Source organism: Metabacillus niabensis, assembly GCF_020524345.1.
Lineage (GTDB): Bacteria > Bacillota > Bacilli > Bacillales > Bacillaceae > Metabacillus > Metabacillus niabensis_B.
Genome location: NZ_JAIVLH010000008.1, coordinates 115,344 through 173,014, shown reverse-complemented (window position 1 = coordinate 173,014; position 57,671 = coordinate 115,344). Strand labels below are relative to the sequence as shown.

General features: G+C 33.8%; 53 protein-coding genes (2 of these 53 cut by a window edge). 39 read left to right on the top strand and 14 right to left on the bottom strand.

Going from position 1 to position 57,671, the window contains the following annotated elements; all coding sequences use genetic code 11:
• The 7 genes from walK to rlmH form a co-directional block, all read left to right on the top strand.
• On the top strand, positions 1 to 1,640 hold the 3' portion of the coding sequence (walK, locus tag LC095_RS10710; RefSeq protein WP_226528191.1) for a cell wall metabolism sensor histidine kinase WalK. It extends 184 nt beyond the left edge of the window; the window shows 1,640 of its 1,824 coding nt (coding positions 185–1,824); the start codon falls outside the window, past its left edge; the stop codon is at positions 1,638 to 1,640.
• On the top strand, positions 1,637 to 2,980 hold the full coding sequence (locus tag LC095_RS10705; RefSeq protein ID WP_226528190.1) for a YycH family regulatory protein: 1,344 nt from the start codon (positions 1,637 to 1,639) through the stop codon (positions 2,978 to 2,980). Before walK ends, LC095_RS10705 begins: the two co-directional genes overlap by 4 nt.
• Positions 2,967 to 3,788, top strand: coding sequence for a two-component system regulatory protein YycI (locus LC095_RS10700; RefSeq protein ID WP_226528189.1), 822 nt, complete (start codon positions 2,967 to 2,969; stop codon positions 3,786 to 3,788). The genes LC095_RS10705 and LC095_RS10700 overlap by 14 nt, the downstream gene beginning before the upstream one ends.
• Positions 3,789 to 3,808: 20 nt before the next feature.
• Positions 3,809 to 4,603, top strand: coding sequence for an MBL fold metallo-hydrolase (locus LC095_RS10695; protein ID WP_226528188.1), 795 nt, complete (start codon positions 3,809 to 3,811; stop codon positions 4,601 to 4,603).
• Between the two features lie 105 nt (positions 4,604 to 4,708).
• A complete protein-coding gene (locus LC095_RS10690) occupies positions 4,709 to 5,929 on the top strand; it encodes a S1C family serine protease (RefSeq protein WP_226528217.1) in 1,221 nt (406 codons plus the stop codon).
• Positions 5,930 to 6,021: 92 nt separating this feature from the next.
• Positions 6,022 to 6,177: a CxxH/CxxC protein gene (locus tag LC095_RS10685; protein ID WP_226528187.1), complete on the top strand. Its 156-nt coding sequence runs from the start codon at positions 6,022 to 6,024 to the stop codon at positions 6,175 to 6,177.
• Between the two features lie 80 nt (positions 6,178 to 6,257).
• Positions 6,258 to 6,737 (top strand): 23S rRNA (pseudouridine(1915)-N(3))-methyltransferase RlmH, encoded by a 480-nt coding sequence (gene rlmH, locus LC095_RS10680; protein WP_226528186.1) that lies wholly within the window; start codon positions 6,258 to 6,260, stop codon positions 6,735 to 6,737.
• Positions 6,738 to 6,829: 92 nt separating this feature from the next.
• Here rlmH and LC095_RS10675 read toward each other — a convergent pair whose 3' ends face one another.
• From LC095_RS10675 to LC095_RS27060, 3 genes are all read right to left on the bottom strand, one after another.
• A complete protein-coding gene (locus tag LC095_RS10675; RefSeq protein WP_226528185.1) occupies positions 6,830 to 8,341 on the bottom strand; it encodes a P-loop ATPase, Sll1717 family in 1,512 nt (503 codons plus the stop codon).
• 226 nt (positions 8,342 to 8,567) lie between these two features.
• Positions 8,568 to 8,879, bottom strand: a complete 312-nt coding sequence (locus LC095_RS10670) for a DUF960 family protein (RefSeq protein WP_226528184.1) — start codon at positions 8,877 to 8,879, stop codon at positions 8,568 to 8,570.
• Positions 8,880 to 8,965: 86 nt separating this feature from the next.
• Entirely contained in the window at positions 8,966 to 11,104 is a 2,139-nt protein-coding gene (locus LC095_RS27060; protein ID WP_319005791.1) for a type II restriction endonuclease, read from the bottom strand.
• Between the two features lie 238 nt (positions 11,105 to 11,342).
• Here LC095_RS27060 and LC095_RS10655 point away from each other — a divergent pair, with 238 nt between their 5' ends.
• From LC095_RS10655 to LC095_RS10635, 5 genes are all read left to right on the top strand, one after another.
• Positions 11,343 to 13,241, top strand: coding sequence for a DEAD/DEAH box helicase (locus LC095_RS10655; protein WP_226528183.1), 1,899 nt, complete (start codon positions 11,343 to 11,345; stop codon positions 13,239 to 13,241).
• 13 nt (positions 13,242 to 13,254) lie between these two features.
• A complete protein-coding gene (locus tag LC095_RS10650; RefSeq protein ID WP_226528182.1) occupies positions 13,255 to 13,686 on the top strand; it encodes an EcoRII N-terminal effector-binding domain-containing protein in 432 nt (143 codons plus the stop codon).
• Positions 13,683 to 15,299, top strand: a complete 1,617-nt coding sequence (locus LC095_RS10645) for an ATP-binding protein (RefSeq protein ID WP_226528181.1) — start codon at positions 13,683 to 13,685, stop codon at positions 15,297 to 15,299. The genes LC095_RS10650 and LC095_RS10645 overlap by 4 nt, the downstream gene beginning before the upstream one ends.
• Positions 15,286 to 16,122 carry an HNH endonuclease gene (locus tag LC095_RS10640; protein WP_226528180.1) on the top strand — a complete coding sequence of 279 codons (837 nt, stop codon included), beginning with the start codon at positions 15,286 to 15,288 and terminating at the stop codon, positions 16,120 to 16,122. Before LC095_RS10645 ends, LC095_RS10640 begins: the two co-directional genes overlap by 14 nt.
• Before the next feature lie 88 nt (positions 16,123 to 16,210).
• Entirely contained in the window at positions 16,211 to 16,498 is a 288-nt protein-coding gene (locus LC095_RS10635; RefSeq protein WP_226528179.1) for a hypothetical protein, read from the top strand.
• A 291-nt stretch (positions 16,499 to 16,789) separates the two neighbouring features.
• On the opposite strand, the gene LC095_RS10630 is transcribed toward LC095_RS10635, so the two are convergent.
• From LC095_RS10630 to LC095_RS10620, 3 genes are all read right to left on the bottom strand, one after another.
• Positions 16,790 to 17,893, bottom strand: coding sequence for a tyrosine-type recombinase/integrase (locus LC095_RS10630; protein WP_226528178.1), 1,104 nt, complete (start codon positions 17,891 to 17,893; stop codon positions 16,790 to 16,792).
• Positions 17,894 to 18,366: 473 nt separating this feature from the next.
• Positions 18,367 to 19,119 carry a hypothetical protein gene (locus tag LC095_RS10625; RefSeq protein ID WP_226528177.1) on the bottom strand — a complete coding sequence of 251 codons (753 nt, stop codon included), beginning with the start codon at positions 19,117 to 19,119 and terminating at the stop codon, positions 18,367 to 18,369.
• A gap of 219 nt (positions 19,120 to 19,338) precedes the next feature.
• A complete protein-coding gene (locus tag LC095_RS10620; protein ID WP_226528176.1) occupies positions 19,339 to 20,244 on the bottom strand; it encodes a DNA/RNA non-specific endonuclease in 906 nt (301 codons plus the stop codon).
• Between the two features lie 647 nt (positions 20,245 to 20,891).
• Here LC095_RS10620 and LC095_RS10615 point away from each other — a divergent pair.
• The 13 genes from LC095_RS10615 (at position 20,892) to LC095_RS10555 (ending at position 29,816) form a co-directional block, all read left to right on the top strand.
• A complete protein-coding gene (locus tag LC095_RS10615) occupies positions 20,892 to 21,206 on the top strand; it encodes a hypothetical protein (RefSeq protein WP_226528175.1) in 315 nt (104 codons plus the stop codon).
• Between the two features lie 108 nt (positions 21,207 to 21,314).
• Positions 21,315 to 21,779, top strand: coding sequence for a RadC family protein (gene radC, locus LC095_RS10610; protein WP_226528174.1), 465 nt, complete (start codon positions 21,315 to 21,317; stop codon positions 21,777 to 21,779).
• Between the two features lie 12 nt (positions 21,780 to 21,791).
• Entirely contained in the window at positions 21,792 to 22,301 is a 510-nt protein-coding gene (locus LC095_RS10605; RefSeq protein WP_226528173.1) for a DUF1643 domain-containing protein, read from the top strand.
• A gap of 32 nt (positions 22,302 to 22,333) precedes the next feature.
• Positions 22,334 to 22,657: a hypothetical protein gene (locus tag LC095_RS10600; protein ID WP_226528172.1), complete on the top strand. Its 324-nt coding sequence runs from the start codon at positions 22,334 to 22,336 to the stop codon at positions 22,655 to 22,657.
• Positions 22,641 to 22,949 carry a DUF960 family protein gene (locus LC095_RS10595; RefSeq protein ID WP_226528171.1) on the top strand — a complete coding sequence of 103 codons (309 nt, stop codon included), beginning with the start codon at positions 22,641 to 22,643 and terminating at the stop codon, positions 22,947 to 22,949. The genes LC095_RS10600 and LC095_RS10595 overlap by 17 nt, the downstream gene beginning before the upstream one ends.
• Before the next feature lie 89 nt (positions 22,950 to 23,038).
• A complete protein-coding gene (locus LC095_RS10590) occupies positions 23,039 to 23,959 on the top strand; it encodes a hypothetical protein (RefSeq protein ID WP_226528170.1) in 921 nt (306 codons plus the stop codon).
• A 112-nt stretch (positions 23,960 to 24,071) separates the two neighbouring features.
• On the top strand, positions 24,072 to 24,599 hold the full coding sequence (locus LC095_RS10585) for a hypothetical protein (protein WP_226528169.1): 528 nt from the start codon (positions 24,072 to 24,074) through the stop codon (positions 24,597 to 24,599).
• A gap of 110 nt (positions 24,600 to 24,709) precedes the next feature.
• Positions 24,710 to 25,009, top strand: coding sequence for a hypothetical protein (locus LC095_RS10580; protein WP_226528168.1), 300 nt, complete (start codon positions 24,710 to 24,712; stop codon positions 25,007 to 25,009).
• A gap of 73 nt (positions 25,010 to 25,082) precedes the next feature.
• Entirely contained in the window at positions 25,083 to 26,885 is a 1,803-nt protein-coding gene (locus LC095_RS10575) for a DUF927 domain-containing protein (protein WP_226528167.1), read from the top strand.
• A gap of 178 nt (positions 26,886 to 27,063) precedes the next feature.
• Complete coding sequence (locus LC095_RS10570) at positions 27,064 to 27,228, top strand: hypothetical protein (RefSeq protein WP_226528166.1); 165 nt, start codon at positions 27,064 to 27,066, stop codon at positions 27,226 to 27,228.
• On the top strand, positions 27,194 to 28,885 hold the full coding sequence (locus tag LC095_RS10565; protein ID WP_226528165.1) for a recombinase family protein: 1,692 nt from the start codon (positions 27,194 to 27,196) through the stop codon (positions 28,883 to 28,885). The genes LC095_RS10570 and LC095_RS10565 overlap by 35 nt, the downstream gene beginning before the upstream one ends.
• 16 nt (positions 28,886 to 28,901) lie before the next feature.
• Positions 28,902 to 29,192, top strand: a complete 291-nt coding sequence (locus tag LC095_RS10560; RefSeq protein WP_226528164.1) for a hypothetical protein — start codon at positions 28,902 to 28,904, stop codon at positions 29,190 to 29,192.
• Between the two features lie 309 nt (positions 29,193 to 29,501).
• A complete protein-coding gene (locus tag LC095_RS10555) occupies positions 29,502 to 29,816 on the top strand; it encodes a hypothetical protein (RefSeq protein ID WP_226528163.1) in 315 nt (104 codons plus the stop codon).
• Between the two features lie 102 nt (positions 29,817 to 29,918).
• Here the strand turns inward: LC095_RS10555 and LC095_RS10550 are convergent, their stop codons facing one another.
• Positions 29,919 to 30,146, bottom strand: a complete 228-nt coding sequence (locus tag LC095_RS10550; RefSeq protein WP_226528162.1) for a hypothetical protein — start codon at positions 30,144 to 30,146, stop codon at positions 29,919 to 29,921.
• A 192-nt stretch (positions 30,147 to 30,338) separates the two neighbouring features.
• On the opposite strand from LC095_RS10550, the gene LC095_RS10545 reads away from it, so the two are divergent.
• From LC095_RS10545 to LC095_RS10520, 6 genes are all read left to right on the top strand, one after another.
• Positions 30,339 to 31,253, top strand: a complete 915-nt coding sequence (locus LC095_RS10545; protein WP_226528161.1) for a restriction endonuclease — start codon at positions 30,339 to 30,341, stop codon at positions 31,251 to 31,253.
• Between the two features lie 102 nt (positions 31,254 to 31,355).
• On the top strand, positions 31,356 to 31,607 hold the full coding sequence (locus LC095_RS10540) for a hypothetical protein (RefSeq protein ID WP_226528160.1): 252 nt from the start codon (positions 31,356 to 31,358) through the stop codon (positions 31,605 to 31,607).
• A gap of 463 nt (positions 31,608 to 32,070) precedes the next feature.
• Entirely contained in the window at positions 32,071 to 33,840 is a 1,770-nt protein-coding gene (locus LC095_RS10535) for a DUF262 domain-containing protein (protein ID WP_226528159.1), read from the top strand.
• Between the two features lie 268 nt (positions 33,841 to 34,108).
• A complete protein-coding gene (locus LC095_RS10530) occupies positions 34,109 to 35,299 on the top strand; it encodes a hypothetical protein (protein WP_226528158.1) in 1,191 nt (396 codons plus the stop codon).
• Positions 35,300 to 35,657: 358 nt separating this feature from the next.
• Positions 35,658 to 37,892 (top strand): AAA family ATPase, encoded by a 2,235-nt coding sequence (locus tag LC095_RS10525; protein WP_226528157.1) that lies wholly within the window; start codon positions 35,658 to 35,660, stop codon positions 37,890 to 37,892.
• Positions 37,889 to 38,977 carry a hypothetical protein gene (locus tag LC095_RS10520; RefSeq protein WP_226528156.1) on the top strand — a complete coding sequence of 363 codons (1,089 nt, stop codon included), beginning with the start codon at positions 37,889 to 37,891 and terminating at the stop codon, positions 38,975 to 38,977. The genes LC095_RS10525 and LC095_RS10520 overlap by 4 nt, the downstream gene beginning before the upstream one ends.
• Positions 38,978 to 39,251: 274 nt before the next feature.
• Here the strand turns inward: LC095_RS10520 and LC095_RS10515 are convergent, their stop codons facing one another.
• Positions 39,252 to 39,641, bottom strand: coding sequence for a hypothetical protein (locus tag LC095_RS10515; RefSeq protein WP_226528155.1), 390 nt, complete (start codon positions 39,639 to 39,641; stop codon positions 39,252 to 39,254).
• 451 nt (positions 39,642 to 40,092) lie between these two features.
• On the opposite strand from LC095_RS10515, the gene LC095_RS10510 reads away from it, so the two are divergent.
• The 5 genes from LC095_RS10510 (at position 40,093) to LC095_RS10490 (ending at position 45,739) form a co-directional block, all read left to right on the top strand.
• Positions 40,093 to 41,595 carry a phytoene desaturase family protein gene (locus LC095_RS10510; protein WP_226528154.1) on the top strand — a complete coding sequence of 501 codons (1,503 nt, stop codon included), beginning with the start codon at positions 40,093 to 40,095 and terminating at the stop codon, positions 41,593 to 41,595.
• Between the two features lie 38 nt (positions 41,596 to 41,633).
• Entirely contained in the window at positions 41,634 to 42,488 is an 855-nt protein-coding gene (locus tag LC095_RS10505) for a phytoene/squalene synthase family protein (protein ID WP_226528153.1), read from the top strand.
• A gap of 33 nt (positions 42,489 to 42,521) precedes the next feature.
• Entirely contained in the window at positions 42,522 to 44,021 is a 1,500-nt protein-coding gene (locus tag LC095_RS10500; RefSeq protein ID WP_226528152.1) for a phytoene desaturase family protein, read from the top strand.
• Between the two features lie 81 nt (positions 44,022 to 44,102).
• Positions 44,103 to 45,224, top strand: coding sequence for a glycosyltransferase family 2 protein (locus tag LC095_RS10495; protein ID WP_226528151.1), 1,122 nt, complete (start codon positions 44,103 to 44,105; stop codon positions 45,222 to 45,224).
• Positions 45,225 to 45,238: 14 nt separating this feature from the next.
• The gene (locus tag LC095_RS10490; protein ID WP_226528150.1) at positions 45,239 to 45,739 is read left to right on the top strand and encodes a glycosyl-4,4'-diaponeurosporenoate acyltransferase; all 501 of its coding nucleotides are present in this window, start codon (positions 45,239 to 45,241) and stop codon (positions 45,737 to 45,739) included.
• Between the two features lie 133 nt (positions 45,740 to 45,872).
• Here LC095_RS10490 and LC095_RS10485 read toward each other — a convergent pair whose 3' ends face one another.
• Entirely contained in the window at positions 45,873 to 48,716 is a 2,844-nt protein-coding gene (locus LC095_RS10485; RefSeq protein ID WP_226528149.1) for a carbohydrate binding domain-containing protein, read from the bottom strand.
• A 1,092-nt stretch (positions 48,717 to 49,808) separates the two neighbouring features.
• Between LC095_RS10485 and LC095_RS10480 the strand changes: the two genes are divergently transcribed.
• Positions 49,809 to 50,891, top strand: a complete 1,083-nt coding sequence (locus LC095_RS10480; RefSeq protein WP_226528148.1) for a family 16 glycosylhydrolase — start codon at positions 49,809 to 49,811, stop codon at positions 50,889 to 50,891.
• 173 nt (positions 50,892 to 51,064) lie between these two features.
• Complete coding sequence (locus LC095_RS10475; protein WP_226528147.1) at positions 51,065 to 52,144, top strand: LacI family DNA-binding transcriptional regulator; 1,080 nt, start codon at positions 51,065 to 51,067, stop codon at positions 52,142 to 52,144.
• Between the two features lie 219 nt (positions 52,145 to 52,363).
• Here LC095_RS10475 and LC095_RS10470 read toward each other — a convergent pair whose 3' ends face one another.
• The 5 genes from LC095_RS10470 to LC095_RS10450 form a co-directional block, all read right to left on the bottom strand.
• Complete coding sequence (locus LC095_RS10470) at positions 52,364 to 53,182, bottom strand: ABC transporter ATP-binding protein (RefSeq protein ID WP_226528146.1); 819 nt, start codon at positions 53,180 to 53,182, stop codon at positions 52,364 to 52,366.
• Positions 53,182 to 54,213 (bottom strand): FecCD family ABC transporter permease, encoded by a 1,032-nt coding sequence (locus tag LC095_RS10465; protein ID WP_226528145.1) that lies wholly within the window; start codon positions 54,211 to 54,213, stop codon positions 53,182 to 53,184. Before LC095_RS10465 ends, LC095_RS10470 begins: the two co-directional genes overlap by 1 nt.
• Positions 54,210 to 55,244, bottom strand: coding sequence for a FecCD family ABC transporter permease (locus LC095_RS10460; protein ID WP_226528144.1), 1,035 nt, complete (start codon positions 55,242 to 55,244; stop codon positions 54,210 to 54,212). The genes LC095_RS10465 and LC095_RS10460 overlap by 4 nt, the downstream gene beginning before the upstream one ends.
• Position 55,245: 1 nt before the next feature.
• Positions 55,246 to 56,319: an iron-siderophore ABC transporter substrate-binding protein gene (locus LC095_RS10455; RefSeq protein WP_226528143.1), complete on the bottom strand. Its 1,074-nt coding sequence runs from the start codon at positions 56,317 to 56,319 to the stop codon at positions 55,246 to 55,248.
• Positions 56,320 to 56,704: 385 nt separating this feature from the next.
• Entirely contained in the window at positions 56,705 to 57,184 is a 480-nt protein-coding gene (locus LC095_RS10450) for a GyrI-like domain-containing protein (RefSeq protein ID WP_226528142.1), read from the bottom strand.
• A gap of 112 nt (positions 57,185 to 57,296) precedes the next feature.
• Here LC095_RS10450 and LC095_RS10445 point away from each other — a divergent pair, with 112 nt between their 5' ends.
• On the top strand, positions 57,297 to 57,671 hold the start of the coding sequence (locus LC095_RS10445; protein ID WP_226528141.1) for a helix-turn-helix transcriptional regulator. The gene runs 588 nt beyond the window's last position; 375 of the gene's 963 nt are visible here — the first part of the coding sequence; its start codon is at positions 57,297 to 57,299; the stop codon falls past the right edge of the window.

Genomic DNA, 57,671 nt, shown 5'->3' with positions numbered 1-57,671 from the left:
AGGAAATGTCCCGAGATCCTAAAGAGTACACAGATGGGAAGACCGTTAACAGTGAAATTATGTCAATATTTCGGGACTTCCTTACTGAGGAGATCATAGAGGTTCGTGTTATTGATATAAACAAAACGGTTGTTGCCACATCTAGTAGTAATCAGGATATTGTAGGGAAGAAAACAACATTAGAGTCTGTTCGTCGTGCATTAGTAGGACTTGATTATACGGGACTAGGCTTTCATAACGAGACAAACAGCCGTGTTAGGATTATTACAGTTCCTGTGAACCATAACAACCAAACAATTGGCGCAGTTTATGTTATGGCCTCAATGGAAGAAGTCTTTAAACAAATGAGTATTATAAACAAAATACTAGCGACAGGTACTGTGATTTCATTAGCAATTACTGCAGCACTGGGTATATTTTTGGCAAGAACGATTACTAGACCAATGTCTGATATGAGAAAGCAGGCAATCGAGTTAGCCAATGGTAATTTCTCGCGAAAAGTAAAAGTATATGGTGAAGATGAGATTGGTCAACTTGCGATTACCTTTAACTATTTAACAGAAAAACTGGAAGATGCACAAGCAACAACAGAAGGGGAACGAAAGAAACTAGCGTCTGTAATAGCTCATATGACTGATGGTGTTATCGCAACAAATCGTGAGGGTCGAGTCATTCTAATTAATAATCCTGCACTAGAAATGCTAAATGTTTCACGTGGAACGGTACAGCAAGCTACGATTACAGAGTTACTGGGAATCAGTGATGAGTATACATTCGAGAGCTTAATTGAGGAGCAAGAATCACTGGTATTGGATACAGGAACAGTTGAACGCCCGTTTATTTTACGAGTCAGCTTTTCTGTTATTCAAAAAGAAATGGGTAAAACAGATGGTTTAATTGCCGTTTTGTATGATATTACAGAACAAGAGAAGATTGATCAGGAAAGAAGAGAATTTGTTGCTAATGTATCTCACGAGTTGCGTACTCCTCTTACAACCATGAGAAGTTATTTAGAAGCATTGGCAGATGGAGCATGGAAGGATCAAGAGATTGCACCACAGTTTTTACATGTGACCCAAACAGAGACCGAGCGAATGATTCGCCTAGTCAATGATTTATTACAGTTATCAAAGCTTGATCGAACAGATTATCAATTAACAAAAGACTGGATTAACTTTACGGATTTCTTCCAGAAAATTATTGATCGATTTGAGATGACTATATCTCAACATGTAACATTTATTCGGAATATCCCAAAAGAACCTCTTTATGTTGAGATAGATACAGATAAAATTACTCAAGTGCTAGATAATATCATTTCTAATGCATTGAAGTACTCACCAGAAGGCGGAAAGGTAACCTTCACCATTGATATACTTCCATCAGAAATCCAAATCCGTGTGAGAGATGAAGGTGTAGGGATTCCAAAGGATAGTGTAAATAAAATCTTTGATCGTTTCTACCGTGTTGATAAAGCTCGTACTCGTAAGCTTGGAGGAACAGGCTTAGGTTTAGCGATTGCAAAGGAAATGGTTCAAGCACATGGAGGAGATATATGGGCACAAAGTAAGGAAGGTTCAGGAACAACTGTGTTCTTTACTCTGCCATACAATCCGGAACAAGAGGATGAGTGGGAATGAATAAAGAGTCAATAAAAAGTGTGCTATTAACGATACTAGTTGGAATTAGTTTATTTTTCACATGGAATTTATGGAATTCACAGCCGCCTTTTGAAGAACTTCAAAATAATAGTTTTGTTGAAAGTGTTCCTCTTAGTAATCAGGAACGAGAGCTATACCAGGCCATAAAACCAAATAAGCTATTTCTGCATACATCTCAGCAACATTACAGTACGTTTGATAATCAATATATAAATAACCTCTGGTCGGAAATGCAAAAATGGGATTATAGTTTAAGTAGTGACCGGATTTCCCGTACCTTTACAAAGGAAGACTTTACAAGTTGGGTACATGGGAATGATGAAGCTAAAATAGAACTTCGATTTCTTGATGTGATTCCCTTTGAAACATTTGCAGCAATGTTTAAGTGGGAGACAGAATCAACATTGGATCTTTCATTTGATCGAATCTATTTAAATGTTCCACAGGAAAAGGAAGTTCAAAAGGTATATTTTGTGTCAAGTAATACGCAAAAAATTGTTGAAACTTCTGTTAATCTTACAGATGCTAATGAGTTTGTCGCAGACATTTATAAGCAAAGAAATGAATTATCTCCATTCTTTGCTTATGGTGGAGAAGGCAATGTTGAGATTTTATTACCTGAGAATGAAGTGAATGTCGATAGCTTTGAATATGTTACAGATGAAATTGATGGATCTGCTTTTAAAAATGCATTATTTAGTAATCCTCAAAATGTAAAACAAGATGTCAATTCATTAAGAAATCGCTATACAGATAGCTGGAGGGAGCTAAATCTTTATTCAAGCGAACATAAGGTCGAATTCGTGAATCCTACACTGAGAGATACGAGCTTTCTTGAAAGCAGTGCTCTTGTCAGCCAAAGTATTGATTATCTAAATGATCATGGTGGTTGGACAGATGATTATATTTTATATAAGATAAATGAGCTGAATCAAGAAATTAAATATATTATGTCTATCCAATCCATTCCTGTATTTGAATCAGATGAGGAATTTTTCGGACCAACGATTATCTCTCAACAATGGAGTCAAAATGAAATATCTATTTATAAACGTCCATCATATCAACTTATGAAAAACATACCAACAAATAATTACACAGTAACACTAATGTCGGGGCATGAATTGGTTAATACACTATCCCAGGACTCATCCATTGATATAAAGGAAGTTAAAGATATGTATATCATGTATGAACTAGGAGGAGATACTGATCAACGGTTTGTGAAAATTACTCCATATTGGTGTGTTGAATTGAAAGATGGAAGAGTTCTAAAAATAGACGGCCAGCAAAGGGGTGATAAAAGTGGATTGGAGTAAAACAAAGACCATTTTTATCCTTGCCTTTCTAATCTTAGATATCTATTTAGCAATGGAATTCTTTGAGCTCCAAGATAAATCTGATTATACGATTATTCAGGAAGCAACGATTGAGGAAAGGCTGGATGCAGAGGGAATTGAATACCCTGATGACTTACCCGATGATATTAAAAATAGCTTTTATATTACAGCAAAAAGTAAGGATTTTACAATAGAAGAAGTAGCAAAACTGAAAGGTCAAACAATTGAACTTCCTAATGTAAATTTTGAAGAAGATCAATCATTTCGAACACTGACTATGTTATTGGATAAGCCTTTTCCATTGCCGGATGTAAACACAGAGAGTAAAATCACACAATTCCTGAAAGATAATATTATTTCTGGTGAGCTGTATCATTATTGGTATACAGATGAAGAAATGAATTCTATAATATGTATTCAGAGTTATAATAATCGAACTATTTTTCAATCAGAAGATGATCATATCGGAATGGTTGTTTTGCATCTTAATGAAGATAATGAAATTATTAGCTATGAGCAATCTATGTTAGAACAAATAAAAGAAGTAGAAGAGAAAGAAGCAGCTATCACTGCTTTAAAGGCAATTGAGGCGCTATATAATAAAAATTATTTACCTCCAAATAGTCAAGTAGTAAAGATAGAGTATGGATACTATACCCACAGCCCTCTTTCTAACCAACAAATATTAGCGCCGACCTGGCATCTTATAGTCGAAAAAGAAGATGAAGATAGAGAAGATTACTATGTGAATGCTTTAGAAGGGAAACCTTTACAGTTAACGGAATAGGGAATAGAGGAGTGACGAATATGAGCTTGCAGTTTAGTGTCCTAGCAAGCGGTAGTACGGGGAATGCGATTTATGTTGAAGCAAATGGTCAGGCATTTCTAGTTGATGCAGGATTAAGCGGAAAACAAATGACAAACTTATTTGAGCAAATAGGTCGAGATATAAAAAATCTTTCAGGTATTCTGGTTACACATGAACATAGTGATCATATTAAGGGATTAGGTGTGCTAGCCAGAAAACACAAGCTTCCGATTTATGCAAATGAAAAAACATGGCAAGCGATGAATGGATTAATTGGAGAAATTTCAACAGATCAAAAGTTTGTTTTTCAAACAGGGTCAGTAAAATCATTTGGTTCATTGGATATTGAATCATTTGGTGTTTCACATGATGCAGCAGAGCCAATGTTTTTCGTCTTTCATCATGAGGGGAAGAAGCTTGCATTAATCACAGACACAGGCTATGTGAGTGATAAAATGAAGGGCACGATCCGCAATGCAGATGCCTTTGTTTTTGAGAGCAATCATGATGTTTCAATGCTTCAAATGGGACACTACCCTTGGAGCATTAAACGACGCATTTTAAGTGATGTGGGACATGTTTCAAATGAAGACGCAGCAATAGCTATGATGGATGTAATCGGTGATTCAACAAAACGAATTTATTTAGCTCATTTAAGTAAAGATAACAATATGAAGGATTTAGCGAGAATGTCTGTTGAGCAAACATTAGCTGGTAAAGGCTTTATCACTGGTGAACAGTTTGACTTATATGATACAGACCCATCTACCCCAACTACGCTTGTAGCAATTTAAATTTTATTAAATCGCAATCATCTTGGTTAATTTTCATACAGCAAGAGAATAATGTTGATTAGGTAAACACTATTCAAAATGTGTTTGAAAGGAATGGTGAGCATAATGGGCTATTATGATCAAGATTATGAGAATTATAATGCTAAAAGGCAAAAGGGAAACCGTGGGGGCTGGTTTTTAGCAGGATTCGTCGGAGCAATATTAGGAGCATTGCTCATGTATTTTGCTATACCTACCCTGTCCAGAATTGTTCCGTATGATATGGAACTGGGTGAAGAGGCAACAGAACAAGAAAATGGAACTGATAATCAAACTGGATTAACCAAAAATGTATCAGTCAATGTGAATTCAGCTATTACAGACATTGTAGATAATGTATCAGATGCAGTTGTAGGTGTTGTCAATCTCCAGGAAGCCGGTTTCTGGAATGAAACAGGTGAAGCTGGTACCGGCTCAGGTGTTATTTATAAAAAAGAAGGGAAAAACGCCTTTGTTGTCACAAATCACCATGTTATTGAAGGAGCTTCACAAGTTGAAATCAGTCTTAGTGATGGAACAAGAGTCCCTGCTGAAATTTTAGGTAGTGATGCTTTAACAGATTTAGCAGTTTTAAGAGTGGATAGTGAAAAGATTAAGAAAGTAGCTGAGTTTGGTGATTCAGATGCAGTTAAGCCCGGTGAACCTGTTATTGCCATTGGAAATCCACTTGGATTGCAGTTTTCCGGTTCCGTAACACAAGGAATTATTTCAGGAACAGAGAGAGCAATTCCTATTGATGAAAATGGAGACGGTCAGGTAGATTGGAATGCAGAAGTACTACAAACAGATGCGGCCATTAATCCTGGTAATAGCGGTGGAGCTCTTATCAACTTAGATGGAAAAGTGATTGGAATTAATTCCATGAAAATAGCTCAATCAGCAGTTGAAGGTATCGGCCTATCGATCCCGGCAAATCATGCCATCCCAATTATCGAGGATCTTGAAAAATATAGCGAGGTAAGACGTCCATTTATAGGAATTGGTATGAGATCGCTAAATGAGGTTTCCAGTTACCATAAAGAGCAGACATTAAAGCTAGCTGAAGATGTTACAGATGGTGTCATCGTGATGAGTGTTGTTCCAGTATCACCAGCAGCTCAAGCCGGGTTACAGGAATTTGATGTGATCACAGAATTTGCAGGAGAAAAAGTAAAGGATATTATTGAATTACGAAAAGTCCTCTATGATCAAGATGTTGGTGACTCTGTTGAAGTGATCTACTATCGAAACGGTGAAAAGATGTCTGGCAAGATGAAGTTAGCAGAAGAGAAAATGATGGGGAGCTAAAAATTAGCTCTCTTTTTTTCAGGTTGTGGACAACTATTAAGGGTAAACTAAATAATAAACTATCCACTTGTGGATAAGGAGGATATAAGAAAATGTATTGTTGTGAAGAACATATTGAATTAGCTATAGATATGTATGTGGATGAAAAGGAAACTGCACCAGAAATAGAAAAAATTGACGGTGATGGAAAGTTATCCACAAGATGCCAAATATGCGAAAGACCAGCTATATATGTAGTTGGAGAATAGTTACAATCAATATTGTGGATAAATTTCGAAAATTGTGGATAAGTTCTGTGGATAAACAAATTTAGAGTGGGGAAACGAAAATGAACATTTCAATCATTACAATTGGAAAGCTAAAAGAGAAATATTTAAAACAAGGGATCGACGAATACTTAAAGCGTTTAACCTCTTACGCAAAGATGGAAATCATTGAATTACCAGATGAAAAAGCTCCGGAAAATCTAAGTGAAATCGAAATGGAGCAAGTAAAGGAAAAAGAGGGAGAAAGAATACTAAGCAAGATTAGTGATGACACACATGTTATTGCATTAGCTATTGAAGGAAAGATGAAATCATCTGAGCAGCTGGCAAAGGATCTTGATCAGCTTGCTACATATGGAAAAAGCAAGGTTGCGTTTGTTATAGGTGGATCACTAGGGTTAAGTTCAGCTGTTATGAAGAGATCAAATGATAGTCTTTCTTTCTCGAAGATGACGTTTCCCCATCAGTTGATGCGGTTGATTTTGCTGGAACAGGTTTACCGGGCGTTTCGGATTAATCGGGGGGAACCGTACCATAAGTAAATGAGGTTTTTTATGTTTAGAGATACCTCCTTCTTTTTCAGCAGGGGTATCTCTAGGATATTTTAATTTATCTCTTATAAGATTAATTTATTCTAGTTCATTTCTTGGCATTCATGGCAGCGATAATTTTCTCTCAAATTCCATTCACGAATAAGTACAGTACCACAAGATTTGCAATAACGTACCTTATCCCTAATAAATTCTGAAACAGATAAATCAGAATAAATATGCTTTGCGGTAATTATATTTGTAACACCATAATGATTACTTGGACGATTTCCAGCTCTGACTTGTGTTTCTCCAATTTTTTCTATGACACCACTATCGAGCCATGTTTTAATCTTAGATATTGCAGCTTGTTGAGAAAATTTAAAGACATCATTTGAAATATAATTAGTAGGAAAGTCAACTCTTTTGGTTTTTAATAATTCTTGAATGATATTCTCAGGGAGAATACCTATAGTATAATTTTCACAAAATGCTTTAAAACCACGATTAATAGCACCAAGTGAAATTACATCCGATTCCGAATTAATTTCACTTTGCTGCTCAAATATTTCCTTACATAGACGAATAATGTTACGTGGGGAACCTATTCCGAAAGTAACAACAATCTGATCCCAGTCAATGCCTTCCACGGGTTGAAATATTTGATTTAAAGAAGAAACCTTTTGCTCACTAAACGCTAAAAGTCTCTTTGATACCATTTCAATAAGTTGTTTAGGTGTCCACTGTAACCTGCGATTTTGAATTCTATCTAATCGAATTCTTTCATCTTCTTTCATTTGGTGAATTATACCGACGATCTTATCCCAAAGGAACAATTTAAATGCGAACCCCTTTAATTCAAAAATAGCTAGATTTTTAAGCAAGGGTTCAATAAATGCATAGGATAAATGAGCTGCCCCTGTTAGTTCATTTTCATCCACTTTATCGATGAGGACATAGATACTAGAGAAACCTAAATTTTCTGCTATCCTTTGGACAGTTTTCATTTGGTCAGAAGGAGTCCCAAGATTGATTTCTCTATCTTGAATTTGAGAAATTTCTATTGCTGACAAACCAAAAGTTGTTAGAATTGCACTCGTTATCAATCCTACTGGTGTGGTCAATCTATTCCACCATTCCTTAGCTCTTTGACCATGGCTTTTAACGGATTCAACAGCATCTCTTAATTGAAACGAATCAATATCTGAAAAGTAGTGTTTGACCATAAAGAAGAGAATTTGTTTATCTTCCTTGGAAATTTTATGCGAACCTATTTTTTCTACATTGGGAATAAGTCCTATTAAAAGTAGCTTAATGATATTCCTTAGGTGATAATCTAGGGTAATATCTGAGAGTGTCTTACCAGCTACTTCAAAATTATTGTAAGTTACACACAAATAATCATTACTTTGTTGGCTGGCGAACTCAATTTTCCTTTTTAATGCTGTTTTCCCACCACCTCTTGGGGCAAAAACAACATAAGACTTAGGGTCAGTAGGGATACCATAAACCGCTTTAAAAAAGGGTGGTTCAATAAAATACTCCTCTAACCTTTCTTCCTCATCTGCGTTAACCTTTGCAAAAGGATCATTTTGAAAGCTAAGGTTTTCAAGCAAGTCAGAGTAACTCAATTTTAAACACTACCTTTCTACTTGGCTGAATGGAAAATTATAGTTAATTGTACAATAAGTATATTTTATGATAAATATTTTAATCTAGCAATTGGATACAATAAAATATAAGAGTAATTAGACTTTTCATATAAAAAAGGTGAGAAAGAATTGAGGTTTCAAAAAAAGACAATTAGAAATTGTCTTTTTTGTATGGGGCTAACAATTAGTATTAATAGTCTTTCGGAAACATCATAGTAAAGAAGGGACCATCATCAATTACCCAAATTGTTATACCGTGTTTTAAATGTATTATATCATTTTTGTAATGTACTTTTAGGTATTTTGGTTTTTCTTGCTCATGAATTATCTGTTGTACTTCGGTACCATTTTTGTTTAAAATATACAAATTAAAAACTTGCAAATAGTCTATGGTTTCTCCTTTCCGAATTCTTGCTTCTATAAGCTTATATAGATAATTTTGTAGGTCTTTCTGAATTTCTCGATTAATTGAATGAGTTGCTTTGTAATTTTTTTTGATCATTTGTTGTTCCCTCCAAATATAAAATAAAAAGCCTTCCCTAAATCTTTAGGGAAGGCTTTATCAAGGTAATAATATAAATCTAATTTTTAATTTGTTTGTTCCATTTTACTTCTTATATCCATTACATATGAGCAAAAACTTGAAATGTTTAAGATTTTCTCTCTATATTGTTTAGGATAAAATACACGATATTTTTCAGGGACAACAAGTTTTAGCTTATTACTGTAAATTTGCTCAAGGGTATGTTCACTTAACCCTTTTTCTAATGTAATTATATAGTTGTTATCTTCCAAATTAGAAACAAGGTTTATAGCACTCTTCCAATTTTCTTTACACGTTGTTTGAGCATTTAGGAAAATTAATGGTTGTCCCTCTGAATCAGAAAATGAAAATTCAATATCTCTTTCATAATTATTTTTTCTTGAAGACTTATATGAGAGTTCAAGAATCTCGAATATAAATTCTAGATGGAACTCAAAAGAATTAATAATTCTTCTTCTTCTACTTTCCGTAACCGTGTTTGCAAACCTTAGAAGTTCATTAAGGTCATTAAAAGATTTATTTACTTCTTCCTTATATAAATAGTTTTCTAAAGATTCGAAGAATTGATATTCAATATTAATCCACTCTAAAATTGCAGCATCGAAATTTTCTAAAACAGGTTTCTTATCTTTATGGGCCTTATAGTATATTTCTCGAGATATAGCAGCAATATTTCTAGGTCTAGGGAACTTTGTATATTTCATTGTGTATTTATTAACTAATTCCATTGTATGCTCATCAATACTTTTTTCAGTTAACATTTGAACATGAGTTGATGCATTTTCAACTGGTGATATTGAGAATGTCCCAAGGAATGCTTCAGCATCATTGCCAGATAATACATATCCCAAGTACTCATCTTTTGTTACTTTGATTATGATTAATAAATCACCGATATGCTCATCCTTAAAGAATGGGAATTTCTTACCAAATCTAGTCATACGGTATTCACTTCTAGATCCTTTTCCGTACCACTTAAACATGGTATCTGTATGATAATCAAGTTGTTCCCAGTAAAGCCTAACCTCTCGTTCTTTATTCTCGCCTTTAATTCCAGGAGAATCAAAGAGAATTTGATGTGCATGTTTAGGCACATAGAAACCACTTTGATGACCACCTGTTTTACCCGTATCATTGGCAGAAATATACTTACAAAAGAATTCACCATATTTAGAAGCTCTTGCTATTACTTCATCTCTAAGGTCTCTGTAATGATATTTACTTCGATCATACCCTTCGACAATTTTATTTTCATTCAACGATTTAACCATTTGTTCAGCTATTTTTTCAACCACAGGTACAGCGACAGTATTCCCAAATTGCTTATAGGCAGCAGTATCAGATACAACTATTTTAAAATCTTCAGGAAACCCTTGTAGCCTCGAACATTCCTTTGGAGTCAATCGTCTCGGATTTTTACCAGGTTGAGGGATTAGGATTTCTGCTCCATCTTTATAATATCTAGCTGAAAGTGTTCTCGCAGAACCATTTAAATCAACTAATCCATATCCAAAGCCATTACCAGCTTTCTTATGTTTAGCTGCATAGTCCTGTAAGTATTTCCATAAATTATCAGTTAGTGTATATTTATCATCCACATTATTTTCAAGTATAGACGAAATTGCTGGCCCTTTAGAAGGGAATTTAGGAAATTTAAAATCTAGTTGCTCCCTAAAACCAACTATATAAATTCTTTCTCGGTGTTGGGGTACAACGGGTTTTGCATCAATAATTGAATCATAGACCTTATAGCCTAGCTCTTTTTGCAGTACCCTCATTATTGTTCGAAAGGTTCTGTATTCATCATGAGATCGTAAATTCTTCACATTTTCTAACAAGAACGCTTTTGGCTTTTTATCTCTAATTATTCTTGCAATCTCAAAAAATAATGTTCCTTGAGCTTCATCAGCAAATCCATGCTGCCTACCAAGGGCATTCTTTTTAGAGACACCAGCTAAACTAAAGGGTTGGCAGGGGAATCCTGCTAATAAAATATCATGGTCTGGGATCTCTTCTGAAGGGACCTTTGTTATATCTCCAAGCGGCTGTTCACCAAAATTTGCATAGTATGTTTCTTGTGCCTTTGCATCCCACTCTGATGAAAAAACACATTCAGCCCCTTGTTTCTCAAATGCGATACGAATTCCACCTATTCCTGCAAATAAATCTATAAATTTAAACATGATGTGCCTCCTTATAGAAAGGTGTACATTCAATATAGTAATATTTTTTAACTCAAATAAATTATTATAACATAAATACTCTATTTGTAAATACTCCCACTTGTTAAAAATCTCTTTTATATTAACTATTTTAGCATTTATAATAATAGAAAGTAACTATTAAGGGTGACTAAAGTCTAATAATGTAATATACTAAAATATGGATGATGAAGTCAATTCCCAAAAGGGGTGAGCTGGTGTGCAAGGTAAATGGGTAGTGGAACAGAAGGATTCTCTAGTGCTAAATGATAGTGATAATAATACTATAATTCCAACTGCTGAGGAAATATTCCTATCTGAATTTAAAAATAAAAGCCAGATTAGAAATATTCAAGTCTTAAAACCTTCCATTGACATAGAGTCACTAAGCTTCTCTAAATACCCCTTAGAACTAAAACTACAATTAAAGCCTTATACAGATAATGAAAATATATTTATTACAGCTAATATAGTTGTTGATTTTAAGGGTGAATACAAACAAATAGTCGGTTTAATAGACTCTGGTATAGACCATATAATCATCAACAACACTTGGTATCCTTTTGTAAGAGGAACAATGGATGAAATAAAGGAAGTATTAAAAAAGTCTGATGTGAAAGATTTAGGTCGGATTTCCTTACAACAATATTTATCTATAAAAAAACAAGAAAATCCAGTTGTTATCGATAATCTCCAAGAAGTATCTCTTGATAAAAGTCAATTTATTTCAAGCATGAATATAGAGATCCCATCTTTTGTTGGGAATTTATACCCATATCAAAATCAAGGATATCGTTGGTTGAAAATGATAGTAAATGAAAATGCAGGATGTATTCTTGCTGATGAAATGGGACTTGGTAAAACAGCCCAAATTATTGCTGTGCTAGCATCTGAGTCAAAGGATGCAACTAATCCATCTCTAGTGGTTGCGCCAGTATCCCTTCTAGAAAACTGGAGAAGAGAAGTCCAAAAGTTTGCACCTAGTCTTAAAGTAAAAGTTCATCAGGGGAATCATCGTACAGGTTTCTATACTGAGTTTACTAAGTTTGATGTCGTTGTTACTTCATATGAAACTGTTCTAAGAGACCTCTCATTGTTTCAAATGTTGAATTGGAACATAGTAGTAGCGGATGAAGCCCAAGCAATCAAAAATCCTAAGGCAAAAAGAGCTATAGCTATAAAGCAAATTGATAGGAAAGCAACTATTGCTGTAACGGGTACACCTGTAGAAAATAAGTTAACAGATTTATGGTCAATTACAGATTTTGTTTTTCCAGGTTATTTAGGAGAGTTAAAGCAATTTGAAGAAACGTTTCCAGATGAGATAGATAGTGCAGAGCAACTAGAGCCATTAGTTTCTCCGATACTTCTTAGAAGGCGAGTTAAGGATGTTGCAGGAGACTTACCTAAGAGGATTGATATTCCTCAAGTTCTTAAACTCTCTGAAGGAGAGGCAAATTTATATGATAATTTGAGAATGCAAATTATAGAGGAATATGGGAAACAGGCATCTCTAGTTTCCTTAATAAAATTAAGAATGTACTGCACTCATCCTTTTTTACAAGTTCCCTCAGAGGAAAGAGAGCCAACTCTTTTTGGTAAGTATATTAGACTTGTTGAAATCTTGGAGGAGATTATATCGAACCAAGAAAAAGTAATAATTTTCACCTCTTATACCGAAATGTCAGATATTTTTGTAAGTGATTTAACTAATAGATTTGGTATCCATTGTGATTATATTGATGGCAGAGTTGATGTATCTGAAAGACAACCAAAAATTGATAAGTTTAGTGGAATAAATGGATCTGCTATTCTTATACTTAACCCTAGGGCAGCAGGTGCTGGTTTAAACATAACTGCTGCTAATCATGTAATTCATTATAATTTAGAATGGAATCCAGCTATAGAAGACCAGGCGTCAGCACGTGCACATCGCAGGGGACAAACTAGACCGGTAACTGTATATAGACTATTCTACGCAGATACTGTAGAAGATGCGATAAATAATAGACTAGAAAGAAAAAGGGAAATTTCAGAAGCAGCAGTAATAGGAACGGATGGTCAAAGAAGTGACAACACTGATATTATTGATGCTTTACTAAAATCACCTATGACTTGAGGAGGAAAGAGCGTTGAGTTATAAGCAGCATGAGATTCCAATGTCAATAAGTAAAGTACTAAGTGCAAATGATACTGGGGAAACGGGAGGGCATCAAGCGGGAATGCTTATTCCTAAAACGGGTGATATTCTCTCTTTCTTTCCTCAACTAGGTAATGAGACAAAAAATCCAAGAGCGAAACTCAGATTTCTTGATAATAGTAATGAAGCATGGGATTTTATGTTTATTTATTATAATAATAAATTTTTTAATGGAACAAGAAATGAGTTTAGATTAACTGGTATGACTGCTTTTATAAGACAAAACAATCTTAAAGCAGGAGATAAAATAATTTTAACACGTGAAGAAGACGGTAGTAGATTAATAAAACTTGAGAGAGCAGAACAGGTAGAATCGGTAAATATCCTAAAACTTGGAAGTTCCTGGAAGGTGGTTAAAATATGAAAGTATTAGACAAGAAAGTTGTTCCGCCACATGCAATAAGAACTATAGAGGGTCTTAGAGATACAGGATATGAGTTTAATACTGCTATGGCAGATATTATAGATAACTCAATTGCGGCAAATGCTACAAATGTTGAAATCTCTATTGACATGGATTTTATGGGGGATATTACAATATTCATAGCTGACAATGGTATTGGCATGAATGAATCGGGATTAGTTTCAGCCATGACATACGGTTCTCCACAGAGAGAAAATCAGAAAAGTTTAGGAAAATTTGGATTGGGTTTAAAAACAGCTTCTACTGCTTTTTGTCGTTCTTTATCTGTCACAACTAGAGATAATGGTCAATCACAGATATTCAAAGCGCGTTGGGACTTAGATCATGTAGCTGACGCAGATGATTGGGAATTACTTTTTCTTAATCCAAGTGAGCAAGAGATACAAATGCTTGAGAATGTTTCTAATAACGGTTCAGGGACAATTGTTACTTGGGAAAAGGTTGATAGATTACTTAAAGATTATCAAGATCCATCTGGAACTCATGCACGTAGAGCTTTAGATAAGATAGTTTTTAGCTTAAGAGAACACGTTGCTATGGTCTATCAACGTTTTTTAGATTCTAACTATGAAGAAGCACCTAATGTAACGATCAAAATCAACGATCAATTAATTGAACCATGGGATCCATTTTGCACTGATGAACCTAACACTGAATTAGTCGCTAAACAGATACAACCAGTTGAATTTGAGGATGGAACAAAAACATCCTTTAGTGTAAAAGCTTATGTTTTACCGAGGAAAGAGGAATTTTCTACTGAAGAGGCAAAGAAAAAAGCAAAGCTATCTAATGACCTTCAGGGATTCTTTGTTTATAGGGAGAATCGCTTGATTCATTTCGGTAATTGGTTGGGAATGTATACAAATGAACCCCATGGCACTTTATTAAGGGTAGAATTCTCATTTGAGTATCTATTAGATGAAGCATTCAATGTAGATATAAAAAAGTCAAGAATAGCTTTAAATAGCGAATTGTATAACTGGTTAAAAGAGCAGTTTCTACCTGCACCAAGAAGAGCTGCTGATGAAAGATATCGTAAAGGTCAAAAGAAAAATGTGAAGAAAGCTTCAAAGGGAGCCCATGATACATCTAATAAAGGTATTGGTAATCGTGAGAATGAATTAAAAATATCTGATTTAGAAGTTAAGGATAAAGCGAATAATGATGTAGAAGTAACGAATAAAAAGGGGAAAGTTCGAATTAAGTTACCGATTCTTGAACCAGTTAAAGATAATGAGTTACATGTGTCGCCTGTGGATTCAATTGAAGATGGTCTATTGTGGAAACCTGCTTTAATTGGTACTCATCATGCGGTTAAAATTAACACTAATCATGCATATTATCATAAAGTATATATCCCTAATTTAAGCTCGGGTGTAACTATTCAAGGAATGGATTCATTGCTCTGGGCTCTAAGTGAGGCTGAATTAGGTACAATTAGTGAAAATACGAAATATCATTTAGAAGAGCTTAGGTACGAAGTCTCAAGAATACTAAGAAGACTTGTTGAAGATCTCCCTGAGCCGGAGTTAGATGATAATGAAACAAATTGATGTTAATAAATTAACAGAAGAACTTGCAGAAAAATATGGAGTTAATTTGAAGGGTTCTTCTTTTTCTGACAGAATTGAGTTTAGGCCAACAGATATTGAATATGGAGTTGGATTCATAATCAAAGTAACGTTAGAATGGAGAAATCTATCAGCGGAATTTATTCCAGATAATTTTTCTGCTGGTCTCCTTAAAATAATGGGTACTTCTGAAACATATAAAAAGAACATTTTCAAACTTCTTGCTCAAAGATGTTTACATGAATTATCCATGGAAGTAAATGGTGAAGAAGTTAATCCAGTAGATATAAATAAATGGAGTGGAAGTTGGACACAACTTTATTTAAGACTTTCTAAAGCACCAATTATTGTTGATGAGTTAGATATTACAGAATTTAAAAATGTTATTTTAGATATATCAGATGCGATACTTGGACTAGTTTTGACACTTCTTCCTTTAGAAGAAGTGTCAATTGATGAAAGTACAGTGGGGCTTCCTGAGGGTGCAGTAACCCGTATAGAAATGAATCGGTATGAAAGAAGTCAATTTAATAGGCAGGCTTGCATAAAAATCCATGGGTGTATTTGTAAAGTATGTGATTTTGATTTCATACAAATGTATGGATCTTTAGGTAAAGGTTTTATTCATGTTCACCATATAACACCAGTATCGGAATTAAGTCCAGATTATAAAATAAACCTTGAGAAAGATCTGGTACCTGTATGCCCTAATTGTCATGCAATGCTACACAAAAGGACCCCCCCTTATTTGATAGAAGAACTTAAAAGTATCATTTCATCAAATATGAAGGTTGGTAAGGGCTAAAGAAACGGCCCTTTTTTCTTTATTTCTTTATAGCAATTGGTAAGCTACATAAACTGAAGTAAATATATTTTAGAATTTGGTGATCGTTTTGAAGTTAGCCTTAGTTTATTATCAAGAACAGGAAAATTTAAACACAAAAGAAGTATTGAATAGGATGAAAGAAGAGTTTGAGAAGGAAGATTGGGAACTTGCTGCATTAATTGTAGATCAAATCAATAGCTATGATAATCTCATGATTATGATAACTAAAGAATTAGTTAAGGCGGATATACTATATCTGTACAGTAAAAGTAACATCACTGATGATTTTTATTGGAATTTATTATGCCAAACTTCCAAAATTGAGAATGTATCAATAAAAGAATATCTAAAGTAAATAAATTTGTGCTCAAAATTGATTAACAAAGAACGGAGTGGAAAGATGGTTTGTAAGTGCGGAGGAATTCTAGATGTAATCAGAATTGAAGAACCATCCAAATCTTTAGAAAAACCCCAACAATTAATATATAATCGCATTTGTGATGTCCAATGTGTAAAATGTGGTGAGATTTACTACAGTCAACCTTATGATTCTGGAATGAGAAGTCTAAATAAAGTTAGAAAAATAGAGAAAGAGTAAATCAAAGGAATGTGAGAGTAAGAAGAATGCCTATTTCAAGCCTAGTTTTTAGATATTATTAAATATATCTATAGTTTTTTTCTCATCTTCTTCCCTTAATTCCTTAACGAGATGTGAGTATTCATTTAATGTTGTCTCTATATTGCTATGACCTAAACGTTCACTCACATAATAAATGGATACCTTCTTATAAAGTAGTGTACTCACATGGGTATGCCTTAATCCATGAACAGTAATTGGTTCTAAACCTAGTTGTGCTAATGTTTTTTTTAATTGTTTATTAGCAGTAGTATTACTTATTACCTTGTATTTTGATTTAGGACTATAAAAAACTAATTGATGTAAATTGGGTAATGTGGAATCAAATAAATTTTCAAAATGAGACATTGTTTTTGTGTCCATTTTAATCGTTCTATTGGAATATTCATTTTTAGTTAATCCAAATCCTTCAGGGTTTCGCTTCATGTATCCCCAGGTTTTATTAATTGAAATAGTTTGATTTACAAAGTCGAAATCACTTCTGGTTAACCCTACTATCTCTGCAAAACGCATTCCTGATGTTAATGCTAACAGTAACAAGGAATAGCACAAACTATTATTAATTTCCTTCCATATTTCTTTTAATAAAATTTCACTTTCTTTGTAATTTAAATATTTATCAGTGGATTTTTTAGCAGGTGTGCTCCAAGTCAGTACTGCCTTTCTTGTAAAATCATATTGTATAATTTGTTCTTCAATTGCATCTTTTACACAGGCACGGATATGTGCATTTAATTTTTCAACGGTTTCCTTTGCCTTGTTAGAACCGTACTCATTTAAAAAAAATTGATAATCGTGTCTTTTTATCTCTTGCAATGATTTACTTCCGAAATGAATCTTAATTGCCTTAGACGTATACATGTAATGTTGTTGGGTTGTTTGGCTTAAATGAGATTTATATAGTTTTACCCATTTATCAAAATATTCATCAAAAGGAACAGGTTTTAAATGTGGAATCACCCCTTTACTTAAATGTACTTCTATAGCAGCAGCGGCTATTTTTGCTTCTTTTTTTGTGCGAAATCCACCTTTTCTAATTTGTTTTGCTTTACCATTTTCCATGTAACTAACAGTGTACTGATATGTTTTACCCCTCTTTTGTATACTTGCCACAATATATCACCTCTATTGAGAGTTAAGTTGTAAAATTTTTGAATTTCCCTATCAGAAATTCATTTTTCTAATGGTTCCAACTATGTTGTGACCGTCATGCAAAATGAAACAGTTTTTGCTCATTTAATTGACGCAGCTAATTGGAAATTAGATTAAAAACAATGTGTTCTTTTGATTAATAAAAGCTATTTTATGGAAGTATGTTTTATCATAAAAAGAGCTGAAAAATACTAGTAATGTATAAAAATTTGCATATTTAGCTCTTTTTTTATTCTTCCTTTGCTTTACTAAAGCCCTTATAGTTTGAGTACATTGTTTCACAAACCTCATTTTTGAAGTTAAATGAGATATATTAATATAAGAAAAGCACGACATATCTGAAGCTAAAATTATATTGATTTAACTCCACAAAATGGAATTTACTTAATAGAATTCTCCACTTGCCTTAAGTACACAAATACTGCCTTATATTACTAAGTATCTCTTTTCTTCCTTTTATAGCCTATATATTTATGAGATTCCATTCCTATAATAGGTGCATATGTAACTCTGGGAATGCTCTCTATAATATTGAGTATTTGGTCTATTCTTATTACTTCAATAGAGAAAGGGTTACTCAAGATTAGATATTCAATTTTTAATTTAAATGTATGTATCCACTCTAATAAATTCTTGTCTGCACTTATTCTATATGACTTAAAAATTTCTGCTGGCTCATTTTCTCTGCTAATTGCAGTGTGAATATTAAAATCTATATAATCAAGTAGAAAAATACCATGTTTAGATGGAGACATTTTTTTCTCATAACTTTTTATATGTTTTAGCCAATTTTTCTTTATTGAATTTACAATATTAAGATGTGTGTGTTGTTCAAATGGGCGAGAAAATGATTTGCTTACTAGCGTATCCACTCCGCTACTATCAAGATTACTTAAAAAAGTAGTTTCACTCTTCCTTTTTAAGAACAAAGATTCTTTCTTCTGTTTTGCCCCTTTTCTTCCCTCTGATGATGAAGTAACTGCAAAATGTTCTATAAAGCCATCTTCAAATATAAAATCTGGAAATTCATTACTATTCTGATTAGGCTTAGCATCTTTTAACCATTTTTGTAATTCAATATACTGTTGATTTGACATACCAAAACAATCTTTTTTATTTATTTTGTTTTTTACTAAATCCAAGCATCTTTGCTCTATGTTATCTTGGTATTCTTGATTCTTACTCATTCTGCACCCCTTCTTATTTTTGTCATTTTGTAGACAGTAATTAACTATACAATTATATCATCTAAGAACATACGGTTTCCTTATCCATTTGATGGACTCCTTCAAAAAAGTCTTATTAAACAAACCTGCCACTTTCATGAAATAGAAGAAGCTGCCCCATGGCAGCTAGATCCGTTACTTTATGTACATTTAATCATAATACCTAAGGGTTCTAGTGGCTTACTCGCCTACCATACCGTCGTTATCATTATCTCTCATATATTTGTACAACCAATGATCACTAGTTATTGGCATACTGAAACCTGCTGCTTTTGCTTCTGCGATTGTCACCTGTCCATTACCGTTTGTATCAACACTAGAAAGATCCCCTTCATTTGTGGAAGAACTTGCTGGTTCGGACTCGGAGTCCTTATTTCCGGTTAGTCCAAGTGATTCGTTTACTTCATCCGGGTTCACATTGTAAAATGAATCCGTAATGACATTTCCGTTTATTGTATAGGTATACTGATAACTGGAAGGAATCTGCGTTTCCGTATCCGGATAGGTGATAATCGCTTCAAAATTAGTGGTCCCATCTGCCTTGCGGATCGAATCTTCTAAATAGGCTTGGTCACCATGTCGGTTGAGCGTACTATCTTGTGGGGTAATATTATAAGCATTCGATACTCCTCCGAGAGAATCAGCAATGATATGTCCTTCATCTAAATCGTCCCTTTCAACGCCAGGAACCTTTGCCTCATCCGAATAGTATCGGCCAGAAGATAATACAGGTTCGTTACTGTCATCTTGTAGAATGATTTCGTCAGCAATGACACGTACTAATTGTCCGTATTCATTAGTAAATGCCCAATATTCACGATCTCCGTAACCAATGTCAACGACGATGTTCGGTTCACGATTTCCAGACAAATCACCTCCATCTACTTCCATGAGTTTGTATCCTGCGAACCGTTCATCATTTGATTGGGTTGATGTTTCTCCTGCTTCTGATTTCTCTGATACTGGTTCATCCACAACCGTATTGATAGTTTCTACATCTTTAGTGGTTGTATCTTCATGGTTGGTACAACCAACCATGATTATGGTCGTTAAAAGTAAGATTATATAGTTCATTTTCGTTTTCATTTTAGGATTCTCCTATGACAGTTTCATATTGTTCATTCTAAAAATCTCTGAATTTTAAGATAGATTGACGTTGTTAACCTATTGACCTACTTATAATAGTATATTCCAAGATTAACTTTATTTCCGTAGTTATTTTGTTCGTAGTGATGCGGCAAAGTGTGTTTGTTTACTACAGAGAAGTGCCTAAAAAGCGAGATGGTTTTGCAATAACTTTAAAATTCCTGCCTTATTGTATTAACCTGCTCCTTTTCTACTATAAGCAAGGTTCACTTATTACAGGAATGCTGCTCCGGTAGTGCAGCAAGCATAAATTTACAGATATGCATAAATATTAGCTTATATATATTAACTTAAGAGTAACAATTCATAATTATAGTGCTAAAACTTACATTAACTAATTACTAGAAACGGCAAGCCAAGAGACTACTGTAGAAAATGCAACTTCAAATTGGAAAAAGTGTCTCAATTTTATCAAGTAAAAACTGTATCATCTCTTTCAAGCGGTCACATGTATTAGAAGATTATAATCACTAAGTTTTGTAAATTTTTGTATACATTGTTAATTATAAACCATTTTTTCGTAAAATATAGTAATTTTTTACCATGTTTGTGTTAGTTTATGTTTAGGATAATAGGAGGGATATTTAATGAGTGTCGAAAATATAAGAGTAATAATTGCAAATGAATTACTGGAACAATTCAATTTCGAAGGATTGTTGATACATCCGTTAGAACCTGAGTTAGCAATGTTGGTTTTAAGTAGTAAGTTTGATTCATTTAATCTTCAAATATATCAACTTAAATTATACGATGATTTAAACTATCACATAGAAAAATTACTGACGGTTAAATCATTTTCAGCAATGGTTGAAATGGAATATTTCATAAAGACTTTCGCTGCATTTAATGATGAGGATTTTATGAGGTTCATAGGAAAAGTTACTAATGAATCACTCAATTAAATTCCTTACTATACATAGCGAAATAAACGATATTTTAGATATATATTATATAAGTAGTTAATAAAATAAATTCAATCAAAGAGATTGAAGATAATTAGGAGGAGCTTTATGAAAACTTGTAATCAAAAAAGTCCAGCAAAACGTGTTAACATTGTAAGTCTTAAACTTGTAAAGGAATCTAGTTTGCTATATAAAGAGAGAGCAATACGATCTCCAGAGGATGGATACAAACTATTGAAACAATTTTTATCCGATGCAGACCGGGAATACTTCATTGTTGTTTCACTTGATACAAAAAATCAGCCAACTTCAATAAATGTCTGTCATATTGGTAGCTTAAATTCAAGTATAGTTCATCCTAGGGAGGTTATGAAGTCAGCTATTTTAAGTAATGCTGCCTCAATAATTGTTGGACATAATCATCCCAGTAATGATCCCACTCCAAGTAGAGAGGATATAGAAGTCACTAAAAGGTTGGTCGAAGCGGGGAAAATTATTGGGATAGATATATTAGACCATCTTATTGTTTGTGCTGAAAAATATGTATCTCTTAAAGAAACGGGACATATCTGAAAGGAGAAAAAAGTGAAAACTACAAAAAGCACGATAAAAACAGAAGTCATTTATGATAACGAAATGAAAAACAAGTATCTTATAAGGAAAGAGTGGGACAAGAACCGGAAAAAGGCTCTTGTTATTATGAAAGTTGCAGGTCAGGCAGATGAAATTATGCAAGACCAAACAACAATGTACGTCATAAATAACCTTTCTAAATTGGAATACGGTGTTGTAGATATCGTTAATCTATTTCCATCTCTTGAAGGAGAAGAAACGAAAAATTCTGTTATTGAAAACTTGAAATGTATTCAAGAAGCTATCCCAAGAGTAGATGATGTTATTATTGCAGTCGGAAAAGGTGTAGAGTCAAACAAGAAGGCTATTGAACGCTTAAAAATGATTTTAGCAATGTTGTTAGACAAAAAGGTAAACATCCTTCAAATAGAAGCGAATTTTGGTCGAAAAGGTTTTCACCCTCTGTATCCGGCTGTAAAGCATCAGTGGAAATTAGTACCTTACGAAAAGGCCATAATGTGAACTAATAGTAATTATTTGAAAGGAGTCACGCCATGTTTGGTATAGAGCAATTAATAGACTTTATGGAAAAGAAATTCGGAATATCAGTTGAATTAAATGCAGTAGGAGAAGAAACAGTACATCTTTATCATGATGAGCTAGAAGAAGACCTAATTTCAGAGGATATGTTGAAAATATTACCTAATCCAGTTTCATTGCACACATATATATACAATGAAGAATCAGAGTGGATTATTGGAATTGCCTTACAAGCAAAGACCAATAATCCACTCTTTTTAGTTTGTTTAAAAGATGGGGAACGAGTGTATGAACAATTACTAACTGAAGGGGAAAATGAAAATGACTTTACAACTTAAACCTCGCTATGTAACAAGAGCGATTAATGAAGAAGTAAATATAGAATTACAAGTCCTACTGTGGGAGCTGTTGGACTCAATTGCAGTTAAGAGAAAAGATAAAATGGATTACTTGCAGATTTTTGAACTTGTTAATAACGGTAATAATATAAGAATAATTAATTTTCAAGAGCAGCCAGCAATGAAGGAAGAATTTATAATAGGAAAAGGCAAATTGAACATTAAGGATGCTACTATTTGGATTATTGATGAACCTAATAACCAAACCATGCTGTTCCCAAGCGATTATTAATTTATGAATGCTAAATCAATTATAATATAATTAGTTGATAGGTGCGGTGGAAAACCACCTTACCTATTTTTTTGTAAGGAGATGAGGGAATGGAGAAGAAATACTCAACAAATATTCTATTTAGTTGTACTTTGAAAGATATCGGTGAAAATAGTGATGCTATTGATTTAATGGAAAGCAGGTTGAATCAATGCTTAACATTGCTCTCAACGGTAATTAACATAATTACATCAAACGAAGGTCTTTCTGTTGAAGCAAAGGACTATATGAACAGATTTGAAAATATAAAAAGGTTTAATGATCAAAAGCTACCATTACATTCAGAAGAAGTTTGGAGTATAGAAGAATTTACACTACTCACAATAATGTTACGCTCCATAACCCGTAAGAGGTACAGCTCAATGAATAATACTATTTTGACTTATATAGGATCAGATAAACCTCTGTCAGATAAAGTTACTAATGCTAATCGGCAATGGCTATTGGAGGCATACAAATGCTTAGGAGTATTAAAACATTACAAGTGGAGTAAAGATATAGATAAAGATTTGCAGAAGACTTTGTTTGGAAGTGACTTTAACTTTACAGAAAGGCTATTACAAATACAAGAAGTTGAGTCGAATATAAAAAAGTCAGATGTTTTAGAAGGGGAAATAGACTCAGTTATCGGTCAAGTGTTAGCTAAATGTGCTTATCCAGAGCTTTTGGAGGAAAACAGAAGAAGTTCTGCCACTAAGCTAATAGATACAATAGCTAAAGTTATATATGCTTTAGAAAAGGTTGAAGGCATTATGCCACAAGAAATAGCGATTATTGAATCAATCAAAAAGATAAGCAAATTGAGAGAGGATATTGAGTATAACTATGACGTTAGTAAGTACTATACTGATAAATATTGGGAAAATGTAATGGATAGTGAAGAAAATGAAGCTGATTTATTAAAAATAAAAAAGCAGCTTACAGGGGAATTTTCTGTAGAGATGGATACTATTGAAAAAAATACACTCTAAATCAACGGTTGAATCGGATTTTTTTTATCCCGATTCAACCGTATTTTATTTTTGCTAATACTTTTATAGTTAGCTACAGATACATCATTAACAAAAATAGGAGGAGTAAAAAATGGGTAAACGTTTGATTGGGATTGATACAATGGTGGATTTAAGAAAAAGTATGAAGTTGGAGTTAGAATTTATTGAAAGGTATGAAGCACTTAATAAAGAGCATGAATTCGAATTTATATTTGCACACTTCGCTTATCTACCACTATTAAGTGAAAGAGCTAAGGATGAAGAGGATTGGACAACCTTCAAAAATTATATAGCAAGTGATTTTCTTTGTTTAGAATATCCACCATGCCATATTTATGCAAATAGAGATGAGGTAACAGCTATTTGGTTCATACCTGACGAATTCCTTATTAACGAACTAGGAATAGAAGAACAAAAACTAGTAGTGAAAAACCTGGAAAGACAACTCGAAACACTAAAGCTTTGTAAATTAAAGAAGCTCTTCCCCTCTGGAGGAGATAGAGATATAGAAGAAGTGTTGTATTTAGAAGGATACTATAGGAAGGAACAATTTTTAAAGACTTTACTAAATAGAAGAACAGAAAAAGCTAGTGTAAGTTCGGCCATGGGGAGAACATAATGGCTCTTACTAAAGGAGTACATCGTCCCTACCAACCTGAGCAAAAATTTAATTTACAGAATTTCCTTCCAAATGATATTCAATGTCCTAACATACAGGAGGGAGAAACTTTGTTAACCATAACGAATTGCAAAATCATTTCAAACAATCAAATCAACAGCAACGTTAGAGAAAGAATTGAGGTAGACTTTATCGATGAAGAAAATAAACCTCTTAAAAAGATCTTTTATCGAGATACGGGGATGGTTAACTTTGCAAAGTTTATTGAAGATATATTCATCGACCCGACATGGGATGACCTAGATCTTAATCATCTCGTGGGAAATAAAATTAAAGCATACATTTACCACAATTATTTAGCTAATGGAAAAGGGTACGCAAATATAGCAAAGTGTGAGCTTTATCAATAAAGATCAGAAGAATAAAGACTATAGGAGGCAAACCTAGTCACCCTAGTCTTTATTCAATCTAGGAGGAATTTTAATGTTAAAAAAGGTAAGGAGACCGGTTAATCATCAAGGAAAAGTAGAAAATCAGCCTATGTCTAAATTAGATGCTGAAAAAAAGAGACAGTTAGTAAAAATACAATCTAGCCATGATATTGAAGTACACCCCTACAAGATAACGGGCAATGATTTAACTGTTTGGAGCGATAAAAAAGAAAAATATGTATATGTTTCTAAAGCAGTAAAGATAAAAGCGATAAAAAGAAATATTGAAACTAAGGAAATTCAAATTGAACTAATATTTTGGGCATATGACAAATGGGAATCTATAACCATTAGCAGAGGTGAATTGACTAAAAGAGAGCTAAAAAAACAAGCATCTAAAGGATTAGATGTATTAGAGGATTTTCAGGCTGGAGAAGTTTCTTCATTTCTCAGCAAACAAGAAAAAACTTTAAAGCCAACTAATGTCCATAGTGGAATAGGTTGGGACATAGTAAATGGTCAACTTGTATATAAACACTACAAAATAATTACTAGCCCTTCTACTCCATCTATTGATTCAACATATTCGGGAGATTTTAATCTTAAGCCAAACGGAGATAGTTACGATTTCCTTGGATTAATATTAAAAGAGGTAAGAGGCCATACTCCTCTTGAATTAATGCTATGTATCTCAATATCTGCACTAATTATTGGTATGTTAAATCGTACAAGAAAAGGAAACTTTGATAGTTTACTAGTTCACATAGTCGGCACATCGACTATAGGGAAAACTACAGCAGCAATGATGGGTGTGTCCCTAGTGGGAAGTCCAATTCCAAAAGAAGGCTTATTACAATCGTATCATGGGACTAAAAATGCTATGGCTAAAACTATAGTGAATAACTATGGTGCTCTGATTGTTTTTGATGAATCAACAATGAACCTTATGGATTCACAAAATCAAAGTGCGTTTATATATGAAATGTCCCATAACAGTGACAAATCCAGGCTGGATAAAGATTCTGAATTGAAAGAGACTCAAACTTGGAGCACAACTATAGTATCAACTGGTGAAAGCTCTATTCTTGGCAAAGCAAACAATAATGAAGGTTTACGTGTAAGACTGTTTGAATTTTCAATTGATAATTGGACAAGAGATGCTGAACATTCGGATACTCTTAAGAACGAATTATATAAAAATTATGGTCATGTAGCCCCTAAAATAGCTGAAAAAATGTTGGAACTAGGTCCAGAGGAAATTGCTAACATGGTAGAAAGTAATAAAGAGTATATTCAAAAATTGTTACCAAACTCAAAGTTTCGGGACCGTATTGCTACCAAGTTCTCATTAATGATAACCCCTATTGAACTTATCAAAATGACATTTAATATTGAGCTATCTGAAGAGAAAATTCTAGAGATGTTGATTGAACAAGAGCTTAAATCTATGACTGAAAGAGAAATGGCACCTAAATTTCATAGTCAATTAAAGCAATATCTTATCCGATATAAAAGACACTTTAAACATGGTACTCAAGAAGTGATTGGTCACCAGGAAATATGGGGAAAAATTGAAACAAGTTCAAATGAAACCCGTTGTTTTATACTAACAGTCATGTTTGACAAAATTGTAAAGGAACTAGGGTATTCTGACACCAAAATCTTGATAAATGAGCTGAAAAAAATGGGAGTCGTTTTACATGAGAAAAATAAGAATCAGAAGAGAAAATCCGTATTCTCTAAAAGTGAAATGAAACAACGTGAGGAAACACTAGGTCAAGCAGGGTATGCTGAGAAAGGTGATTATACTTATTGTATTACCTATGAAGGGAATATCTTTGAAGATATAGTTTGAATTTTATGATTCTCTCCCTACTCACCCTACTAAAAACTCTGAATAATAATTATATTCTCTAATGTAATTTAAATATTTTTTTATAAAAACTAAAGGGAGTAAAGGGAGAATAGGGAGAGTATAAAAGAAATATAAAAATATATTATTATAATGATTTATTTAAAAGGAGTCTTTAGATATGTTAAATCAATCTGTATCAAATGAATATGAATATAATATTATTCTTGATATATTAGCTGAAATGGTGACGAAATACATGATTAAAGATAAAGAAAAAAATGAAAAGAAGGAAGAAAGGGAGAGAAATAATGACAATAAATGCCCTAGAAATCAATTATCCTAGTGATATCTCAAATAGGGTCCATAAGGGACTAAAGAAAGTAGCATTATATGCTCGTGTTTCTACAACAGAACAAGCAGAGGATGGATATAGTGTAGATGAGCAAATACGACTATTAAACATCTGGTGTGAAAAGCATGGATATATCGCTCATAAGGAATATGTAGATAGAGGTATTAGTGGAAAGTCTATTAAGGGAAGACCAGCACTTCAACAATTATTGAATGATGCTAAACAAAACGAATTTGACATAGTTCTTGTTTGGAAGATGAATCGTCTAGCTAGGAACATATTAGACTTATTAAGAATTGTAAATCTACTAGAGCAGAAAAATATTTCATTCATGTCTTACTCTGAAAACTATCAAACAGAGACGTCAGCAGGAAAATTGCAGTTTCATATGATGGCAGCTATTTCAGAGTTTGAACGGGGCAACATAGCTGAGAACGTTAAAATGGGTATGATAGCTCGGGCTAAAGAAGGTTCCTGGAATGGTGGCCAAGTTCTAGGTTACGACTCTATTGAGGTTCCAAGTGATAATAAGAAACGAAAATCATCGAGGCTTGTTGTAAATGAAAAAGAAGCTCAAACAGTAAAAAGAATATTTGATTTATATACAGATGGACATGGCTATAAGGCAATAGCAAATAAGGTTAACAAAGAAGGACATCGCAGTAAAAAGGGAAACTCATTTTCTATTAATGCCATTAGAACTATTCTTACAAACCCTATTTATGTAGGTTTCATTAGATATAACGTAAGACAAGATTGGAGTGAAAAAAGAAGAAACAATATCAATCCCAATCCTGTAATTGAAAAAGGACAGCATGAGCCAATCATATTAGAAGAAACATGGGAAAAGGCACAAACGATATTAAAGAGTAGGAGTAAAACACCTAATCGTGTTCACAGCGGAGATTACCCTCTTACAGGTGTGTTGAAATGTCCAGTATGTGGAGCAGGTATGGTCTTGAGTAGGACAACAAATCATAATAAAGATGGTAGTAAGCGTGTTCTAGAGTATTATGTTTGTGGTGCATGGAAGAACAAAGGTACTGCAGTTTGTCGTTCTAATGGAATAAGAACTGAATATGCTGATGACTATGTATTAAACAAAATTGGTGGACTAGCAACCAGTGACAAATTAATTAAAGATGTAGTTGCTAGAATTAACGGTGGGTTAAACGAAAAAACTTCTCCCTTGCAAAAAGAATATAAAGTATTAAAAAAATCGTTAAGTGAAATACAATCTAAAAAAGATAAAGTTCTTGGACTATATGAAGATGGTGTTATAGAAAAGGCTGATTTAGTCGAAAGGATTGAGAAACTAAATGAAGAGAAAAAGCTAACGGAAGAGCGATTGTCTCCTTTAGAACTTCAACTTTCAGGACAGAATCATATTAATGTTAACTATGAGTTGGTCAAGGAGGTGATGTCTAATTTTGTATTCAATTATAAGAAAACAATAACAACCGAGCAAAAGAAACGTTTAATACATTTGCTTGTTAGAGAAATAAGAATTAGTGAGGGTCGACAAATAGATACTATTCAAATAGAACTTAATAATGAAGTGGTTCGACACTTCACAAAAAAAGGAGAAGATAAATCGTCTACTGAAGATGATTTATCTTCTCCTTTTTCTATTTTAATCGACCTATAAAAAGGAGTAAAAACTTATGAGTGTTATTAAGGTATTTAGGAACTACTTAGAGGAAAATCATCCACACTTGGCGTGGAAGGATTGGAAAGCTGAGGCTAGAGTCTTATCAGTGGACGATATCAGGAATGAAGAGGTTAAGGCTAGTGTACCGAATGAATTTAGAGGAGAACTAATATGTTGGGTATTCTTCTATGATGGCGGTGCATCGAATGTTGTTTACTTATTGCAGGATGAACAAGGGCTAAGGGATATAGGAATTGGGCTTTTGAAAGATGGTAAACTTGTTAAGCCCATTAGCTTTGTGTGACGTACTAAGAAGTGTATATATAGCGCAATTGAATATTTCATCAAGTAGGAGAGGTTAGCTTTAAAAGAGTTGTCGTCTCTATTTTCGTGTGTGATTTTACGGTAAAGGAGGTGAGTGCATGACTCCAATTGATCTATTCAAAGCAGGCGTGGTATTTGGAGTATCCATCTTTGTATTTATTAAGGAGAACACTAATCAAGAGAAATAAAGGAGGGTGTTAGATGCAATACTTTTTGTTGGGAGCAGTCGTTGGGATTGTAGTTTCTTTGGCAACGGAATTAACACAAAGATCAAATAGGAGCTTTTGATATGAAAAAAATACAGTGTTTAATAGATTTTAATAACCTTGTAGATGAAATTTCAAGTGAATTTTTAGAATACCTAAATAGTGAGTTTTATAGTCTTTATGAATATCTGAGTAATGGTGAAAGGTTAGAAGAATTTCTACTTGATAATCATCAAGCAATAAAAATAGTTGAAAACTCTAAAGAATTAGACTTGCTATTGCAAAATACATTAGGACTTGAATATGTAGAAGAAGTTCAATTAAAGACTATTACTTGTTTGAGAATAGGGATTTTTCAGTTAGAGGATATACAATTACATTACTTTTTAAAAGAGTAAAGAAAGTTGGATTTTTCTTTTCCGCATCACACAAGTAAATAGCAATAAAGGATAGATTTTATAAGTTTCATAACAAAGCAGGAAATGATAGCTCCTGCTTTGTTAAATAGTGGTATTAACATATTTTGAAAGGTTTATACCTTTTCTCACTTCTGTCTTATATGAGTCTTTAATTCCAGAGATACTAACAATTTCAGCAATACTATAATGATTACGTAATATCTCTTCTCCATATTTAATTCCAAAAAGATGTATGAATGTTACTTGTTCTTTATCAGGTGCAGAATTATACATTTCTTTTAATTTTTTCCCGAGTTCAGCTACAGTCACTTAAATATAACCTCTCTTTCAAGACTTTGACATACCATAATTTTACAACATATAATGCTGTGATGGTATAATTCTTTTTTTTGGTTCAACTAAATATTTATCGACATCTACAATAAAATGAAATCAAATTATTCATTATTTCCATCCAAATTTTGTTATATTAGTGGTAGGAAGTATTTAGGAGATGATGAAGTGACTGTACCAGGTTACCAAGAGTTTATGTATCCATTTCTAAAACAATTAGAAGACGGAAATGAGTATAGGCTGCAAGATATGTACACTTTATTAGCTATTCACTTTAAGTTAACAGAGGAAGATATTGAAGAGTTGTTGCCAAGTGGCAAGCAAACACTATTGCATAATCGTATCGGATGGGCTAGAACTTATTTATCAAAGGCAGGATTAATTAAAGTTGTAAGAAGAGCAGTATTTAAGATTACAGATGAGGGATTGATAATTTTATCCAATCCGTCTATCACTAAGATTGATAAAAAAATTTTAGGTAAATATCAAGGCTTTAATGAGTTTATAAACAAAAATCCGGATGAAAAAGATAATCCAAAAAGGGATTTAGTTGTTGGTGAACAAACACCTTTGGAAATTATAGGGCATAATTATAATATTTTAAAAAATGACCTACAAGACCTGCTACTAGGAAAGATATTGGAATGTTCCACTACATTTTTTGAACGTCTAATAGTTGAATTGCTAGTGGCCATGGGATATGGGGGTTCTGTAAAGGATGCTGGTAAAGCAGTTGGTAAATCAGGTGATGAAGGAATTGACGGGATAATAAAAGAAGATGTACTTGGTCTCGATATGATTTACTTACAAGCAAAAAGATGGAAATTAGATTCTACAATCTCTCGCCCAGAGATTCAAAAGTTTGTAGGAAGTTTAGTAGGTAAAAAGGCCTCTAAGGGGATTTTTATTACAACAACTAAATTTTCTAAGGAAGCAAGAAATTATGTTGACTCTATAGAAAAACGAGTAATATTAATTGATGGACAAGAGTTGACGGATCTTATGTTCAAATACAACATAGGAGTATCAAATGAAGAAGTATATATTACGAAAAAACTAGATTTGGACTTTTTTGAAGAATAAAAAGTCACTTGTGGTCATAAAAAGGTAAATTAAAGGTGTTATAAACTAAATTTAAATAAAAATTTGAATATAAATAATTACTTTTAAGGGGGAAGGGGTATTTTGCAGGAATTATTGAGTTTAGAACATTTTAGAGAAGTAAAAAGCAAAGGGCATGGTTATATTGCGATTACAGATAAAAATCTACCTAAAAACTGTATTCATCATACTTCCTGTTATGAAGTAAAAGAAAGGTATTTTAATCAGAAGGTTATCACTAGTAATAGAAAAAATGGCTCATATTATTATACTGAGGAACCAATGTTAGCCATTGATAAATTTGAAAAGATGGAAAAATGTCAAAAATGTTTCTAGGAGTTTTGTTTAGAGAAATCCTTATATTCTTACAGAAGATATAATAAATTACCTTCAATCCCTTTTTTGAATTTTAATTTTGGTTTCACGTGAAACTTTTTATATAAATAAGATAGAAATGCTAAAGTTGCTACCCCTTCGTTTGAAAAAGTGTTCCCTCAAAATCATTTTTAGCTAAGTGTTTGACGTCAGTAATGTAGTCATATCTACAAGAATTATGTAGATATTGTAATGATGAAGGATAAAAGTACAATACAAGAAATAAACCTAAAGATATAAGTGTTATTGATGTAATTGAGTTTGAACTTAAAAATTATATGCTAATTGGAAACAAAGGAACTTAGAATTACTTAATAAAATTAGGAATAAGATTATACATATATAATGATTTTTCTTTTAAACAGGAGAGAAAAGAATAAACTATTCAAAGAATATCTAAAAGATACAGAACGGAGAATAGACAATGGCTACAACAATTGAAGTGAATAAACAGAGTGTCAAACAATTATTAGAAACAGGCAAAGTTAATAGATTCATCATCCCTGAGTACCAACGGCCATATGCGTGGTCTGATGAACAAATTCAAACGCTCTTTGATGATTTAGTAGAATATACCGAAAACAATAATGAAAGCACCTACTTTCTGGGGACGATTGTATCTTATGAAAATGAGAACGATGAACAGGAAATTATAGATGGTCAACAGCGCATCACTTCTTTGTTTTTATTGCTACGTGCACTTTACTCAAAACTTAATTCGATGACAGAAACAAAAGAAGTGAAAAATTTTAAAGGACAAATTGAATCAGCATTGTGGGAACAGGATGAATTAACTGCTGAGGTTGATTATGAAAAAACGCTTATAGAATCTAGGGTGATGAGGGATGAAGGAAACGAAATTTTTGCCCAAATTCTAATCAGTGGCACTATTGAAGAAGGTGCGAAAGATAACTATTCGTTAAACTACAAATTATTTACAGCACTAATAGAGAAATATGCTACGAATGAGCCAGAGTTGTTTTTCTGGTTCATCCGAAATGTTTTAAATAAAGCGATTTTGTTACCAATTACCGCAGATTCACAAGATACTGCGTTAACAATATTCTCAACTCTGAACGATAGAGGACTAGCTTTATCCGATGCAGATATTTTTAAAGCAAAGATCTATAATCACTTGGATGCTGAAGGGAAAGTAGTTTTTATCGAACAGTGGCAACAACTTGATGATGATGCTACAAATGCGAATGAAAGTATTCAAAAATTGTTTTATTATTATATGTTTTATTTGAGAGCGTTAGAAAACGATAGAAATACAACGACACCAGGGATAAGAAAATACTATTCAAGGAATAATTTTGAGCAATTATATAAGAGCGACGTAATGAATAATCTAAATACGGTGCTTAACTTATGGCTTGTAGTTAATAATCGTGTAGAAATCGAAGATGAAGACTGGTCGAAAAATATTGAAGTTAAAAAAGTACTTGATGGGTTATCATCGTATCCAAATGAATTTTGGAAATATCCAGTAGTCATTTACTATCTAAAATATCATGGTTCACAGGATTTTGAAGAACTATTCTTGAAATTTCTCAAGAAACTACTAGCAGTTTTGGCAGCACGGTATATAGTTACGCCAACTATTAATGCTGTAAAGCGCGGAATCTTGAAATTAAACTCTGAAATTATTAAATCGTCTATGCCAGTATTTGATTTTGCTACAGTAGATGAACAGGAATTAAAAGGGAAGGTTAAGACGGCTCACCGTAATACTGTTCGTATGATATTGAAGATTCTTGCTTATCAAAGCCAAGATGAACTGCTTCCTGAAAAATGGGAAATAGAGCATATACTTCCTCAAAAATGGCAATCAAGTTATTTTCCAAACAATTCTGATGCAGAAGTAAAAGAGTTAGTGGAACATATAGGTAATAAGGTTCCTTTTGAGAAAAAACTGAACATTATTGCAAGTAATGGATACTTTAAAAAGAAACAAGATAGTTATGAGAAATCAAAAGTGCAGTTATTACTTGACCTTTCTAACCAGCATAATAATTGGGGGCTAAATGAAATTCGTGAAAGAGATATTCGTATTTCTGACGAGTTGTTAATCCTACTAAATGATTGGGGGTTAAATCAAACGAACTTTCCAGTTCAAGAAGAACAATCTCCAATTCCAACCGCTGAAGAATCAAAGATGATTGAAGAGTTAAAGAGAAAAGGTTTAATTTAAGAGAATAAGTTGAACTAATCTATAAAAATTATAAGGAACTTTAAGAAGGAACATTGAAATAACTAAAATTCATTCGAATTACCATATTGTTGAGACTTAACAACTAGGAGAAGGGAAATCGTCCGATAATGGTTTTCTCTCCTTTTTTAGTTTGCTTTGATGTTAAATTAAGATTTACAAAACAGATAAGAGATTCCCTACTTTCTCTTTATTAAAGTGATTATCAGATATATAGTTGGATAATATAGACATTAATAGAGGTGACAATATGGAAGCCACTTTAATATCCTCTTTAAATTTTAATGAAATTAAAGACCTTTTCACATCTTCCTATACTATACCTGAGGAATTTAAGGAAATTGTAAAAAAGGCAATTAATCAATATTCTCAACCTAATAAAAAAAGCGAAGGAAAATTAACTGAACTTGTAAATAAATCTTACTCCCCTTTAGATACATTTTGTTATCTTACAACAAATAGTAAAGGGAATTTTAACCAGTGGAATGGACATTTAGCGGAATGGATTACATGTTTTGAATATAATTCAGGGAGAAATAATGATAGCGTAGTCTTTACCTTTGTAAACCCTGATACTACTTCAAAAGCAGACCTCTTGCATATTATAAAAGTCGGCAAAGGTTTTAAGTGTGTGGCTGGAGCAGATATTAAAACGGGGAGCCCAAACTATGTTCTTGATCAATTAGAAAAAGTTTGGAAACATGAAGGAAGCATTCCATTTTTCGACTACCATAATATATTAAAAAATAAGGAAAGGCTAACTCAAAAACAAAGAGAAAGACTAGTTAAGTTAGAAGGAAAATATCCTAAGAAAAGGATCATAACATCTAGTTATGCAAGAGAAGAACAAATTAAATTCAGCCATGACTATCTTTCTTATGTTGCAAAAAATGAAACTGGTAATCTAATTGAACGGATAAATAGTGCTAAACAGAATTTACAAGATTATAAGCGGAACGAAAGAAGCTGGATGGATTTTAATCAAGGAGCAATTGAAAAGTTTAAAGTTGAGTCCGAAGTGAAAGATAAACAATGCAATGATAATGTAATAGAAGGTAAGGGTCATGGTTCAAAAAAATCTTGGTTTGTAAAGTCTAAAAATTGGCTTACGAAAAAATCTAATAATGCAATAAGACATATTAGTGAAAATAAGAGTGAAATTATAGAGGGTGTTGTACATTTAGTTGTGGAAACAGCTATAAATAAAGGGACTGAAAGATTATTTAATTATAAACATAACCAATCAAATAATGTTCAAATAGAGTCCAAAGATTTAACTGAAACTCCGAGAGTAAATACAAATAGCAAATTAGCACAATCAGAACCTTTAAAAAGTGATTCATTGAAAAGAGCATCGCCGAGAGAACATGATGTTAGTGGATATTTTAAGAAAAATGGAACATATGTCAATCCATATCCAAGAGGGGGGAAAGGGAAATAAAAAAATCTGAAATAACAAAACCTCATTTAGATTCCTACGGTGAATCTAAATGAGGTTTTTATGGAACAAAAGCAGTATATTCCTATAAGATAGGTACTGTTTTTAATATGTAAGGTATGTCCTATAGGAATAGGATATAAGGTCATTAGCCTAGGTAACATAATTAGCACACGGTAATGTTGATTCTGCAGAAAGTCAATACAAGTTCTTTCTTGGTATTCGGATAAATGAGGTTTTTTCTTAAATATGATATTAAACCCTATATTGCTGCTAAGATACAGGATATATTTTAAAATACAATATTTGGTATGATATAATTCATCTAGAAAAATAAGAACTTATAGGGAGAAAAGAATAAATGATTGTAGAGTATATTTATATATCTAATGGGAAGTTCAAACAATCATTAAATTTAAGTAATAAATTTTCATACATATTTTCTAGTAATACAATAAAAAAGTCAATTAATGATAGTTTTATTAAAGATTTATTTGGTGATAATATCACAAATATTAATGCCTTAATAGGAGAAAATGGAGCAGGTAAAACAACAGTTTTAAAAACTATATTAGGTATATTAAATAATCATATTAACAAGGAATATAATTACCTTGTTGTATTTCGAGAAGAGGATAACTTTTATTTTGCTTCGAATATTCAAAGTAAGATAAATTGCACATTTAAAGCATGGAGAAAATCAATAAGTTTTATTTCAAATAAATTAAATATTATTTTCTATTCCAATGTTTTTGATGGCAATAATATTTATAGGTCAAATAAGATAACACAAAACATTTCAACTAATGCAATAGTTGAAGAGCAATTAGCAAATAGCTCCTTTTCACTAAATGCATATCGAAAAGAACAAAATGAACATAATATCTTATTTACTATACTATATAGAAAAGTATTGGAGTTAGATAATTACATAAAAGTTCCAGGTGAAATTCACCTGAATATCAATGAAGCTAATGTAATTACAGACTTAGATACAATAATAAATAAGTTTAGAGAATTTGATATAAAAATTAGTTTGCTTGAAGATAAGCAGTACGAAATATTAGATATAATATCATATAACTATTATTTGAAATTAATTAAATGGATTGAAGATTTAATATATATTCTGAATACTAACGCAGATAATAATCTAGGAAGAATAATTTGGAATGAATATGAGTTTGAAAAAGTATGGATAAATTTAAATATCAATCAAGAAGCTGAGACAGATGATGAAATAAATGCATTGAAAGAAAATATAAAAATTATATTGTTGAAGCATATAAATGAATTTTCTGGGGATAAAGAAGCATTATCAATTATTATAAAAAAGGATATTTTAAGTTTAAAAGAAAAATATAATTTAACCAATTATTCTTGGGAATACATTGTGACTGAAATGAATTATCTAATTATAGACCAGTTTGAAAATATGTCTAATTTAACAGACGAAGAGTTTGATAAGATTAAAACTACAATGTTAAACTTGGATTTAAATATTAATGTAATAAAAAGTAATTTTAAAAAGTGGATTAATAGTAGAGGTCCAATTAATAAATTCATTGATTTTATTGATGAAATAGAATCAGAGTATATAAACCTATTAAGACTTAATAGTAAAACTAAAATTTATGATGGATTTCTACAGATAGAGGATGACGCTTTTATTGACTATGATGAAATGTATATCGACTTAATAGAAAATGAATATAGAGAAATAGATAATTATGATAAAGAAATAAAAGAATCTTTCAAAATTTTTGAAATTGATTATTTAAATGACCTAATAGATGTTTTTAAAAGTAAATTACATGAAATTAAGGATCATCTTTATATTATAGAGCAATTACTTGGTGAAGCAAATTATCAAAAAAATTTACTTAATAACAAAATTTCTGTTAGTTCAAAATGTTCTATTCTTTATGAGTATTTTAAAAAATATCATGAAGAAAAAGTTTTTGAAGTTTCTTGGAGAAACCTTAGCAGTGGAGAATATTCATTTCTAGGGTTTCTTAGTAGGTTTTACAAAGTGAATAGAGAAGTATATAAACATTCGCATTTACTAATTTTTATTGATGAAGGAGAACTATACTTTCATCCTCAATGGCAGAAAAAGTATATTTTCATACTAATTAAAGCACTGAACCATATCTTTAGTGAGAGAAAAATACAAATTGTTTTAACATCACATTCTCCTTTAATTATTTCAGATTTACCTCATTATTCAATTGAATTAATAGATAAATCTAAAATAATAAATCTAAATGATGCATTGGGAATAGGAAAAACATTTGCTGCAAATATTCAGGATTTATATGCTAATGCATTTTTCTTAAAAGGTGGCTTAACTGGAGAATATTCTAAATATAAAATTAATCAAGCAATAAAGGATATTATGCTTAAACCGGATGTGGCATATGAAAAACAAGAGAGCTACATAAAATTATTCAATCTAATTGGTGAACCAATTGTAAAGGAAAAATCTATACAGTTGTTAAAAAGATATATTACACCATATGAGAATAAATTAAATAAAGAAAAAGAAATAAAAATATTAAAAGAAAGGATTAAGTTATTGGAAAGTGAATTATGAGAAAGTTGGAATTGAAAAGAGAAGTAAAATTAAAGCACTTAAAATATTGTATTGGTAAGAAGAAGAATCAGAAATATTTGAATTCAAGGCCCTATGGTAGATTAATAAAGTATCAGGACTTGGACTATCCTCAGAAAATTAAGATGGGAACTAAAATTATAAAAATAGATATTAGTAAAAATGCTAGAAGAGAGATGGTAAAATATTTGTTAAAGAATTTCAATTCAATAATTATAGGGAATCCAAAAAAACTAATAATATTAGAAGAGGAATTCTATAATTTAGTTCATTCTTTAGAATTAAAGAATAAAAAAACTGTAACTATCGGTGAGATAAAAGAAAAATTAAATAAATTCTTATATAGGATTTTTAAATACGAGACTTTTTCATCCTCAGAACCAGGGGATAAATGGGGACCTTACCAACTGATAGAGGCGTTAAATAATAGTGTATGTGTTTACTGTAATGCTCAGTTTACGCATACTGTTTATAGACCAGAAAATTCAGTGGAAAGACAAGTGAAAATAAGACCAAGTTTAGATCATTTTTTACCTCGTAGTATACATCCATTATTAGGAGTTTCAATCTATAATTTGATCCCTGCTTGTTATACATGTAATAGTAGTTTAAAAGGAGATGAAGATATCTCTTTAGATCAAATTATACATCCATATCTTGATAGCTTAGACGAGATAGGATATTTTGAAAGGGAATTTAATGTACCACTACCTGAAACATATACGGGTTATAGTGATTTTTACAGTCAAGTTGTAGGAAGAAGTACAAATTATGATATTAAACTAAAACCTTTTAATGAGTCAGCAAGGGAAAAACTTGAGGGTTTTGAAAGATTATTTGAGATTGAAGAGAGATATGCACAACATAAAAGAGTAATAAATGACTTTGTAAAGAAAAATATAATTTATACAGATATCTACTTAAATGAATTAAAAGGCTCATACAGTTACTTATTCGAAAACACATATTCTTTAAAGGAAATAATAATTGAGGAAGATATAAATAACAACATATTGTCCAAGATTGTAAAAGATATTACCTTAAATGAATTAAAGGTTGTTAGATAATAATAAATAAACATATTCTGACCATTTGGGAAACTCTCTAATGGTTTTTTATTTTTAATATAGCAGTACAAGTGAAGGTTTCTGCCATGGATTTCGTTAGCAACCGGAACTATTATTCACTTGTTTTAATGCTTAGGGAAACATTAATTGTCACATATTTTTTTCAAATAAACCTCATTTAGATACACCACGGTGAACCGTACCACAAGTAAATGAGTTTTTTAAGCTTATAAGAAAACAGTCTAACTAATTTTATTTAGTTGGGCTTTTTTTATTAGGGTAAGTTCAATTTTGACCCGATGCTTTTGCCTACAACTCCAAGGCATAACAATACAATCAAGAGTGTGACGTCTCGTTTTTCAAAACTCTTGGCGTACATATTGAGGTCCCGATTACTACAAATAAAGCGTTGGTCCCACCTCTTGCAGTCGGTGCTGCTAATCTGTACCTCGCCATTTGATACGACGACAAAATTAGTCTTGAGTTGTGCTAAAAAATCTCTAACTACCAAACTAGCAACTGTTTCCTGACTTTCATCCCAATCTTCTGAATCCCATAAAAAACCTATTCCCTGTAAAAAAGACTGAATTGTATTTTGTAAAAACAAGTCTAAAACATGCATATGATGCGCTTTTTTAATAAAAAATAAGCGACTCTTCGTCATATACAGCGCCGCTATCAATTAAATCTTCTACGAAAGGACTTATTTCAACTGGATTTGGTTGATGACATGAGTCCCTAATTTGAATTTTGGCTTGCTAACAATTGGACCGATTTTTTCATCGATATCCCCTCAGCCCTATAAGCTTTAAGTGCCTTCAATGTAAATAAATCTTCAAAAGTATAAACTTTGCATCCATTTTATTCAATCCTTATCCATTTTGTATAACTGTTTTGTATAACCTTTTCATCATGACATTATACAAAAAGGCTCTAATATTGCCATTATTATTGTTTTTTTGTCGAATAAAACACTCAAAGTTGTACAAAACTTGTACAAATGTATATAATGTTTTAAAAGAAAGAATGATAACTTTTGAGAAAATAGTTTACTTTCAAGTATGACTAAAAAGCACCTATTATCATAAAAAAATAGGAAATGTGAGGATTGAGTGATGAAAAAGAAGATAGTCGTGATTGGGGCAGGCGTTGCCGGTTTGGCTAGTGCAATTCGTCTTCAACATGCAGGGTATGAAGTGGAGTTATATGAAAAAGAATCGATGCCAGGCGGTAAAATGCATCGGATTGAATTGGATGGCTATCAATTCGATTTGGGACCAAGCATTGTGATGATGCCAGAACTATATCGAGAAATCTTTGAACTTTGTGGACGCAATCCGGATGATTACATCCCAATGCAAAGGCTCGATCCAATGTATCGAGTATATTTTGGCGATGATCCCGACCACCCATACGATATTTCCTCGGATCTAACATCACTTACGAAGACAATTGAAACTATAAGTGAAGAAGATGCAGAAGGTTTCTTTCAATATCTTCAAGAAATTTATAGGCGATTTTTAGTAGCTAAAAATCATTTTATTCAACGACCATTTCGTCAGCCAAAAGACTTTTACAATCTGTCCACCCTTAAGCAAGCACTGAAGTTGAAAACATTGGACAGTGCAGATCAGTTCATTGGCAAATACATAAAGAATGAACGTCTAAAGCAAATGATCAGTTTCCAAACCTTGTACATAGGGATTTCCCCCTATAATGGTCCTTCATTATATACGATGATCCCGATGATTGAATTCCTCTATGGTGTTTGGTTTATCAAAGGAGGCATGTACACGATGGCAACGGCGATGGAAAAGCTCTTTCTAGAGTTAGGGGGGAAGATTCATTACAACAGTCCTGTAGATGAAATATGTATCGAGCATGGAAGAGCAACTGGCATTCGCCTTGGAAATCAGACAATCAACGCTGATTATGTTGTCTGTAATGCTGATTTTCCATTTGCTATGAAACATCTTATTAAAGATGTAAAAGCAAAAGGGAAATATACAGATAAAAAGATTGATAGTATGAAATACTCTTGTTCTTGCTTTTTAATGTATTTGGGCATGGACCGGAAATATGAAGAAATCGAGCATGTTCATAATTTCATTTTTAATGAGAATCTGGAACAAAACTTAACGGATATTTTCGAAGGAAACCAATTGGAAAATGGGTCATTCTATGTGTATATTGCTTCTAAAAAGGATCCTTCGCTCGCACCGGAAGGAAAAGATGGTTTATATATTCTGATGCCTGTCTCTGATTTATCAACGGCTAAATATGAATGGAATAATGAAACGATTCAATATTATCGCCAATACATTTTGCAGTCACTTAAGAAAATTAAGGGCTTTGAACAGATAGAAAACGAGATTGTCACGGAAACGTATATGACTCCAAAAGACTTTGAATCTAAGTTTCATGCATACAATGGTGCCTGTTTTGGATTACAGCCAACTTTATCACAAAGTAATCATATGCGACCACAAAGCAAATCGACCCATTGTGAACATTTATATTTTGCGGGGAGCAGTACCCATCCAGGAGCAGGTGTACCGATTGTGTTGCTATCTGCCAAAATTGCCGTTCAGGAATTGTTATTGGATGACCAAGGATGAAATTGATTACCACTAACGTTTTGAAGGAGGAGAGCAACATGAATTGGAGGCAAAAGCAAGCTGATTTTATTTATTGTGAAGAAATTATTCGAAAACAATCGAAAAGTTTTTATTATGCCTTTTCAAAGCTCCCCAAGGAGAAGTCAAATGCTGTCTTTGCGATCTATGCCTTTTGCAGAATTGCGGATGATTGTGTCGATGAAAACAGAACAAAAGCAGAAAAGTTGCGAGCATTAGAGCAATTAAAGAAAGAACTGGATTTATTTCAAAATCGTGCAGAACCGGATGTGCCCTTATGGAGAGCTTTACGCTCAGTGTTTGAGGATTATCCAATGTCTACTCAGCCTTTTTATGATCAACTAAATGGGCAGTTGATGGATGTACACTTTTCAACCCCGAAAACGATACAGGACTTGGAGCAATACAGCTATTATGTTGCCGGATCGGTGGGGCGAATGCTTCTTCCGATTATTGCCTCCAATACTCCCCGTGACTTAAGTGGCCCTGCGGTGAACTTGGGAATTGCTATGCAAATTACGAACATTTTAAGAGATGTCGGAGAAGATTACCACGAAAAGCAACGAATCTACTTACCAGAAGAAGAACTAGTCAGGTATCAATATTCACGCTCTGATTTGCAAAACAGAATGATTAATACGAATTTCATTCAACTCTGGGAAAAACTAGCCTTACGGGCAGAGGAACTTTATGAAGGTTTCTTTGAAAACATCACTTACTTTGATGAAGATAGTCAGCTGCCTGTTTCTCTTTCTGCGCAAGTCTATAGAGAAATTCTAAACTCTGTACGGGCTCATCATTATGATTGTTTATCATGGAGGAACTATGTAGCCGAGGAAAAAATGAATGCTATTAGGAAGGCAATCAGCCATTAAGATTGATTGAGGACGGAGAAAGGGTGGAGAAAGATGGATGAAAGGAAGAAAGTGCTGGTTATTGGCGGAGGATTGGGTGGTTTATCCGCAGCAATCTCTCTTGCTCAAAGTGGATATGCGGTTTCTCTATATGAAAAGAATAACCATTTAGGAGGAAAATTGAATCGGCTTGAGCAAGATGGCTTTGGCTTTGATCTCGGACCATCAATTTTAACAATGCCCCATATTTTTGAAAAATTATTTGCTGCAAGCGGGAAAAGGATGGAGGACTATGTTCCGATTTTACGACTGGAGCATCAGTGGCGTTCCTTTTTTCCAAATGGCAATGTGATTGATTTGTATGAGAGTCTTCAAGACATGCTTGAGAAAAATGCTAATTTGACACAAAGTGATATTGACGAATACAAACAATTACTTAATTATTCTAAAAAACTATATGACATTACAGAAGAAGGATATTTTCAAAAAGGCTTTGACAGTACAAAAGAAGTGATGGGCTATCATGGTATTTTTAAATCCATCAAGGCATTTGATTTGGGATCATCGATGTATGAAGCGATTGATAAAAGAATTAGTAATCCGCAATTTCGTGACATGTTCTCATATTTCATTAAATATGTAGGATCCTCTCCTTATGACGCACCAGCTGTTTTAAATATGATGATATATATGCAACATGCTCAGGGAGTGTGGTATGTACCGGGAGGCATGCATTTGCTTGCACGTGGCCTTGTACGATTGGCTGAGGAAATAGGGGTTCAATTGTATACGAATCAGGCTATCATTCAATTACAAAAAGAAAAAGGCAAAATTACCGGAGCAATGCTGGAGAGTGGAGAATTGCTGACAGCAGATTACTATATTGCCAATATGGAAGTAATTCCGGTTTACACAAAATTACTTCAAGAAAAAGAATCCTTAATTCGTAAACTTAAAAAGAAGTTTGAACCAGCGAGTTCTGGGTTGGTTATCCATGTAGGAGTGAAAAAAAGCTACCCACAGCTGAGCCATCATAATTTTTTCTTTTCAGAAAACCTCAAGCAGCAAATGGATAAAATCTTTCACAGTCATGAATTGCCTGATGATCCTGTCATTTACCTTGTTAATGTCAATAAAACAGACCCATCCCAGGCTAAGACCGGCTATGAAAATTTAAAAATTCTGCCGCATATTCCTTATATAAAAGATAACCCATTTACCCCAGAAGATTATCAGGCATTTACTGAAAAAGTGTTGATGAAATTGGAAAAGATGGGGCTTGAACAATTGCGGGAAAATATTGTTACGAAAGATATTTGGACACCGGAAGACATCCAACGTACGTATAACTCTGATCGGGGTTCAATATATGGCACTGTATCCGATCGGAAGAAAAATAAAGGCTTTAAACATAGTAAGCAAAGTAAACGTTATGAAAATTTATATTTCGTCGGTGGAACAGTCAACCCTGGCGGAGGAATGCCTATGGTGACGTTAAGTGGACAGCAAGTTCGAGATAAAATTGTTGAAAGAGATCAGACATATGGAACTTGAAGTTGCCTTAAAAAAGCTCGTGGCAGGCAGCAAAAAGCGCCTATTCATACAATGGTTGTTTTATAGGAGGGGGGAAGAGAAATGTTTATAGTATGGATTAGCATTTGGCTACTTGCGATGATCGGTGTGATAAGCGGGGCGCTCATGTTTTGGTCTTCACCATTACTTCCTATAAAAAAAATTACCCATAACCCTCTTCCTTTACTATCAATTATCATACCTGCACGAAATGAGGAAGGAAGGATAGAAGCCTTATTACAATCTATAAAGCGACAAAGTTTTCAACGATTTGAACTATTCGTTGTTGATGATGGCTCAACAGATCGTACCGTTTCGGTGGCAAAACGATATGGAGCAACTGTCCTACAAAATGAAAAGATTATACACATGGGCTCAGGCAAATCTCATGCTTGCTGGACTGGAGCCAAGCAAGCGAAAGGGAAATGGTTGTTATTTTTAGATGCGGATACTCAATTCGTTCATGAAACTAGTCTCGAAACACTGCTATTATCTTATTTAGACCATGGTGCTGAAGGGATTTTTTCTGTCCAACCGTATCACAAGATCAAACAAGTTTATGAAAATTTCTCAGCTGTATTTAACATGATTGTCATGATCGGCATGAATATTTTCACCCCTTGGAGAGAGAAACTTCCGGCAGCTGGCGCCTTTGGTCCTTGTATTTTATGTGACAGAGAGAACTATTTTCATACAGGGGGACATGAAAAAGCGAAAACCGCAATTATGGATGATTTTGCCCTTGCGGAAGTCTTCAGGGAAAATCAGTTTCCAATATTTTGCTATGGTGGTAAAGGCATTATTTCATTCCGGATGTATCCTGAAGGATGGAAGCAGTTGATAGAAGGTTGGGCGAAGAACTTTGCTACTGCCTCGAAATCAACTCACAGAATTGTCATGCTTTTCATCAATCTTTGGATCTGTGGTGGTTTTGCTGTGATAGGAGGGCTCATCATATCCTTTCTTCAACCAAATCTGCCTGTGATCGTTATTAGTCTTCTTTTCTATCTATTATATACGTGGCAAACAGCCTTTCTTGCCAGAAAAACAGGTGATTTTTATATATGGGTTTTTCCTTTATATCCTATCTTATTACTATTCTTTACAGGAGTTTTTGTCTACTCTTTGTACCTGACAAAAATAGTGCGTACGGTAACATGGAAGGGAAGGAACATTAAAGTCTAGACAGGGGAATCGATATGCCAATCTTTTCATTTTCAATTATGTGGACCATTATTATCGACGTGGTAGCCTGGGCCTTTTTTCATCTACTCGTTTCTGTTTTCTGTTTTTTGGTGCCATTACGATATTTTCAACGAAGTTCCTCACTTTTTAAGATTGCCGCTTGGGAAAACTCAGGTCATGTATGGCATCGTCTTTTTTGTGTGAAAAAGTGGAAAGGAGCCGTTCCAGATGGTGCACGCCTTTTTAAGTTTGGATATGAAAAAAAGTCTCTACATGGGTTCGACAATGACACTCTTCAAAGATTTGCTGCCGAGACGAAGAGAGCCGAACTAGCTCATTGGCTATCAATTCTCCCTGCTCCGCTCTTTTTCTTTTGGAATCCAGTCTGGGCGGGTTGGGTAATGATCTTATATGCATTGTTTTTCAACATTCCTTTTATTATTGTACAGAGGTATAACCGAGCAAGACTAGAAATGATCCTTGATCGACTTCGGATGTTTGAAACAAAGAACTAAAGTTTAATAGTTATTTATAACAATTAAAGGAAAAGAGATGTGCCATTTTGTTGATTGTGTAAGGGTACAACCGTGTTTTTCTATGTTAAATAAAAAACAGCACTATTCCTTAAAGGAATTAGTGCTATTTACTTTAAAATGATTTTTTTCTACGAGCTATAATAACTAAAACTGAACCAAACATGACTACTAATAGTCCTAAAGCTAGTAGGTTAAATATGTTAGTTGCAGTGTCAGGTAATCTTTGTTTGTCTCCAGAATTTTCACCCTGCTTTACTTCTGGGTCTTTAGTATTTGGCTCGTTAGTACCCGGCTCATCAGTACCCGGCTCATCAGTACCTGGCTCATCAGTACCCGGCTCATCAGTACCCGGCTCATCAGTACCTGGCTCATCAGTACCTGGCTCATCAGTACCTGGCTCATCAGTACCCGGCTCATCAGTACCTGGCTCATCAGTACCTGGCTCATCAGTACCTGGCTCATCAGTACCTGGTTCATCAGTACCCGGCTCATCAGTGCCCGGTTCATCAGTACCCGGTTCATCAGTATCTGGCTCATCAGTACCTGGAGGATTTTCAGGATTGCTATTGTCTTCTACTTTTTTAATAACGACATTGTCAATAAATACATCCTGTATTTCTGCTGGTGTTAATCCATCAGCATCTTTTCCTAAAGCAAAACCATATTTGGCTGATGGATCTGTTGGTTCAGTCATTTTAAATGTGTAGGTAAATGTCTGTAATGTATCTGTTAAATCTACTACTTGATCAAAGTACCCTGTCCAATTGTTGTCTTCTTCACCATTATGTTGAAGCTGGACACGTAATGGTCGATCCACTGTAGATTTTGCATCAAAAGATACCTCATAAGTAGCATCCTGTTCAATATTAATTCCATGTTGGAATAACTGAATGTTCCAATCAGCAGTACCTATATCAGTAATAGCAGCTTTAGCTTGTCCATCTTCATTTACTGCAAAAGTTGCTTTACCAGGATTATATGCCTCTGCTCTCCAATTAGCTAAACCATCAAAGATTCCATTTTTAACAAGATTACCTTCTACTTGCTCCAATGGTAGTCTTTTCATGAATACATTATCAATGTACACATCGTTTGAATTACCACCGATATTAAATTGGAGTTCTGATTGATTGTCCGTTTCAGCATCATTTATGAAATCTAAGGTATATTCTTCTGTTTCTGATGTTAAGTTTATTATTTCTTCATGTATTATTTCAGACTTTGAGTTCGTGATCGCTACCTGAATTTCTCTTTCTGCTTCTGTACTTGCTTCAAAGGTTAATTGATATGGTTTTCCATTCTCTAGGCTAAAACCATTTTGAGCTAATTGTACTGAATTTTTATTGTTACCACCATTAGTGATCAATGCTTCAAATCTTCTTTCATTTACTGCACTTCCGATATATCTCGTTGCATCTGCGGATTCGTCTGTTCTAAATTCCCAAAAACCCATTCTCTCAGTACCTTGGTCAAAAGTACCGTTATAAATATAATTTCCTGTTGGAAGTGGGTCTCTTACAATTTTTGACGGGTCAACAGGAGGTGCATCTTGAATTTTTTCTAATCTTACATCATCAAGTGAAATATCACCGTCATTTAGACCCATATTGAATTCGTATCGAGCTTTAACATCTGTTTCATCATTCATAGTAAATTCAAATGAATAATCTTGCCAAGATGTTGTTAAAGTGAAAGGATCTTGGCCAGCATAATCTTTCCAACTTCGATCTCCATCTGCGCCTATTTTAACCTTTACTGGTCTTTCATTCTCTGCTTTTGCTCTAAAGGAAGCTTTATACTTAGCTCCTTTTATAAGATGAATTGGAGCTTGAAGCAATTGAACTCCATGCTCAACATTACCGCCTGATTGAATTTTTACATCCATTACACCATCAGTTGGTACAAGATTGGCAGTGGCGCCACCATCTTTAGAAAATGTCCAATAATCAGAATATTCAACACCCTCAATACCGCCTACCTCAGGATCACTTATGTCAAAACCACCATTGTAAACGTAGTTACCATCTTCAAGAGGAGCTCTAACATCATCGTTATCCTCACTTATAGGTTTTTCACGTTCAGGGTACTCATCTTTTTGATAGACTTTTACATAATCAACTGCCATTTGTTGAGGGAATACTGTTGTTTCATCAGGATTACCTGGCCAACCCCCACCTACTGAAATGTTCATAATTAAGAAGAAATCTTGATCAAATGGTGCTGGGTACGTATAGTCATCTGCATTAGAATCACTTTTATTGAACCAGTCATTTGCAGTGTGATATAAATGACCATCCACATACCATCTAATTTCACCAGGTTCCCATTCTATGCTGTAAATATGGTAATCATCAGCAAATGATTGACCTTCAGGTAAATAATAATGTCCTTGTCGTTGTTGATGTGGTTTACCGAAATGGATCGTTCCATGGATTGTATCAGGCTCATGTCCTAATAATTCCATAATGTCAATTTCTCCACTAACTGGCCATGTACCATAAAAAGGCTCATCCTCTGGCATCATCCAAATTGCAGGCCAAATTCCTTGTCCTGAAGGCATTTTTGCTTTTACTTCGACTTTGCCATACGTCCATTTTTGTTTACCTTTGGAAATTAGTTTAGCTGAAGAGTAGTTATATGTTTTCCCATCTGCCTCTGTAATATCTTCTTCCCTAGCCTCAAGAATAAGAGATCCTTCTTTAACAAAGGCATTATTTTCTGTATACGATTGTATTTCACCGTTATATCTCCCATTTGTAGGAACATCATAGCTCCAGTTTTCCATATTAATATCATTGCCATTAAATTCGTCAGACCAAATCAATTCCCAATCTTTTATTGCTGAGCTTGTATCAGTTGATGGGTTTTCAGCAGCTGAAACATTACTTTTAAAGGGAAAGCTAGAACTAAATAGAATAACTGCAATTGAAAAAATAACTAATTTTCTAAGATTCATCATTAACCTCCAAATTTTTAGAATTTTAGTACTAAAAGTTGTTAAAATTAATCACCGCCTTTAGATTAATAAGGAAACCGGTTTCTATTAAATGTATAAAATATTCTTATACTACTTGAAAAAGGTAAATAGATAATAATTCAAAGTGAAATTGCTTAAAATGCTATTCTAGTTATCTCTTTATTTATCCTAAGTTTTTGGAAACCGCTTTCTTTTTTAGGTTATAAAAGTTTATTGTTGCTGTCAATATTATTTTGTGTAACATTAATCAATTTCATAATGCCCAGTTCTTGTATAAAAGACAATTAATTTGATTAGTGGATTTCAAATATGAAAAAGGCAACAAATTTTTTAGGGAAAGTGATTGAAATTTTCTGACTTATAGTTTAACATCGTTATTGAAAACGTTTTCGGTTTCTTCTAGCAAACAACTTTGAAAATATATTACTGTGAATAATGTTTTTTTTTAACTCTTTTACTAACGCGCGTTAGTTAAGAGTGATTATTTAACAAACTTATATTTTAAGAAACTGATTTAAAACCTGTTAATCCATTAAAGTAGAATTTAAGACAGATGGAAATAACAATTGGAAAGGATCTCTTAATCAAATATCATCAATAACTTTGGAATTTTATACTTACACATATGGAAAGAAAGTACCTTCTGTCCCTGCGGTTGCTATATTGGCTTTGCTTTAGGGGAAGATGATGGTGGATTAACATCACCAGAAGTACAAGGTGTGTTTATTGACAATGTATTGGCTAAAAAAGGTAGAAGATAAGATGGAAATCCTCCAGACACTTAAGTGCCAGTTAAATAAGATGGTGTAGAGAAAGCGTTGAATACATTAAAGAATCTGACGACAAAGACGCTAATAGATTATTACTACATCCACCCCTTATATAACAATTTATTAATATGTTCTCTTAGCTTATTGTCGTTAAGAAGAAAAGTAATAGAGTAAACAACATTGCTAGCATCAAAGTCAGTCTAAAGTATAGTAAATTATTCTGTAATTCAAACTAAATTTAGGAGTGGTTACAATTAAAATTATTAAAACTATTAGAATTACAATGCTGACGCTAATAATGATGTCTTTTATGGTGGTGACTTATGCGCAAAACCCAATATCAGAGGACGAAGTTTATCATTCATTCCAAAGTCATGATGGGCAAAACTGGCAGATTTCTAATGGATGGAGGAATGGAGATCCTTTTTTTGGGTGTCATTGGAGTGAAAATAGGGTAAATTTTAATGGTGGTATAATGGAATTGTCTCTTCGTACAAATAATTCATACGCAGCACCGTATAACTATGAATGTGCAGAGTATGTGACCAGTAATTTCTATGGATATGGTTTGTACGAAGTATCTATGAAACCAGCAAATGTATCGGGGGTAATTTCTTCTTTCTTCACATATACAGGGCCTTCATATAATGGAGCTCCTTGGGATGAGATTGATATTGAATTTCTAGGAAACGACACTTCGAAGGTTCAATTCAATTATTACACAAACGGTGTAGGAGGGAATGAGATACTTCACGATTTAGGATTTGATGCTTCAGCTAGTTTTAATACGTATGCATTTGATTGGCAGGAGGACTATATTAGATGGTATGTCAATGGTGAGTTGGTAGCTACAGCAACAGATAACCTTCCGAGTAATCCGAGTAAAATCATGATGAATATGTGGAATACGTACAACATTGATGAATGGGCAGGGGCATATGGAGGAGAGGATGCTAATGCCTCCTATGAATGGGTGCGATATACACCAAATAGTGGAGGTTCTGCTCCTTCAATTGCTCCTGACTTTCAATTGAAAGCGTGTGATTTTACAGGTTCAAGTGGGGTAACATCTTGGAATTGTGGCGTAGGGACGTTTCATTCTGGTAACTGGATTAAATTTGATAGCGTTGATTTATCCACAGGGTATAATGCATTTGCTGTTAGCTATGCTTCACCGGAAAGTGGTAGTTTTGATATTAGACTAGGTAGTCCTAATGGACAAAGAATCGGATCTGTTAACTATGGTCCAACTGGTGATTGGTCTAACTATCAATGGAGTGGTACCCCATCATTAGATGTAACTGCAAAGGGAACACAGGATATATTCATTGTGTCTACGAATGGAGCAGCTAATTTAAGAGAATTCTGGTTTAAAAATGAATAGTCTATTGGTAGTGAAAAAATTGTTACTCTAAAACACGGAGCGGAGGTTGTCCAAAAGGGTACTTGACCTTATGGAAGCCTCTTTTTATATGAAAAATAAATGAACATGGAATAAATCACCAACTATATTTTCTGATATAATATGATAAATATCAGTGATTAGGTGGAGACTTTATGCGCAGTGAGGACTTAGCTAAACTTTTAGGATTATCTAGAAGTACAATATCAAGAGTTATTAATAATTATCCAGATATACCACAATCCACAAGAGAAAAGGTTTGGAAAGCCATTGAAGAATACAATTATGCTCCCAATGCTTCAGCACAAAAGTTAGCTGGCGTAAAAAATAAAATGATTGCAATCATTTTATTAGATATAAAAGATAATGAGGAACCTCATCATATTAAATCAACGGATGATACTTTAATACATGATAACCCGTTTTTTTCTCCAATTGTTAGTGCAGTTAGTGACCAAGCAAATAAAATGGATTATTATGTCCTTATCTCTATTGCATATTCAAAAGAAGATTTAAAAAAAGTCCAAAGTATTTTTTATCAAAAGATAATTGATGGAGCCATTTTTGTAGGGACGCAGGAAGCAGAAAACGATCTTATATTTAATCTGATAGAACAAAAACATTTCATTGCTATGATAGATACGAGTGAAGTTTATAACACAAATCACAATGCGATCTATATTAATGCGGATAACTATGAAGGTAGCGTTAAGGCGGTATCGTACTTATTGGAACTTGGACATACTTCTATTGGTATTATTACCGGAAATTTAAATAAATTGTCTGCAAAAGAAAGGCTAGCAGGCTTCGAAACAACGCTAATGCAACACGGAATAGAGATGACAAAGGATGCTATTTACCATGGTGATTTTACGGAGAGCAGTGGATACGAAGGTGTAAAATATCTCCTTAGAGGGCCCAATCCGCCAACAGCCATTTTTGTAAGCAATGATACGATGGTAATTGGTGCATATAAAGCAATAAGTGAATTAGGGTTACGTATTCCAGAAGATATTTCAATCATTGGATTCGATAACTCATTTTTTTCATCTTATCTAAATCCACCACTAACAACAGTCGAAATTTCATTTTCGGATATCGCTAAAAAAGCAACAACACTTCTTATTGAATCTATTGAGAAAGAACAGCAACGAGGGATTGTGGAAAAGGTAAATGCTACACTTATCAAAAGAGAGTCTTGTCAAGCAATTAAAAGTAATGACGAAACTAAATAGCATTCTTTGAATGGAAGAGTTGAACTGTAATTAGAGCTGCTAGAAAGGAACTTAGTAAATAGATAGAAATTAACTTTCTGGAAAAAAGTTTTATGGAAAGAAAGACCACTCCATTAGCATTGAATGTGGTCTTTGATTTTCAATCCATAAGGAAGAGTCTATTCGGTTTAAAAGGTTACGAACATTCCCCTATAAACGAAACCACACAAAAACATATCTTTAACTAGGAATCAATTCCCTATTCACATGATGCCGCCCAATCGGCACCACAGAAGGAGAACCTGATATAGGGTCATCTACTACAGTACAATGAAGACCAAAAATATCTTCAATCAATGTACTTGTAATAACCTCTGCCGGCTCGCCTTCCGCGACAAGCTTTCCTTTATGAAGAGCAAAGATATGGTCTGCATAACGTGCTGACAGGTTGATATCATGAAGAACCATGACAATGGTTGTTCCATATTTTCGATTAAGATCTGTTAGCAGGTCGAGAATTTCGACTTGGTAGGTGATATCTAAATAGGTTGTCGGTTCGTCAAGAAATAATATGTCTGTTTGTTGTGCCAGAGCCATTGCAATCCATACGCGCTGTCTTTGACCACCTGAAAGCTCATCAATATGCCGGTCGGCAAATTCAGTGATTTTCATGATTTCCATTGCTTCACCGACGGCTTCATAATCTTTTTTTGTCCATCCTTTTAGAAATGTTTGGTGTGGAAATCTCCCCCGTCCAACTAAATCTGCAACGGTGATTCCCTCAGGAACAATTGGTGATTGTGGTAAAAGTCCTAATATACGGGCTAACTGTTTTGGTGGAATTTTATGAATTGGTTTTCCTCCCAAGGTAACTTGCCCGGAAGTAGGTTTGATCAGCCTAGCCATTGTTTTAAGCAGGGTAGACTTACCACAACCGTTGGCTCCAATAATAATGCTTATTTTGTTGCTTGGAATTGAAATACTTACATCATGCAAGATCTTTTTATTATCATACCCAGCGGTTATTCCTTCAGCTTGAAAAGCATGTATCGGTTTCATTATAAATCTCCCTTTCGATTCATTCGGATTAGCAAGTAAATCAAGTATGGTGCTCCAAGAATACCTGTGATGACGCCTACAGGATATCTGGCAACGAATGCGAATTGTCCTACAAGATCTGATGCTAAAACTAAAATGATACCAACTAGACCTGCTGGTATAATACTGGAGAAACCAACACCAACTAGTCTTTTTGCAATAGGTCCGGAAAGGAACGCGATAAATGCGATAGGTCCTGTTGTAGCGGTAGCTAACGCAATAATAAGAACCGAACTGAAAATAAGTACAAATCGTGTCTTATTCGTATCGACTCCAAGTGATGTTGCTGCTTGTTCCCCAAGTTCTAACATATCTAATTTTTTCCCGAACGCGATAATAATTGGTGCAAAGATAAGAACTGTTATCATAAGAGGGGAGAGTTCCTCCATTTTAGCTCCATTAAGACTACCACTTAGCCATCTCATAGCAGTAGGGATATCCTGTTGTTGACCAATCAATAATAAGTAAGATACAACTGCATTCAGCATGGCTTGAATACCAATTCCTATTAAAATTAACCTGCCAATTGAAAATGAAGTACCCTTTGATAATAGAAAAATAACGATTACTGTAGTAAGTCCTCCAATAATAGAAGCAATAGAAACAAAGGTATTACTTGCATGAAGAACGATGATACAAAAAACAGCCGCAGCACTTGAACCAGTTGTTATTCCGATAACATTTGGATTTGCAAGGGGATTACGAAGCATCGTTTGAAATACATGTCCGGCAACACCGAAAGCAAATCCGGCAAAAACACCTGCAACCATTCTTGGGAAACGAATTGTTCCCACTGCAAATGAGGCACCTTTTACTTTTTCACCAAGCAGGACGTTTATGACATCTGAAACAGGATAAATCGTGTTTCCAAGCATAAGCATTGTGCAGCATAGAGCAAATGCGATGATTGCAAGTAAGGAAGTCACGAGGATATAACGACGATGTCTCTTTTTTCTACCTATTATAATAAGATTTATAGATTCATTCATCATAACGTACGCATTTTCGCTTTCATAGTTATTAAAATTAAAATAGGAGCTCCAATAAATGCAGTAACAACACCAACCTCAAGCTCACCAGGACTTCCTAAAATTCGACCGCATACATCTGATATAGTTAAGATAATGGCACCTGAAAGAGCTGACATTGGGATAATATATCGCAAATCAGGACCAATAATGAGCCGAATCACATGTGTTGCTAATAATCCTATAAATCCAATAGGACCTGCAAGTGCTGTTGCAGCACCACACAATAATACTCCACCAAAGGCAGCAACAAGTCTAAGTGTTCCTGTGCGTACACCTAATCCTTTAGCTGCTTCATCACCTAATGCTAATGCATTTAGTGCTGGAGCTGTGAAGATGGCGATTAGTATTCCGATAATAAGAAAAGGAATAAAAAGAGAGATAGAGCTCCAATTTCCTGATCCGACACTACCAACCTGCCAAAATCTAAATTGATCCATAACGTTTGAGCGGGGAATCATAATGGCCATGACAAGGGATGATAACGCAGCACTAGTAGCAGCACCCGCTAAAACAAGTTTAAGGGGCGTGGCACCGCCACTCCCCATCGAACCAATTCCGAATACAAAAATGGCAGTTATGATCGCTCCTGCTAATGCAAGCCAAATGTATTGACTAGCAGTACCTATATTAAAAAATGAAATCCCACAAACGACAAATAGTGCTGCACCTGTGTTAACCCCTAATATACTAGGGTCTGCAATAGGATTACGAGTGACTGATTGCATCAGAGATCCAGAAACTCCCAATGCAGCACCACACATAATACTAAATACAGTTCTAGCCATTCTTTGGCGAACAACATTTGCTCCGTGAGTCTGTATTTCAGGATGGAATAAGCCGTCCATTAACTCATTCCATCCAACTGTTCGAGATCCAAAAGCAAGAGAAGCCAATACACAAATACCGAGTAAGACAATCGAAAGTATAAGAACTGTTATGAAATTTTTCGGTAAATGTAACTGCTTATTTTCTGAAACGGATATATTACTCATTTTATTGAACTTTGCTTGAAGCTTCTGAGAGTAATGTTAAGTACTCGTCAATTGAGTATTCAATTGCAAGTGGGCTAGGAGTTCCAGCTGCTGCAAGTGGAGTGTTATCTCCAATAATGACGACAGAACCTCTCTCTACCGCTGGGATTTTCCCAAGGATTGGATCAGCTTGAAGAGCTGCAAGTGTATTTTCATCGCCGTATGATACCAGAATGTCAGCATCGTTAAGCATATCTGCATTTTCAGCACTTACTTCTATAAAGAAACTATTTGGATCAGTGATTTGACTTGTAATACTTTCAGGGTATTCCATCCCTAACTCATTAAGGAATGCACCACGTGGGTCTCCTGGTGAGTAGATATAGAATTTAGATAAATCATCGGCACTAATACTTACGAATGCGGCCTTTTTACCTTTAATTTCAGCATGTTCATTTACTTTTTCTTCAATTAGTTTCTCTGTATCGGCAATCAGTTGTTTACCTTCTTCTTCCATACCCATACCCATTGCATTGTATGTAACTTGTTCACGCCATGAAGCTACCCAAGGGCTGGTTTGATAGGCGACAACGGGAGCAATTTCACTTAATGTATCATATTCTTCTTGAGTAATACCTGAATATGCTGCAAGAATGACATCTGGATTAGAGTCAGCAATTGCTTCAAAATCTAAACCGTCAGTATCTTGGAAAATAGTTGGTGTTTCGGCACCAAGTTCTTTTAATTGATCTGCAGTCCAAGGTAACATTCCGCTATCATCTTGAACACCGTAGTTTGCAGCTGAGAAACCTACAGGCACAACACCAAGAGCAAGAGCCACATCATGGTTTGACCATTGAATCGTAGCAACACGTTCAGGCTTTTCTTCAATTGTTGTTTCACCAAGTGCATGTTTAATCACGATTGGATACTCTGTTGTTTCTTCTGATTCCGCTGTTTCCTTAGTAGATTCTTCAGTTGAAGTAGGTTCAGATTTTGCATTTGTTTGCTCACCACCTGAACAACCAGCTAGTGCGAGTAAAACTATAAAAATTAGTAATGTTAAGAATAATGAAAATTTTTGTTTTGCAATCATTTTATATTTCCTTCCTTAATAAAAGATTAATTGATAATAATTATCAATATCATTAATGTATATCCTCTTAAAGAAGTTGTCAATAAAATATTTAGAAGGGAATGGGTACAAATACATAAATTAGATAAAAATATTTTTTAGAGGGCAGAAAAAAGTAAGTAGAATCATTCATTTTGATATACAGAGAGGAACTGTTCAGAGGTAAATGACATAAAAAAGAAACAGCACTCTCTAGTATGAAGGAGATGTCCTGTTTCGTAATTTGAATGTCTAAAATATTGGCATAGATGATAGTCTTTGTTTTGAAATGCAATAATTTTACGCTCCATCAAGCGCTATAGACACATGTTAAAATCTACAATTCGGGACAATTTTTTCTCACCAGTTATTTCCTAACAACAGGAATCCACATTTCACCAAATACTAAACCGTTTCGCTGTCCCATCTCAACTGTTGCATTCGGCCCGCCAACATAAGCAAAATCCTTTGCTTCAGGCAAGACTTGCCCAAAGGCGATGCCAGTGAGTGTATTACTCAATTCATCAGCTGTTTTTCCTTCCCCTTGTACAATGAGGTATTCCCCTTTAGGAAATTGAATAACTCTTGTTGCTTCTGGTAGAGATTGCTCTGTCATGACGCCGGCATAATGCATCATCTTATTATTTACCGCTTCGTTCACAGCAAAAATGTAGTTATTTTTGGCTATAGACTTTAACGTGTCAAGTCTTCCATCTTGTTTGACTTCATGCCAAAAGTCTGCCTTTTCCTTGGTTATGCCTGCGTAATCTGTATAATCGCTTTCCAACTCAATTCCAATACCTAATACAGTGAAGCTTGCTTTCTCTTCCAGCGTATAATTTGTCATTTTCAAAACCTTCCTTTTTTTATAAGTTTTTTCAAATGATTTGTCTTTTCACTTGATGAGTTTATAATAGTCCTTAATCATGTCAAAAAATGATACTGTTTAGGAGGATCCGATGAAAAAAGTTGAACGAATTAATATTATCATGCGATATATCAACAACCGATCCCACTTTACAATTTCTGAAATTATGCAAGAATTTAGTATCTCCCGTTCCACTGCTATTAGAGATATAAAAGAAATTGAAGCAATGGGGATGCCGCTTGTCGCTGAAGTAGGAAGGGATGGGGGCTACTCTGTCATGAACAATTCTGTACTGCCCACCGTCCGCTTTACTGATAATGAGATTAAAGCTCTTTTTATTGCCTTTATGGCTACAAGAAATCAACAACTCCCTTATCTAAAGAGCCGTCAGTCTTTAGCGGAAAAATTACTTGGTCTCATCTCTGAAAATCAGCAGGATGATCTAGTATTATTAAATCAAATCTTG

Bases quoted from the DNA above. Each gene is read 5' to 3' on its own strand.
- LC095_RS10705 (WP_226528190.1), top strand. From the start codon at position 1,637: ATGAATAAAGAGTCAATAAAAAGTGTGCTATTAACGATACTAGTTGGA.
- LC095_RS10695 (WP_226528188.1), top strand. From the start codon at position 3,809: ATGAGCTTGCAGTTTAGTGTCCTAGCAAGCGGTAGTACGGGGAATGCG.
- LC095_RS10690 (WP_226528217.1), top strand. From the start codon at position 4,709: ATGGGCTATTATGATCAAGATTATGAGAATTATAATGCTAAAAGGCAA.
- LC095_RS10685 (WP_226528187.1), top strand. From the start codon at position 6,022: ATGTATTGTTGTGAAGAACATATTGAATTAGCTATAGATATGTATGTG.
- rlmH (WP_226528186.1), top strand. From the start codon at position 6,258: ATGAACATTTCAATCATTACAATTGGAAAGCTAAAAGAGAAATATTTA.
- LC095_RS10670 (WP_226528184.1), bottom strand. From the start codon at position 8,879: ATGATCAAAAAAAATTACAAAGCAACTCATTCAATTAATCGAGAAATT.
- LC095_RS27060 (WP_319005791.1), bottom strand. From the start codon at position 11,104: ATGTTTAAATTTATAGATTTATTTGCAGGAATAGGTGGAATTCGTATC.
- LC095_RS10645 (WP_226528181.1), top strand. From the start codon at position 13,683: ATGAAAGTATTAGACAAGAAAGTTGTTCCGCCACATGCAATAAGAACT.
- LC095_RS10640 (WP_226528180.1), top strand. From the start codon at position 15,286: ATGAAACAAATTGATGTTAATAAATTAACAGAAGAACTTGCAGAAAAA.
- LC095_RS10625 (WP_226528177.1), bottom strand. From the start codon at position 19,119: ATGAGTAAGAATCAAGAATACCAAGATAACATAGAGCAAAGATGCTTG.
- LC095_RS10620 (WP_226528176.1), bottom strand. From the start codon at position 20,244: ATGAAAACGAAAATGAACTATATAATCTTACTTTTAACGACCATAATC.
- LC095_RS10615 (WP_226528175.1), top strand. From the start codon at position 20,892: ATGAGTGTCGAAAATATAAGAGTAATAATTGCAAATGAATTACTGGAA.
- radC (WP_226528174.1), top strand. From the start codon at position 21,315: ATGAAAACTTGTAATCAAAAAAGTCCAGCAAAACGTGTTAACATTGTA.
- LC095_RS10600 (WP_226528172.1), top strand. From the start codon at position 22,334: ATGTTTGGTATAGAGCAATTAATAGACTTTATGGAAAAGAAATTCGGA.
- LC095_RS10595 (WP_226528171.1), top strand. From the start codon at position 22,641: ATGACTTTACAACTTAAACCTCGCTATGTAACAAGAGCGATTAATGAA.
- LC095_RS10590 (WP_226528170.1), top strand. From the start codon at position 23,039: ATGGAGAAGAAATACTCAACAAATATTCTATTTAGTTGTACTTTGAAA.
- LC095_RS10585 (WP_226528169.1), top strand. From the start codon at position 24,072: ATGGGTAAACGTTTGATTGGGATTGATACAATGGTGGATTTAAGAAAA.
- LC095_RS10575 (WP_226528167.1), top strand. From the start codon at position 25,083: ATGTTAAAAAAGGTAAGGAGACCGGTTAATCATCAAGGAAAAGTAGAA.
- LC095_RS10570 (WP_226528166.1), top strand. From the start codon at position 27,064: ATGTTAAATCAATCTGTATCAAATGAATATGAATATAATATTATTCTT.
- LC095_RS10565 (WP_226528165.1), top strand. From the start codon at position 27,194: ATGACAATAAATGCCCTAGAAATCAATTATCCTAGTGATATCTCAAAT.
- LC095_RS10560 (WP_226528164.1), top strand. From the start codon at position 28,902: ATGAGTGTTATTAAGGTATTTAGGAACTACTTAGAGGAAAATCATCCA.
- LC095_RS10555 (WP_226528163.1), top strand. From the start codon at position 29,502: ATGAAAAAAATACAGTGTTTAATAGATTTTAATAACCTTGTAGATGAA.
- LC095_RS10535 (WP_226528159.1), top strand. From the start codon at position 32,071: ATGGCTACAACAATTGAAGTGAATAAACAGAGTGTCAAACAATTATTA.
- LC095_RS10530 (WP_226528158.1), top strand. From the start codon at position 34,109: ATGGAAGCCACTTTAATATCCTCTTTAAATTTTAATGAAATTAAAGAC.
- LC095_RS10525 (WP_226528157.1), top strand. From the start codon at position 35,658: ATGATTGTAGAGTATATTTATATATCTAATGGGAAGTTCAAACAATCA.
- LC095_RS10520 (WP_226528156.1), top strand. From the start codon at position 37,889: ATGAGAAAGTTGGAATTGAAAAGAGAAGTAAAATTAAAGCACTTAAAA.
- LC095_RS10515 (WP_226528155.1), bottom strand. From the start codon at position 39,641: ATGACGAAGAGTCGCTTATTTTTTATTAAAAAAGCGCATCATATGCAT.
- LC095_RS10510 (WP_226528154.1), top strand. From the start codon at position 40,093: ATGAAAAAGAAGATAGTCGTGATTGGGGCAGGCGTTGCCGGTTTGGCT.
- LC095_RS10505 (WP_226528153.1), top strand. From the start codon at position 41,634: ATGAATTGGAGGCAAAAGCAAGCTGATTTTATTTATTGTGAAGAAATT.
- LC095_RS10500 (WP_226528152.1), top strand. From the start codon at position 42,522: ATGGATGAAAGGAAGAAAGTGCTGGTTATTGGCGGAGGATTGGGTGGT.
- LC095_RS10495 (WP_226528151.1), top strand. From the start codon at position 44,103: ATGTTTATAGTATGGATTAGCATTTGGCTACTTGCGATGATCGGTGTG.
- LC095_RS10490 (WP_226528150.1), top strand. From the start codon at position 45,239: ATGCCAATCTTTTCATTTTCAATTATGTGGACCATTATTATCGACGTG.
- LC095_RS10485 (WP_226528149.1), bottom strand. From the start codon at position 48,716: ATGAATCTTAGAAAATTAGTTATTTTTTCAATTGCAGTTATTCTATTT.
- LC095_RS10480 (WP_226528148.1), top strand. From the start codon at position 49,809: ATGTCTTTTATGGTGGTGACTTATGCGCAAAACCCAATATCAGAGGAC.
- LC095_RS10475 (WP_226528147.1), top strand. From the start codon at position 51,065: ATGCGCAGTGAGGACTTAGCTAAACTTTTAGGATTATCTAGAAGTACA.
- LC095_RS10470 (WP_226528146.1), bottom strand. From the start codon at position 53,182: ATGAAACCGATACATGCTTTTCAAGCTGAAGGAATAACCGCTGGGTAT.
- LC095_RS10465 (WP_226528145.1), bottom strand. From the start codon at position 54,213: ATGATGAATGAATCTATAAATCTTATTATAATAGGTAGAAAAAAGAGA.
- LC095_RS10460 (WP_226528144.1), bottom strand. From the start codon at position 55,244: ATGAGTAATATATCCGTTTCAGAAAATAAGCAGTTACATTTACCGAAA.
- LC095_RS10455 (WP_226528143.1), bottom strand. From the start codon at position 56,319: ATGATTGCAAAACAAAAATTTTCATTATTCTTAACATTACTAATTTTT.
- LC095_RS10450 (WP_226528142.1), bottom strand. From the start codon at position 57,184: ATGACAAATTATACGCTGGAAGAGAAAGCAAGCTTCACTGTATTAGGT.